The sequence below is a fragment of the Fluviicola sp. genome (assembly GCF_029266855.1).
Taxonomy (GTDB): Bacteria; Bacteroidota; Bacteroidia; order Flavobacteriales_D; family Crocinitomicaceae; genus Fluviicola.
The window spans coordinates 1-57671 of sequence record NZ_JAQSWB010000006.1 but is presented as its reverse complement, the minus strand read 5'-3'; the positions used below and the strand labels follow the sequence as shown (position 1 = coordinate 57671).

The 57671-nt window shown below is 40.7% G+C and carries 44 protein-coding genes, 1 tRNA gene and 1 pseudogene (1 of these 46 running past the window's edge); 25 read left to right on the top strand and 21 right to left on the bottom strand.

Features of this window, described 5'->3' with window-relative positions; genetic code table 11:
- Positions 1 to 515: the 5' end (the start) of a radical SAM family heme chaperone HemW gene (gene hemW, locus K0S23_RS13035; RefSeq protein ID WP_300358072.1), read on the bottom strand. It extends 616 nt beyond the left edge of the window; 515 of the gene's 1131 nt are visible here — the first part of the coding sequence; it begins with the start codon at positions 513 to 515; its stop codon lies beyond the left edge, outside the window.
- A 118-nt stretch (positions 516 to 633) separates the two neighbouring features.
- On the opposite strand from hemW, the gene K0S23_RS13030 reads away from it, so the two are divergent.
- Positions 634 to 984, top strand: a complete 351-nt coding sequence (locus tag K0S23_RS13030; protein WP_300358070.1) for a hypothetical protein — start codon at positions 634 to 636, stop codon at positions 982 to 984.
- A 103-nt stretch (positions 985 to 1087) separates the two neighbouring features.
- Here K0S23_RS13030 and K0S23_RS13025 read toward each other — a convergent pair whose 3' ends face one another.
- Positions 1088 to 1396, bottom strand: coding sequence for a hypothetical protein (locus K0S23_RS13025; protein WP_300358068.1), 309 nt, complete (start codon positions 1394 to 1396; stop codon positions 1088 to 1090).
- Positions 1397 to 1567: 171 nt separating this feature from the next.
- Positions 1568 to 2758: an acyl-CoA dehydrogenase family protein gene (locus K0S23_RS13020; RefSeq protein ID WP_300358066.1), complete on the bottom strand. Its 1191-nt coding sequence runs from the start codon at positions 2756 to 2758 to the stop codon at positions 1568 to 1570.
- A gap of 187 nt (positions 2759 to 2945) precedes the next feature.
- Here K0S23_RS13020 and K0S23_RS13015 point away from each other — a divergent pair, with 187 nt between their 5' ends.
- The 8 genes from K0S23_RS13015 (at position 2946) to K0S23_RS12980 (ending at position 12871) form a co-directional block, all read left to right on the top strand.
- The gene (locus K0S23_RS13015) at positions 2946 to 3665 is read left to right on the top strand and encodes a DUF4271 domain-containing protein (protein ID WP_300358064.1); all 720 of its coding nucleotides are present in this window, start codon (positions 2946 to 2948) and stop codon (positions 3663 to 3665) included.
- Positions 3666 to 3696: 31 nt separating this feature from the next.
- On the top strand, positions 3697 to 4446 hold the full coding sequence (locus K0S23_RS13010) for a uroporphyrinogen-III synthase (RefSeq protein WP_300358062.1): 750 nt from the start codon (positions 3697 to 3699) through the stop codon (positions 4444 to 4446).
- A 181-nt stretch (positions 4447 to 4627) separates the two neighbouring features.
- The gene (locus tag K0S23_RS13005) at positions 4628 to 7150 is read left to right on the top strand and encodes a transglycosylase domain-containing protein (protein WP_300358060.1); all 2523 of its coding nucleotides are present in this window, start codon (positions 4628 to 4630) and stop codon (positions 7148 to 7150) included.
- Positions 7151 to 7156: 6 nt separating this feature from the next.
- Positions 7157 to 7855 carry a CoA transferase subunit A gene (locus tag K0S23_RS13000; RefSeq protein ID WP_300358449.1) on the top strand — a complete coding sequence of 233 codons (699 nt, stop codon included), beginning with the start codon at positions 7157 to 7159 and terminating at the stop codon, positions 7853 to 7855.
- A gap of 57 nt (positions 7856 to 7912) precedes the next feature.
- Entirely contained in the window at positions 7913 to 9640 is a 1728-nt protein-coding gene (locus K0S23_RS12995) for a hypothetical protein (protein ID WP_300358058.1), read from the top strand.
- Between the two features lie 27 nt (positions 9641 to 9667).
- Positions 9668 to 11461, top strand: coding sequence for a hypothetical protein (locus K0S23_RS12990; protein ID WP_300358057.1), 1794 nt, complete (start codon positions 9668 to 9670; stop codon positions 11459 to 11461).
- 5 nt (positions 11462 to 11466) lie between these two features.
- The gene (locus tag K0S23_RS12985; RefSeq protein WP_300358056.1) at positions 11467 to 12123 is read left to right on the top strand and encodes a CoA transferase subunit B; all 657 of its coding nucleotides are present in this window, start codon (positions 11467 to 11469) and stop codon (positions 12121 to 12123) included.
- Positions 12124 to 12154: 31 nt separating this feature from the next.
- Positions 12155 to 12871, top strand: a complete 717-nt coding sequence (locus K0S23_RS12980) for a glycosyltransferase family 2 protein (RefSeq protein ID WP_300358054.1) — start codon at positions 12155 to 12157, stop codon at positions 12869 to 12871.
- Between the two features lie 38 nt (positions 12872 to 12909).
- Here K0S23_RS12980 and K0S23_RS12975 read toward each other — a convergent pair whose 3' ends face one another.
- On the bottom strand, positions 12910 to 13929 hold the full coding sequence (locus K0S23_RS12975; protein ID WP_300358053.1) for an acyltransferase: 1020 nt from the start codon (positions 13927 to 13929) through the stop codon (positions 12910 to 12912).
- Between the two features lie 148 nt (positions 13930 to 14077).
- Complete coding sequence (locus K0S23_RS12970; protein ID WP_300358052.1) at positions 14078 to 14437, bottom strand: hypothetical protein; 360 nt, start codon at positions 14435 to 14437, stop codon at positions 14078 to 14080.
- Positions 14438 to 14620: 183 nt separating this feature from the next.
- Here K0S23_RS12970 and K0S23_RS12965 point away from each other — a divergent pair, with 183 nt between their 5' ends.
- The 9 genes from K0S23_RS12965 (at position 14621) to K0S23_RS12925 (ending at position 25345) form a co-directional block, all read left to right on the top strand.
- Positions 14621 to 15271, top strand: a complete 651-nt coding sequence (locus K0S23_RS12965; RefSeq protein ID WP_300358051.1) for a LysE family translocator — start codon at positions 14621 to 14623, stop codon at positions 15269 to 15271.
- A 56-nt stretch (positions 15272 to 15327) separates the two neighbouring features.
- Positions 15328 to 17034: a toxin-antitoxin system YwqK family antitoxin gene (locus K0S23_RS12960; RefSeq protein WP_300358050.1), complete on the top strand. Its 1707-nt coding sequence runs from the start codon at positions 15328 to 15330 to the stop codon at positions 17032 to 17034.
- 60 nt (positions 17035 to 17094) lie between these two features.
- A complete protein-coding gene (locus K0S23_RS12955) occupies positions 17095 to 17484 on the top strand; it encodes a YraN family protein (protein WP_300358049.1) in 390 nt (129 codons plus the stop codon).
- Positions 17485 to 17583: 99 nt separating this feature from the next.
- Positions 17584 to 18078, top strand: a complete 495-nt coding sequence (locus K0S23_RS12950) for a hypothetical protein (RefSeq protein WP_300358048.1) — start codon at positions 17584 to 17586, stop codon at positions 18076 to 18078.
- Between the two features lie 136 nt (positions 18079 to 18214).
- Complete coding sequence (locus K0S23_RS12945; RefSeq protein WP_300358046.1) at positions 18215 to 19180, top strand: pseudouridine synthase; 966 nt, start codon at positions 18215 to 18217, stop codon at positions 19178 to 19180.
- A gap of 6 nt (positions 19181 to 19186) precedes the next feature.
- Positions 19187 to 20062 (top strand): hypothetical protein, encoded by an 876-nt coding sequence (locus K0S23_RS12940; RefSeq protein WP_300358045.1) that lies wholly within the window; start codon positions 19187 to 19189, stop codon positions 20060 to 20062.
- A 143-nt stretch (positions 20063 to 20205) separates the two neighbouring features.
- Complete coding sequence (gene lysS, locus K0S23_RS12935; protein WP_300358044.1) at positions 20206 to 21909, top strand: lysine--tRNA ligase; 1704 nt, start codon at positions 20206 to 20208, stop codon at positions 21907 to 21909.
- Positions 21910 to 22173: 264 nt separating this feature from the next.
- The gene (locus tag K0S23_RS12930) at positions 22174 to 23298 is read left to right on the top strand and encodes a hypothetical protein (RefSeq protein ID WP_300358043.1); all 1125 of its coding nucleotides are present in this window, start codon (positions 22174 to 22176) and stop codon (positions 23296 to 23298) included.
- 31 nt (positions 23299 to 23329) lie between these two features.
- The gene (locus tag K0S23_RS12925; protein ID WP_300358042.1) at positions 23330 to 25345 is read left to right on the top strand and encodes an FG-GAP-like repeat-containing protein; all 2016 of its coding nucleotides are present in this window, start codon (positions 23330 to 23332) and stop codon (positions 25343 to 25345) included.
- A gap of 72 nt (positions 25346 to 25417) precedes the next feature.
- Here the strand turns inward: K0S23_RS12925 and K0S23_RS12920 are convergent, their stop codons facing one another.
- The gene (locus tag K0S23_RS12920) at positions 25418 to 26050 is read right to left on the bottom strand and encodes a hypothetical protein (RefSeq protein ID WP_300358040.1); all 633 of its coding nucleotides are present in this window, start codon (positions 26048 to 26050) and stop codon (positions 25418 to 25420) included.
- Positions 26051 to 26190: 140 nt separating this feature from the next.
- Here K0S23_RS12920 and K0S23_RS12915 point away from each other — a divergent pair, with 140 nt between their 5' ends.
- Both K0S23_RS12915 and K0S23_RS12910 read left to right on the top strand, forming a co-directional pair.
- Positions 26191 to 26472, top strand: a complete 282-nt coding sequence (locus K0S23_RS12915) for a hypothetical protein (RefSeq protein ID WP_300358038.1) — start codon at positions 26191 to 26193, stop codon at positions 26470 to 26472.
- A 128-nt stretch (positions 26473 to 26600) separates the two neighbouring features.
- Entirely contained in the window at positions 26601 to 28241 is a 1641-nt protein-coding gene (locus K0S23_RS12910) for an ABC-F family ATP-binding cassette domain-containing protein (RefSeq protein WP_300358037.1), read from the top strand.
- Between the two features lie 123 nt (positions 28242 to 28364).
- On the opposite strand, the gene recO is transcribed toward K0S23_RS12910, so the two are convergent.
- On the bottom strand, positions 28365 to 29072 hold the full coding sequence (gene recO, locus K0S23_RS12905) for a DNA repair protein RecO (protein WP_300358036.1): 708 nt from the start codon (positions 29070 to 29072) through the stop codon (positions 28365 to 28367).
- Positions 29069 to 31387, bottom strand: a complete 2319-nt coding sequence (locus K0S23_RS12900) for a two-component regulator propeller domain-containing protein (protein ID WP_300358035.1) — start codon at positions 31385 to 31387, stop codon at positions 29069 to 29071. The genes recO and K0S23_RS12900 overlap by 4 nt, the downstream gene beginning before the upstream one ends.
- 158 nt (positions 31388 to 31545) lie before the next feature.
- Here K0S23_RS12900 and K0S23_RS12895 point away from each other — a divergent pair.
- Positions 31546 to 31619, top strand: a tRNA-Arg gene (locus K0S23_RS12895).
- 336 nt (positions 31620 to 31955) lie between these two features.
- On the opposite strand, the gene K0S23_RS12890 is transcribed toward K0S23_RS12895, so the two are convergent.
- Positions 31956 to 32930, bottom strand: a complete 975-nt coding sequence (locus tag K0S23_RS12890) for a hypothetical protein (protein ID WP_300358034.1) — start codon at positions 32928 to 32930, stop codon at positions 31956 to 31958.
- A 504-nt stretch (positions 32931 to 33434) separates the two neighbouring features.
- Here K0S23_RS12890 and K0S23_RS12885 point away from each other — a divergent pair.
- The 3 genes from K0S23_RS12885 (at position 33435) to K0S23_RS12875 (ending at position 40168) form a co-directional block, all read left to right on the top strand.
- Positions 33435 to 33923, top strand: a complete 489-nt coding sequence (locus K0S23_RS12885) for a hypothetical protein (protein ID WP_300358033.1) — start codon at positions 33435 to 33437, stop codon at positions 33921 to 33923.
- 395 nt (positions 33924 to 34318) lie between these two features.
- Entirely contained in the window at positions 34319 to 36376 is a 2058-nt protein-coding gene (locus tag K0S23_RS12880) for a WG repeat-containing protein (protein ID WP_300358031.1), read from the top strand.
- 309 nt (positions 36377 to 36685) lie between these two features.
- Complete coding sequence (locus tag K0S23_RS12875) at positions 36686 to 40168, top strand: T9SS type A sorting domain-containing protein (RefSeq protein WP_300358030.1); 3483 nt, start codon at positions 36686 to 36688, stop codon at positions 40166 to 40168.
- 119 nt (positions 40169 to 40287) lie between these two features.
- Here K0S23_RS12875 and K0S23_RS12870 read toward each other — a convergent pair whose 3' ends face one another.
- The 10 genes from K0S23_RS12870 to K0S23_RS12825 all read right to left on the bottom strand — a co-directional run bounded on the left by K0S23_RS12870 (position 40288) and on the right by K0S23_RS12825 (position 51798).
- Positions 40288 to 40788, bottom strand: coding sequence for an SRPBCC domain-containing protein (locus K0S23_RS12870; RefSeq protein ID WP_300358028.1), 501 nt, complete (start codon positions 40786 to 40788; stop codon positions 40288 to 40290).
- Between the two features lie 156 nt (positions 40789 to 40944).
- Positions 40945 to 43206 (bottom strand): terpene cyclase/mutase family protein, encoded by a 2262-nt coding sequence (locus tag K0S23_RS12865; protein ID WP_300358027.1) that lies wholly within the window; start codon positions 43204 to 43206, stop codon positions 40945 to 40947.
- A 6-nt stretch (positions 43207 to 43212) separates the two neighbouring features.
- On the bottom strand, positions 43213 to 44202 hold the full coding sequence (locus K0S23_RS12860) for a polyprenyl synthetase family protein (RefSeq protein ID WP_300358026.1): 990 nt from the start codon (positions 44200 to 44202) through the stop codon (positions 43213 to 43215).
- A gap of 3 nt (positions 44203 to 44205) precedes the next feature.
- Positions 44206 to 45147, bottom strand: coding sequence for a mevalonate kinase (locus K0S23_RS12855; RefSeq protein WP_300358025.1), 942 nt, complete (start codon positions 45145 to 45147; stop codon positions 44206 to 44208).
- A 3-nt stretch (positions 45148 to 45150) separates the two neighbouring features.
- Positions 45151 to 46206, bottom strand: a complete 1056-nt coding sequence (gene mvaD / locus K0S23_RS12850) for a diphosphomevalonate decarboxylase (protein ID WP_300358024.1) — start codon at positions 46204 to 46206, stop codon at positions 45151 to 45153.
- Positions 46207 to 47106 carry a GYDIA family GHMP kinase gene (locus K0S23_RS12845; protein ID WP_300358023.1) on the bottom strand — a complete coding sequence of 300 codons (900 nt, stop codon included), beginning with the start codon at positions 47104 to 47106 and terminating at the stop codon, positions 46207 to 46209. It abuts the gene before it with no gap.
- Complete coding sequence (locus K0S23_RS12840; protein WP_300358021.1) at positions 47107 to 48420, bottom strand: hydroxymethylglutaryl-CoA reductase, degradative; 1314 nt, start codon at positions 48418 to 48420, stop codon at positions 47107 to 47109.
- A complete protein-coding gene (locus K0S23_RS12835) occupies positions 48420 to 49439 on the bottom strand; it encodes an isopentenyl-diphosphate delta-isomerase (protein ID WP_300358020.1) in 1020 nt (339 codons plus the stop codon). Before K0S23_RS12835 ends, K0S23_RS12840 begins: the two co-directional genes overlap by 1 nt.
- On the bottom strand, positions 49439 to 50755 hold the full coding sequence (locus K0S23_RS12830) for an FAD-dependent monooxygenase (protein ID WP_300358017.1): 1317 nt from the start codon (positions 50753 to 50755) through the stop codon (positions 49439 to 49441). Before K0S23_RS12830 ends, K0S23_RS12835 begins: the two co-directional genes overlap by 1 nt.
- A complete protein-coding gene (locus K0S23_RS12825; RefSeq protein ID WP_300358015.1) occupies positions 50752 to 51798 on the bottom strand; it encodes a squalene synthase in 1047 nt (348 codons plus the stop codon). The genes K0S23_RS12830 and K0S23_RS12825 overlap by 4 nt, the downstream gene beginning before the upstream one ends.
- Before the next feature lie 661 nt (positions 51799 to 52459).
- On the opposite strand from K0S23_RS12825, the gene K0S23_RS12820 reads away from it, so the two are divergent.
- On the top strand, positions 52460 to 53218 hold the full coding sequence (locus K0S23_RS12820) for a hypothetical protein (protein WP_300358013.1): 759 nt from the start codon (positions 52460 to 52462) through the stop codon (positions 53216 to 53218).
- Between the two features lie 404 nt (positions 53219 to 53622).
- Here K0S23_RS12820 and K0S23_RS12815 read toward each other — a convergent pair whose 3' ends face one another.
- Positions 53623 to 54132, bottom strand: coding sequence for a hypothetical protein (locus tag K0S23_RS12815; protein ID WP_300358011.1), 510 nt, complete (start codon positions 54130 to 54132; stop codon positions 53623 to 53625).
- Positions 54104 to 57671: pseudogene (locus tag K0S23_RS12810) on the bottom strand (hypothetical protein); the annotation flags it as partial. The gene K0S23_RS12815 and the pseudogene K0S23_RS12810, both read right to left, overlap by 29 nt.

Genomic DNA, 57671 nt, shown 5'->3' with positions numbered 1-57671 from the left:
TGAGCTTTCCACTCTTCAGGTGTCATATTTGGAAGCCCATACATGAGATCCAAACTCAATTCATCAAAACCCACTTGCTTAGCATTTTGAACAGCGTTTAAACTATCTGCTGCCTTGTGACTTCTATTCATCCATTTCAACTGTTCATCATTGAACGATTGGATGCCGATACTTAGCCTGTTAACCCCCAGTTTCTTCCAATTTTCAAGGTTTTCCAGGGAACAATCATCCGGGTTGCATTCCAAAGTGATCTCCACCGAATCATCTACCCGGTAATACGCCTTAACCTTCCCGATCAATTTTTCCAACTGGGAAGCTGTCAAAACACTCGGCGTTCCACCACCGAAATAAATAGTTTGAAAAATTTCTGCATTCCAGGTTTTTGCCCTCATCTCCAATTCCATGCACAATGAGTTCACCATTTTATCCTGGTAACTATGGTTCGTAGAAAAATGGAAGTCACAGTAACTGCATTTTCGTGCACAAAAAGGAATATGAATATAACAGCCAGTCATGCAGTAAAATTAGGGATTAATCACTCGCCAGCCATGCCCGAAAAAGAATAGAATTCGGTCAAATGTTAAAAAACGCTTTAAATTTTTACCATTCAACAAAATAATATACTTTTCAAATATGGGATTTAAAGAACAACAGGCAGCCATTCAACGAGAATTAGATCGCTTTATCGACTTACTGGGGATTCTTTTGCCGCGTTATTCTAAATTACTAAAGCGCAAGAACTTAACAGAAGACGAATTACACGAATTAGGTGAACTGGAACACTTCCTGATTGGTGTAAATGGTCGCATTTCTGAAATTAAACAAGTACTTGAACAGGATGTTTACGGACACTCTTTAGATTTGTATTACAAACTGAAAGCTAAAGCTGATTTAGGAGATGAGGACGCGGCAAAAAAATTGAGCCGATTACGAGATTCGTACAATGACTCCATGATATCCGGACAGATTATACACTGGAACTAGGTATTATTCAAAACAACATTCTCCCCAAGAAAAAAAACCGCTGAAATCGCTTCAACGGTTTTTTTATAAATATCAGGTTCAAAAATTTCCGAAGAACTTTACTTTATCCCAAGCCACCAACGGCTATAATTATCAGGATACAGGTTCCTAAAAGAGATAAACTTACGATCGAACAAATTCTGCCGGCCTTTACTTTCTTCAATGACGACTCGGTATATAAAAGCGGGTTCTTATTGAATTCATTGATTGCTTTTCCCGATCTCACCAATGTGAAGATTGCCAGAATTATTCCGATAAATCCCAGACAAAACGGAATTGAAATAATTCCCATTGCTAGAATACTGCCCGCGCCTTCCAAATTCCTGGTTGGTGCACTTGTCATTACTATTGAGTCTAATGTTTCATTTTCCATTTGTTCGTATTTAGATTTTGTGTTGCTAAAATAAAAAAACCTCCGAATTTTCATCCGAAGGTTTAGTATTTGGTTTAAAAGGTGACTTCGACTCCACTGCGCCTATGCTATAGCTTTAGCGCAAGCATTCAGTTACCTTTTTGACTTTTCAATTTTGAATTCTCAATTAAATCACGGTTTTTCTCTTGTGAATGCAGGAATCCCTGTTACATCCATCCCGGTAATCAATAAGTGAATATCGTGTGTTCCTTCATAAGTAACAACGGATTCCAGGTTTGCCATGTGGCGCATCATGGAGTATTCACTTGTAATCCCCATACCACCGTGAATCTGGCGAGCCTCACGTGCAATATCCAAAGCAATTTCAACATTATTTCGCTTGATCATGGAGATCATTGCAGAAGTTGCTCTTCCTTCATTTCTCAATTGTCCGACACGCAAAGTAATAAACTGAGCTTTCGTGATCTCTGTGATCATTTCAGCCAGTTTCTTTTGTGTCAGCTGGAATGCACCAATCGGAACACCAAACTGTGTGCGCTCTTGTGAGTATCTCAATGCCTGATCGTAGCAATCCATTGCAGCACCTAAAGCACCCCATGCGATTCCAAAACGTGCAGAATCCAAACAGCTTAACGGGGCACCCAAGCCCGAACGGCCAGGAAGCAGGTTTTCTTTCGGAACTTTTACATTCACAAAGATCAACTCACCCGTTGCGGATGCACGAAGTGATAATTTCCCGTGCATTTCAGGAGTTGAAAATCCTTCCATCCCTCGTTCAACAACCATACCGTGAATACGACCGCTTTCATCCTTTGCCCAAACAACGGCGATATCAGCAAACGGAGCATTCGAGATCCACATTTTAGCCCCATTCAATAAGTAATGGTCACCCATATCTTTGAAGTTGGTGATCATACTTCCGGGATCAGATCCATGATCAGGTTCAGTCAAACCGAAACAACCCATCATTTCTCCTGTTGCCAACTTCGGTAAGTATTTTTTCTTTTGCTCTTCGGATCCGTATTTCCAAATCGGGTACATTACCAAAGAACTTTGAACTGAAGCCGTAGAACGCAATCCTGAATCACAACGCTCCAATTCCTGCATAAGCAAGCCGTAAGAAATCTGATCCAATCCGTGTCCGCCGTATTCTTCCGGAATATAAGGTCCAAAAGCTCCGATCTCACCTAATCCTTTCAACAAATGCATTGGAAAAGTTGCCTTTTCATAATGCTCGTCAATGATAGGAGAAACCTCTTTTTTCACCCACGCCCGTGCAGCGTCACGTACTAACTTTTGCTCATCCGTAAGCAATTCATCCATTAATAAATAGTCAGGATGAGAATATAAATCAGATTTCATTTGAGATTATTTTCAATTATTGGTGCAAATGTAATCAAATCAACGAATGAATAAAAATTACAAAACATTGTTGTCCTGTTAAAAACTCATCATCTCCTTTCAAGTTCTTCCAACCTTTTCAGCAGGAATATAAGATTGTGTTGTGATTACAAAATAGTACTTTTGTAACAGGATATTATTTCAGTTCATGCAATTAAGCGGACAATTCTTTACTACTTCAGCAGCAAATGAAGCGATGGTTCTTACGGAAAGGAGTTCCAACTATTCCTATTTGATCATAGCTGCTTTGGGTTTATGTCTCTTATTGATCTCAGCTGCACGATTAAGACAACGGGAAGTATTTTTAATCCTCGGACAGAATGCCTTTTTCTTTAACAGTCCTGCGGAACAATACAAAAACGGTATCCGAGAAAACCCGCTTTCATCCATTTTTTTAGTCTTTCAGTACATTATTGTCAGCGGAACCTATATCTACTGGTACAATCACTTTTCCATTGTTGATTTCAACACGTATCAAACAATTGTGCTTACCACATTCCCAGGGATCTTACTTCTTTATCACCTGTTTACTATTTCGTTAGCCGGAACAGTTACGGGATTTGGGCCGATTATCCAGGAAGTCAACCAGCTTACATTGACCATGGCACAAACTGCCGGGATCGTCATCCTGATAGAGTTCTTTTTTATCTATTTTCAGCCGGAACTTCTATCCGAATCCAAACTAATTATTGGCGGAACCTTTTTATTTTTCATCGTTTTGCGAATTATTCGCGCTTTTTATCATGCCTTACAACTCGGCGTATCATGGTATTATATAATTTTGTACCTTTGGACGCTCGAAATTTTACCTCTTTTAATTGGTATGAAACTGGTTTTTCCAGGTGAGATTTCAAGTTGGTTAGGTTAAATAAATGTTGAACGCTAAAACAAAATAAACCTTGAGTATTAAGACAATATTGGTTTCGCAACCGAAACCAGAAGGCGAGAAGTCTCCGTATTTTGATTTGGCCGAAAAGTATAAGTTGAAAATTGATTTCAGGCCGTTTATTCACGTGGAAGGTGTTTCTGTTCAGGAATTCCGTACTCAGAAGATCGATATTAAAGAACATACTGCCGTTATATTAACTTCTAAAACTGCTGTTGATCACTTTTTCCGTATCGCAGAAGAAATTCGTTTTGAAGTTCCGGATACCATGAAGTATTTCTGTATATCGGAGGCCGTAGCATTATACTTACAAAAGTATGTTACCTACCGCAAGCGTAAAATTTTCTTTGGTAAGCAAACCATCGAAGATTTAGTAGACCCGATTAAAAAACACAAAGGGGAAAAATTCCTGCTTCCGTGTACAGATATTTTACGGGATAAAATTCCATTGACGCTTGAAGAGGCTAAAATTCCTTTCACAAAAGCAATGCTTTACAGAACGGTTGCCTCTGACCTGAGCGATCTGGAAGATGTATATTACGACATGCTTGTTTTCTTCAGTCCGGGTGGAATTGAGAGTTTATTCAAAAACTTCCCTGATTTCAAACAAAACAAAACCCTGATCGCGGCATTCGGACCGACAACTGCCAATGCAGTAGTAAAAAACAACCTGCGACTGGATGTTCATGCACCGATGCCCAATGCACCGAGTATGACCGCAGCGATTGAGAATTTTATTAAAGAACACAACAAGAAGAAGTAAAACTTTTGATCAATTAAATAAAACAGTAAGGGGGCGATTAATCGCCCCCTTACTGTTTAACCTTCTTTTTAGCATTTTTTTGTTAGAAAGTATCTGCCAGACTACTCAACTATTGCTTCTGAATTTCGATATTTGCTCTTGCGAATCGAATTTCGTTATTTTTACCATTCAAATGAGTCGTATGGCACAAAAAAGTAAAGGACCGGCTACGTCGTCTTTTTCACCAAAAGAACACAAAAGAGCAACCATCGCTTATTGGTTACTTGCTACTTTCCCGCTTTATTTCGTTGGAGCATTACTGATGTTTCAATCGGAAGATAACCTTCCACCTGTTGCGATGCTTGATAATCCACCGGAACTACTGGCGTCCGTTATTATTGCAGATGACGGCGAAACAGAACTGGGACGTTATTGGAAGATCAACAGAACTTCCGTTGAATACCGCAAGATCAGCCCGAATGTCACCGACGCATTGATCGCTACGGAGGATGAGCGCTTTCACAAACACTCCGGGGTAGATTTCAGAGCAGTTGGCCGCGCAATCATCAATGCAGGTGGTGCCGGAGGTGCTTCTACCATCACTCAGCAACTAGCAAAACAATTGTATACCCTTCAATTGCGCGAGCGCCAGGAATTGGCAAGAGCAAACGGAGAAGACGTTGAATCGGGTTCTTCGGGAAGAATCGGAAGAATGTGGAGGCGTTTGAATGAAAAAGCGAGAGAAAATATAATCGCAACCCGTTTGGAAGCCCGTTTTACCAAAGAGGAGATTATCACGATGTATTTAAATCAGTTTGATTTCTTGTACAATGCCGTAGGTATTTCCAACGCATCCAAAGTATATTTTAATAAAAAGCCAAGCCAATTATCAAAAGAAGAAGCAGCGATGCTTGTAGGAATGTGTAAAAATCCTGCCTTATACAATCCTTACACTTTCAAGATCAAGGATTACAGATTTTCATTGGCGCGTAACAAGGGTGTTAGTCCTGAATCCATTACTGCTGCCGAAATTGCGGACGCACGGGCTTCAGATAGTCTTCGTGCACTGACAAGACGCAACCAGGTTTTGATGCAGTGGTTGAAAAATTCAAATGAAGAGAATGAAGCATTGCGTCAGAAATTAACGCAGGAAGAATACGATCGTTTGAGTAAAAAGCCATTGATTACGAACTACCAGATCGTAGATCACAAGCGCGGAATTGCTCCGTATTTCAGGGAAGCCTTACGTAACGAGGTCACCGACCTGTTGAACTCAAAGAAAGAAGACGGTTCCCTGGTTTACAAACGCGAGGACGGACTTCCGTACGATATTTACAGAGACGGTTTACGCATTTATACTACTTTGAATGCAGATATGCAGGAACACGCAGAATATGCCTTGGAAAGGCACTTAAAGGAAACATTACAGCCACAATTCGACAGAAATAACAAATCTGCAAAGAACTGGCCTTTTTCCAATTCCCTTTCCGAGGAAGAAGTAAACAGTATCATGAGATCCTCCATGCGTCGTTCTGACCGTTACCAGGCGCTTTCCGAAGCAGGTTTATCGGAAGCAGAGATCAAACGCATATTCAATGAACCGGTTCAGATGAGAGTATTCAGCTGGAGAGGTGAACTTGACACCATGATGAGCCCAATGGATTCCATCAGGTATTACAAATCATTTTTACAGGCAGGATTGATCTCCATTGAGCCAAGTACCGGTTTTGTGAAGGCTTGGGTTGGCGGAGCAAATATTGACCATTTTGCATACGATCACGTAAGACTGGGGAAACGACAAGTCGGATCCACGATCAAACCATTTGTTTACGCAGCAGGAATCACAATGAACGTGGTGAAACCAGGTCTGGTAGTACCAAATATTTCTTATTGTGTGGATCTTTATGATCCAAATGGAAATCCGGATGGACAGTGGTGCCCGAGAAATTCAGACGGCAGCGGGAACGGTGGAACTATTTCGATCCAAAAAGGGCTTGCACTTTCCAAAAACAACATTGCAGTTTATATCATGAAGCAAATGGGTGCACTTGCGGGACCAAAAACGGTTGCAAAACTCATGCGCGATATGGATATTGAATTACGCGATCTGGATATCGTACCAGCCATGTGTTTAGGTTCAATGGATTTGTCCTTGTATGAATTAGTAGGTGCCCAAGCAACCTTCGTGAACAAGGGAATCTTTAACAAACCAACGAGCATTCTTCGCATTGAAGACCGTTCGGGACATGTCATCTACAGTGCAAAAACAGTTTCGAAAGAAGCAATGAATGAAAACGTAGCTTACACGATCCTGAAAATGATGAAAGGTGTTGTCCAGGGAGGTACAGCAAGCAGATTGCGCGGTGGTTCCGATTATGGAAATATTCCATACCCGACAGCGGGAAAAACCGGAACAACACAAAACAATTCCGATGGATGGTTCGTAGGTTTGACACCGGATCTGGCAACAGGTGTCTGGGTTGGAGCCGAAGACCGCGGAGTACGTTTCAGAAGTACCGACCAGGGTCAGGGAGCGCGAACCGCACTTCCTATCTACGGATACTATATGAACAAGGTCTACAAAGATCCTAAAATTGCTATTTCCACCACGGATTTTGAAGTTCCGCGGAATTTTGATAACTCCGTCTTCAATTTGACAGGAGCAGAAATCGATCCGGCAGTTTCTGACACAACAGAGACCATTGTTGATCAAATACAAATGTGATAGAAAATCATGAATAAAGTTGTAAAAAACGTTGAAGAAGCCTTGGCCGGCATTGAAGATAACATGACCTTGATGGTGGGTGGATTCGGACTTTGCGGAATCCCGGAAAACTCCATTGCACAATTGGTGAAAATGGGTACAAAAGGCCTGACATGTATCTCAAACAACGCAGGTGTGGATGATTTTGGACTAGGTTTGTTACTACAGAACAAGCAGGTTAAAAAAATGATTTCCTCCTATGTTGGTGAAAACGAAGAGTTCGAGCGTCAAATGCTTTCAGGTGAACTGGAGGTTGATCTGATTCCCCAGGGATCTTTGGCGGAACGCTGCAGGGCAGGCGGCGCGGGAATTCCGATGTTCTTTACTCCGGCAGGATACGGAACGGAAGTAGCTGAAGGAAAAGAAGTCCGCGTATTTAATGGAAAACCACACATCCTTGAAAGCGCATTAACGGCAGACTTCGCCATTGTAAAAGCCTGGAAAGGTGATACGGAAGGAAACCTGATTTTTAAAGCAACTGCTCGCAATTTCAACCCAATGATGGCAATGGCAGGAAAAATCACCATTGCTGAAGTGGAAGAATTGGTTCCGGCCGGAGAACTCGACCCCAACTTCATCCACACCCCGGGAATCTTCGTTCAACGGATCTTCCAGGGAGAAAAGTTTGAAAAACGCATCGAACAACGCACCGTTCGAACCAAATAAATGAATTTTTTTCGATTAGACAATAAGTGGCTTATATGGCCACTTTTTCTTTTTCTAATGGCATACGCCATCCTGAGAGCTTTGTTCGTTGAACCCTTATTTGATGAACTCGCAACTCTCTATTGGTATATCCAAACAGGTTATCTCCCGGGTCGCGGCGCCACAATGGATGCAAATAACCACATTTTGAATTCACTGGTTTCAAACCAGTTTTTCTTACTTTTCGGGGATCACTTTTTTGTCTACCGGCTTTTCGCGCTCTGCACCTTCCCCATTTACTTTTTTGCGAGTCGAAAATTTCTTTTATTATCGGCAAGCAACCCTTTCTCATTCTTAATCTTCCTGGCCCTTATCTCCGTTCACTGGATCTTCGATTATTTTTCGTTCTCCCGCGGCTATGGACCTTCCCTGGCATTCCTGGTCCTCGCTTTCTGCTTTATCCGGAACTGGCTGGATCAACGCAAAACAAGTTCCTTTATCGGAATTGTTCTTTCGTTCATAATTGCATTGTTATGTAACCTAAGCCTGTTTATTCCCCTTATAATTCTTCTATTCTACCTCATCATTATTTCCATAATACAAATCAGGCAATTCAGCAGGAAACAGCTGGCTGGCATTTGGATCACCACCCTGTGTTTTCTAAGCTTTCTTATTCCTGTTTACATTTACATCTTAAAGCTAAAAAAGGCAGGAGCACTTTGGTGGGGCAGTTCCGATGGTTTATGGGAAGTTACCGGGAAATCGATTAGCAAAAATGTGCTGTTCACGGATAATCACTCATTGAAATTCATCTCCCTGTTTCTCCTTTTCATTCTGTTTTTCATTTTCATGTACACCTGGAGAAAAACCGGATTCGTTTTCTTCCTTCAAAAAACAGAATTCTGGATTCCCGCATTGTTTGGAAGTACACTAGTCTCCTTTATTCTTCTTGCCCAATTTATGGACCTTAACTATCCAATGGATCGGGTAGGAATGTATTTGGTTGTTCTTTTCATTTTGACTTTCGGATTATTAACGGAGAAATATCCGTTCACAAAATGGAGTTTGTTGCTCCTGCTCTGGTTCCCGCTCTCCTTTGTTTTTAAAATGAACTTGAATACTTCTGTTTTTTCACCCGAAGACCGCATTCATAAAACATTCTATCAAAAAATCATCCTGGAAGTTCCCGATAGCACGAGTATTTCCGCTGATTATGTTTCGCAGGCCAGTTATGCATACCTCACTCGAAAAGAGAAAATCCCGCATATAGCTGTTGATTATCTGCCGGAAGACACATTGAGCAAGGGCGACTATCATATTTCCTGGATAGAAAAGCTGGAGTGGCCCGGCTACTCTTGTTTGCTTTATGATCCGGTTAGCGGAACCAGGTTATACAAAAGAACCATTCCGTTTAAAACTCACGTAATTTTAGATACGCTCATATATCCCAAAAAAAGCAAGGAATCTGTAATTCCACTTGTAGACTTTGATCTGCGTCGTTTTACCAATCAACTAATCCAAACAAGTGTGGAAGGAAATGTCCAACTCGATAAGTACTGTTTGGATCTCAATCTAAGACATGAAATTCAATCCCGAAAAGAACAAATAAGAAGGACCGACAACACCCGCTTTAACTGGTATTTTGGGAGAAAAACTGCTTACAGGTTCCGTTACCCGAACCACCGGATCCTGGTTCTGCCAGAGGACCGGTTCTTACACATTCGTTTTTATAATGATGACCTGAATAAAGTTAATCTTGAAGCTATTCGTGTGAAAATAGTTGTCGTAACCGAAAAGTTCAAATAACTTAGTAACAGAATAAATTAGACCGTTTTGATTCAAAAAAACACCAATACGCAAATTACAACCTGGATCCTGTTTTTGGGTTTATTGATCTATGCCATTTTAAGAGCCTGGATCGTAGAACCAATCCACGATGAAGTAGCCACTTATTTTCATTACATCGAAACCGGGGAAATTAAGGGCGGACGCTCTTTGATGGATGCCAATAACCATTTACTGAACAGTTGGCTGGGAAATCTTTCCTATCGCTGGTTCGGGGAACATTTTTTTCTTTTCCGGGTTCCGGCAATTCTTTGTTTTTGCCTGTATTTTTGGTCGAGCAGGAAACTAACACGCAATCTGAATTCAGGTCTATGGGGAGAACTTTGTTTCGTCGCACTAAACACCATTCCCTGGATCTTTGATTATTTCAGTTACACCAGAGGTTATGGCTTGGCCATAGGTTTCTTCATGGCCGCCTTATTGCAGTTATCCCTGTGGCTGAAGGAACAGCATACAGGTCATTTGCTGCTGCTGCTTTTGTTTCTTTATTTAGCAGTACTCTCCAACCTGACATATCTCATCACGAGCCTGATCATTGTTGGCTACGCTGTTTTCATTACCCTGATCCATTCGAAAAAAATCGGAATCAAAGCCCTTGTCTTTCACACCTTTTTAATCATCGTATTCTGTTTCGCCCTCATTCCCCTCATCGAATTCAGTTTTGCTCTGAAAGAAGCCGGAGCGCTTTATTATGGAAGTTTGGACGGGCTTTGGTGGGTTACCGGGAAAACGCTTTCGAGATATATCCTGTTTTACGACGCGAACTGGCTCCGGATTGTATACGTCCTGATCGGGTTAACGGGACTATTTATCCTGTTTCTGCAATGGAAAAAAGAATCTTGGCTGCAATTCATTACGAGTACTTCTTTTTGGTTGTGCATGCTTATCGGAGGAAATATTTTGGCCATTCTCTTCCTTGCAAAGGTTATGAAGGTGAATTACCCGGAAGACCGGGCAGCCATGTATCTTATCCCTTTAAGCATTCTGGCTTTAACAACACTTTTTGCCCAACACAAGATTTCCAAATACTTCCTGTTTATTCTTCTTTTCTTCCCGGCAAGTTTTCTTTTGAAATTGAATCTGAACACTTCTGTTTTCTCCCCGGATGACCGCATGAGCAAGGAGTTTTATGAAGCTGCCATGAAAGATCTAAAACCCGACCAAACAGTCAGCATCTACCCTATCATGCAATTGACCTATTCCTATTTTGAACGAACCAATCCGGCGCATAAAACAAAGCATATAGCAACCGTACAAAAGGATTTTCTTCCCAGCAGCGATCTGATCTTAACCAAAACAACCTGGTTATTTCCAAAAGATGATATTCGAATGTACGATGTTGTGGCAAAAGATCCGGCAAGTACCTATATTGCATTAAAGCGGAAGAAAGCATACAGACAAACCCATTTATTTGATTCAATTGGAAAGACAAGGCAATCAGATGAGGAATATATTTTGTTTTACGACGGACCGATCCGACCCGAATGGAGAAATAAGACAATCCAGATCAATCTGAAGGGAAGCTTAAAAACTGATAAAGAATTGAACGATTTCAATGCCGTAGTTGCAACCAACGATTCTACCGATAAGAATCTGAGGTATGAATACCAAAACCTCCGTTGGTATGTTGGCGAGAACGCCCGGCAGTTTAAATTGAACTATCCTTATGCCGCAAAGCATTTTCTCAACGAAGAATCCCGATTGATTATTTATATTTGGAACCCGGAAAGAAAGCATTTCAAGCTTACAAATCCGACAATTCAGATTATTGAGTTAAAATAACACATATGGCACTAGATAAAAACGGAATAGCAAAACGAATTGCACAGGAACTAAAAGACGGTTGGTATGTGAATTTGGGAATTGGTATTCCAACACTTGTCGCAAATTACATTCCTGAAGGGATCGAAGTTGAATTTCAATCTGAAAACGGGATTCTGGGCATGGGTCCGTTTCCATTTGAAGGAGAAGAAGATCCGGATCTGATCAATGCAGGAAAACAAACCATTACAGCTCGCAAAGGCGCCGCATTTTTTGATTCAGCCATGTCTTTTGCAATGATCCGCGGGCAACACGTTCAATTAACGGTTTTAGGTGCAATGGAAGTTGCTCAGAACGGTGATATTGCCAACTGGAAAATCCCAGGCAAAATGGTAAAAGGAATGGGAGGAGCGATGGACCTGGTAGCTTCTGCCGAAAATATTATTGTTGCCATGATGCATTCGAATAAAGCCGGTGAGTCGAAAATATTGAAAGAATGCACCCTGCCGCTTACCGGTGTTGGTTGTGTTAAAAAAGTAGTAACCGAATTGGCCGTATTGGAAATTAAAGACAATAAATTTCATTTAATCGAACGCGCTCCGGGAGTTAGTGTTGAAGAAATCATATCCAAAACCGAAGGAGATTTAGTTGTCCCGGACTTTGTTCCCGAAATGAGCATCTAATAAAATCCCCTTTTTTACGTTATCCAAACTCATGATTCAAAAATTATCCATTCTTATACCGGCATACAACGAAGGGCCAACCATTCACCTGATTCTTGATAAGATCAAAAAGGTGCAGCTGGAAAACGATATTCATAAAGAATTGGTAATCGTGAATGACTGTTCCAAGGATAATACTGTTGAACGAATTGAAGCTTACATGGCTGCAAATCCGGAAATGGATATCCGTTTATTCTCCCAGCCATACAACCAGGGAAAAGGCGCTGCTATTAACCGTGCTATCCAGGAAGCTACCGGCGAATATATCATTATCCAGGATGCAGATCTTGAATACGATCCGGAAGAATACAACCTGTTGCTGAAACCGGTTTATATGGACAACGCAGATGTGGTTTATGGCTCCCGCTTCATGGGACATCAGCCTCACCGGATTCTCTTTTACTGGCACTCAAAGGGAAATAAATTCCTGACTGGTCTTTCCAATATGATGACGAACTTAAACTTAACTGACATGGAAACATGCTATAAGTTAATCCGCTCATCGATAGCCAAGGATATTAAGATCAAGGAAAACCGTTTTGGAATTGAACCCGAAATAACCGCCAAGCTTGCGAAACTCAAAGGAATCCGGATTTATGAAGTAGGTATTTCTTATTACGGAAGGACTTATGAAGAAGGCAAGAAAATTGGCTGGAAAGATGGATTCAGAGCGATTTACTGTATCATCAAGTATAAGTTTACCAATTGACCAAGTTCAAAGGGTTCAAAAGTTTAAATTATTGAACTTTAATACTTAATCTTTTTAGACCAGCTGATTGCCCGCTTTTCTATGACCAGGTAATAACAGTAAGCAAAGGCAAGTGAGACTAACACTGCCAAACCAATTGCCAGCCAGCCGGGTAAATTCAGGTATTTCTCATTTTTGATAAGGAATAAAAATAAACCTCCCGCCAATCCGTGTGTTAAGTAAAGTGAATAGGAAAACCGGCCGATCCACTCCAGCCAGGTGCTTCGAATCTTTATCCACAAAATCAAACTCACACCGATAATCAGAACGATCGTATCTTCTATTGGGAAAATGAACACCAAGACCGTCAAACTGCAGATAAGCAACAGATAATTAACCAGAAGATTCCTGGATTTATATATCTCAGAGCATACAATTCCGGCGATGAAAAAAGGAGTGTTGTGAATCAGGTCAACAGAATGAAAAAACACAACGAGAACTAAAGCAGCAAATAACACCAATGAATAAATCAAAAGATGCCTGCGCAGGAATATAACCAGGAAACCGATAATCAGGTAGAATGAAAATTCCACTTTAAGCGTCGTAAAAATAGGATTCATCCATTCCGAATCCCTGAACAGGTCAACCGTAAGCGTTGCATTCTCCAAAATTTGTTTCGCATCGTAAGGGTAAGTCCCATCCCAGATGACTGCTACCAAACAAATTAAAGCAAGAATCCCGAGAAAAGGTGGAAATATACGTGCAAAGCGTTTTAGTAAATAGGTGTAATAACTGTAAATCCGGGAATTGGTATCGGTTAGCGAATAATAGATTACAAAACCCGAAATAATGTAAAACAATTCTACTCCCTGCGCCCCAAACCTGGAATAATCGCGGATCATTGCATTTTCTACGAGGAATCCGTCGACCCCGTGAAACGAAAGAAAATGGAAAACGAGCACCATCAATGCGGCTATTGCACGCAAAGATTCAATGTGACCCAAATACCTTTTCCCTTTTTCCAATGTGGTGCTAAAATAACAGTTTCTTTCGGGTCTTGGTTCTTTGAAGATTGTCACAAGATAAAAATCTCACTAACTATTTGATTTTCATGCTTGTCCCAATATTGGGACATTGGGATTTTGGAAAATTCCAAAATCGGACACCAACAAAAAACCCCGAATCTGAATAAGCAGAAACGGGGCTTTTAACACTTTATTTAATGACTTAGTACAATTCTTGTTTCAAAGCTGTACGGTAGTCCTTAATTTCTTCTCTGTTGATTTTGTGTTCGGCATTCTTCAAAAGATTCAGCAAATACAAAAAGTTCTCCTGACCTTCGATCTCCAAAGGATACTCATTTCCTTCTTCATCTTCTTCATACTGTGCCTGAACGTCAAAGCCTTTTCTATCCAGTAAAAACTCATATGATAAACGCAAAACTTTTACCACCAAAGGATCTTGTTCCTTCAAAGCTTGTTCGCGCAATTCTTTCAAATCCTCGACAAGGCCTTTGTACTCAATCCCCTCTTTTTCCACATTGGAAATAATCGTTTCTAACTTCTTATTGGCAATGGCCGTTTTCATACTCACTTATTTTCAAGGTTGTAACTACTTTGCAACAACTTTCAAGACATGCAAATGTAATGACTTATTAGCAGTTAAAATAACATCCGCCGTGTTTTTTTACAAAATCATTTGCTTTTTAAGAATTACACCTGATACCTTGAACGAATCACTATATTTGTAAAAACAGATAAAACCAATCTTTTGCTAGATATTTTACTCAAAGGCATTCTAACCGGATTTATACTAAGTATAATGATCGGTCCTGTATTCTTTCTTCTTTTGGAAACAAGTATCCGTAAGGGAATCCGGGCAGCTATTGCATTTGATATCGGGGTTTTTCTGTCTGATTTTATCTACATTATTATTGCACTTATATTTTACTCCGAAGTAAGCAAAATTACCTCGGGTGAGTATGGACATATTATTTCCATCGTTGGAGGAATTATACTCATGATCTTCGGTTTGGTGACTTTACTGAAAAAACCCAAAGAAGATAAAAAGGAAGCAGAAAAGCAGCTGAATAATCAGAAAAAAGACATGATTCTCCTGGGACTCAAAGGGTTTTTACTGAATTTTGCAAATCCGGGAGTAATTTTTTACTGGATAACTGTCATTGCACTTGGTGCAGACGGAAAGAAAAATGCCAACGAAGCAATCGATGAAAGCACTTACTGGTATATCCTGATCATTATGGTCACTTTTTTCTCTGTCGATATGCTGAAGATTTTCGGAGCAAAAAAATTGAGGCCCTTCATTACCGAAAATGTTTTGGTTGGTCTCAACAGACTGATTGGTTTAATTATTATAGGAACCGGAGTATTATTGGTAATCAAAGGTTTCCTCGCAAAATAGTTCTGTAACATTTTCACCCGTAATTGATTATTAAATTGAAATATCATTCAAATTCCATGAAATTCGTTTGCATCCTCTTTTCTTTATTTTCTTTCACTCTGATGGGCCAGGTAATCAACAAGGAAAACCTCACTCCCAAAGAGAAGAACTACTATGATTTTCAACAAACGCAGCTGGAATCCATTGGAAGTTATTACAAAGACCTGTTGGGCGAATCAAGAGACAAACATGGGAAGTGGCTGTACTATGACCGTTTCGGAACAGTGATCGAAGAACGCAATTATTACCGTGGGAAACTTCACGGAAGAGTGATCGCCAGTTATTCCAACGGGAAAAACAAGCAGGAAGGTTACTTCAAAATGGGAGAGCAAGACAGCGTGTTCAGAGAATGGAATGAAACGGGGAAATTAAGCGTGCAGGGGTATTATAAATTCGGACAACCCGTCGGAATTTGGGAATATTACTATTTAACAGGCCAAAAGAAACAAGTGGAAGAAATCATTGATTCAACTACTTATCTGCGCGAATTCTGGATGCCCGACAGCCTGCATACTCAAAAAGTAAAAGACGGAAACGGAGAATACCTGACCTTTTTCGACACCGGAACGGAAAAAGAATGGTACAACTATAAAAACGGTTTAAAGGATGGTCCGTTCGAGGAGGTTTCAATATATGGATACTTGCTTATTAACGGGAAGTTCAAAAAAGGGGAGAAAGACAGCACCTGGAACTTCTTTTACTACACGGGAGCAATTGAAAAAACAAGCAACTACCTTAACGGAAAACTGCATGGTGATTACAAATACTTCTATGATAACAAGCAAGTAAATGTGGAAGGCTCTTATTCCGAAGGAGAGAAATCCGGCTTGTGGACCTGGTATACGAAGAAAGGCACCAAAGATATGGAAGGGTCTTTCGATCAAGGTAAGCAGCACGGGAAATGGACTTACTGGCACCCGACAGGAGAAGTGAGTTATTATGCAGAATACGATCACGACAAGAAAACCGGAACTTGGGAATATTTTTATAAGGACGGCAGCAAATTCAAGACTGGACCTTTCAAGGATGACCAGAAGCACGGAAAATGGGAAACCTGGTATGAAAACGGTCAGCTGCTGATGTCGGGAGAATATGTGAAAGGCAAAGAAGAAGGAACTTGGGTCAACTATTGGGAAGACGGAAAAGAAAAGAACATCGCAACTTTTAAAAACGGGTTACTTCACGGAAAATGGGAATCGTATTTCCCTACCGGTAAACCAAACGTTTTCGGGAACTACAAGGAAGGTGAAAAAACAGGTGAATGGACTAGTTTCTTTGAGAATGGAAAACCAAAAGATGTTTTCAATTACAAAGTCATTATCAAAAAATCGAAGATTGAAAATGGTCCTTTGAAAGATTACGACGTGAAGGAAAGTGTGAAAGACGGACACTCGGTTTCATTCTCACAAAAAGATTTCAAAAAAACCGAAGAAGGAGATTACAAAAACGGTCAAAAAGACGGTGTTTGGTATACATACTGGCCGGGCGGACATATTCCGAGCAATACGACCACGTATAAAAACGGTTTACTGGACGGCAAGTCGACCGAATTGGACAGAAGAGGAAACCCTGTTTCCGAAACCGATTACAAAGATGGCCTGAAGCACGGAAAAATGAAGATCTACGACAAACGCGGTAAGGTAGCGAAAGAACTGGAGTTCGAATTCGGACAACAGGTTATCAAAGGAGCCGGTGGAAATAACATTGAGTTTAAAACGAGGTAAGCCAATTCAAAATGATGAATTCAAAATTCAAAAATTAACCTGAAAATGATTTTGTATTAAATGATCTTTTTTCTTAAATTAAATAAGAAAGAACTCATGACAGATCAGGAACTAGGAATTTTCGGAGAGCAGATGGCCCAGAAATTTCTCTTGAAAAACGGGTATTTCATTCGGAAGACAAATTACCGTTATTTGAAATTTGAGATCGATATTATTGCGCAGAAAGAGGACCAAATTGTAGTTGTGGAAGTGAAAACCAGGCAAACAGCTGAAATAGGAGAACCCTGGATGGCCGTTACCAAAAAGAAGCAAAGGCAAATTATTACCTGTGCAAACGAATACATTCAATCCAGGGATCTGCCAAATGAAGTTCGTTTTGACATTATCTCCATCGTTCACAATCAATTCCGCACCAAACTGGAACATATTGAAGATGCTTTTTCGACGTAATAATTTAAAAGATTTTCTCCCGCGGATAGCGCAGAGGGCGCAGATTAATCCGATTCATGTTATGGAAAATTACATTTTGCAGCATCTTACCTAAAAAACATGAAATATCTCATCCTTCTCTTAGCATTATTCTCAGTTATTTTTGCAACCTTTTCGCAGGAAGAGGAAACTATATTCACAAAGGATTCGATCAAATCATCAGAATTTTTATCGCAGGTAGATCATGTTGAGCTTTGCCAGGTAGGACTAACTTGTGGTAAAACAAGATGTACTTTAATAGGTGCAATAAGAGGTAAACAAATTGATTACTCCGTAATCAGTAAGCGAAAACAACTAAACAATTCCGATGAACTTTTTCAAATATTAATTTCAAGTACACAGAATACCTCATGGACAAGTGGAGACTGTTACGAACCAAGAAACGGAATCCTTTTTTTTGATAAAAATGGAGAGTTGCTAGCTTATCTGGAAATATGCTTTACGTGCAGTTCAATAAAAATATTGAATCCTTTCGGTATTCATAGTTTTAGCAAAGATCAATACAATGATTTGGAATATATTTTTAATAAAAAAGGATTAAAAACAAAGGAATAAATCACTGTCCCCTTTTCAATTATCAATTTTACATTTTCAATTGAAACTCCTGATCCTCAAGTTTCTATATTTTTTCAAATAAACAACGTATCTTTGCCGCGTCTACTGCGATAGTAAACATTAAATTCTGCTCGTGATGAACACAAGAAAAACAGGTACAGGGAAAGGCCGTACAACAACAGGAAGAGGTGCAAAGCCAGGTGGCTCAAAACCGGCTTCAAGAACAGGGAAACCAGCCACAAGAGGTGGAAAACCAACTCCGCGAACGGAGCAATCCGATTCTCCGAAAAGCAGCACTCCGAAACCGAGATCAACTGCTGAAGGATCTTCAAAACCGCATTTCAAACCAAAAGTTCGTAAAGGTGATCCATTACCGACTTTCAACGAAGATGATATTCGTTTGAATAAATATTTGTCCAATGCCGGAGTATGCTCCCGCAGAGAGGCTGATGTACTGATCCAAACCGGAGTTGTTTCCGTGAATGGCGAAATCATCACCGAATTAGGTTACAAGATCAAAAAAGGAGATAAAGTACAATACGACGGCGAAACAATTAACGCTGAGATCAAACGTTATGTTCTTCTGAACAAACCAAAAGGATTCATCACCACAATGGATGACCCGCTTGGAAGAAAAACAGTAATGAGCTTAATCTTTAATGCTTGTAAGGAACGAATTTATCCCGTAGGTCGATTGGACCGTGATACAACCGGTTTATTGCTTTTCACCAATGACGGAGATATGGCTAAAAAGCTGACTCATCCACGTTATGAAGCAACAAAGATTTACCACGTTGAAACTGACAAACCGGTTCAGGCCGAACATTTGGAATTGCTGATGCGTGGGATCGAATTGGAAGACGGACGCATTCAGGCTGATAAGGCCGAGTATGTGAAAGATGGAAAATCTTCCCGTGAAGTTGGGATCGAGATCCACTCAGGTAAAAACAGAATTGTACGTCGGATGTTCGAAAAACTCGGATATGAAGTAGTAAAACTGGATCGGGTTCAATTTGCAAGCCTTACCAAAAAAGACTTGCCGAGAGGTTATTACAGACATTTAACGGAGAAAGAGGTTCATTTTCTAAAAATGACTAAATAATTCAAGATGTACAGAAAGCTGTTATTCATTTTCCTTTTAGCAGTTATTGCAAATCCCGCCGATGCCCAAATCAGAAAGCATCAGCGAAAAAGAAGCACCAACGCCGGTACGCTTTTCTTCTATTGGGGTTACAATCGAACTGCTTATACGCAATCGTCCATTCATTTTATCGGATCGGATTACGATTTCACGTTGAAAGGCGTAAAAGCAACAGACAGGCAACCAAAATTCGGAGCTAATCTGTATTTGAATCCTGCAAACATTACCATTCCGCAATACAATTTCCGGATCGGGTATTATTTTACAGAAAAATGGGCCTTGTCTCTGGGCGTGGATCACTTCAATTATGTGATGTCACATGATAAGGAAGTTATGCTGGATGGTCATTTCGACATGGGAGTGGACTCACTTTGGGAAGGGAATTACAATCAGGAAACAACAACGATAGATCCGAATCATTTCCACTACGAGCATTCCGGCGGATTGAACTATTTAAGGATTGAACTGATGCGTTCGTTCGATCTGGTAGAATTGGGAGATCAAAGACAGTTTGCAATCACGGGAAATGTTGGTTTAAACCTGGGGCCAATGCTTACAACGACAAATTTTCTGTTTGCAAATGAGCAAAGCAACCGGTCAACCGCGCTTTCGGGTTATGGAGTTGGGGCTAACGCCAGTGCACGGATAGAATTTTTCAAGCATGTGTTTATACAGGCTGAAGGAGGATTGGCTTTTGCTCATCTTCCGGGTGTGAAAACGCGTTCTGATGATCGCAATCAGCGTGCAAAACAAGCTTTCGGATTAGCAACTTACAATGTATCTTTGGGCCTGATGTTCTACATCAAAACGAAGAACGGGTGCGACAGCTGTCCGCATTGGTAATTTAGACTACGCTCAACTTCCTGCAAGATGACTGAGCGAAGTCGAAACCATGTTTAAAAAATAAGTACTAACTAATAAAATATAGACTTGTTGATTTGAAGTCCTAACGTCTTAAAATCTTAAAGTCCTAATATCGATAAAAAATGTCACAAGAATTATCAGAACAAGAAATCCAGCGACGACAAAAGTTGCAACATTTACGCGATGCAGGCATTGATCCATATCCTGCTGCACTTTATCCGGTAACAGATTATTCAGCTTCGATCAAGAACAATTTTGAAGAAGGAAAACAAGTTTGCCTGGCAGGCAGAATGATGAGTCAGCGTGTAATGGGTAAAGCTTCTTTTGCTGAATTACAAGATTCCGAAGGAAGAATCCAGGTATACTTCAACCGCGATGAAATTTGCCCGGGAGAAGATAAAATGTTATACAACGACCTGTTCAAAAAATGGTTGGATTTGGGTGATTTTATCGGGATTAAAGGAGAAGTATTCAAAACCCAGGTTGGAGAAGTTTCCGTGAACGTAAAAGAATTCCAGCTTTTGAGCAAATCGTTGAAACCGCTTCCGCTTCCTAAAACAGATGCTGAAGGACAGGTTCACGATGCGTTTACAGATCCTGAAATGCGTTATCGCCAACGTTATGTAGACCTGGTTGTAAATCCACAGGTGAAAGATGTTTTTGTGAAACGCACCAAGCTGTTCTCTGCAATGCGTAATTTCTTCAACGATGCAGGCTACATGGAGGTCGAAACACCGATCTTACAGGCAATTCCCGGCGGAGCCTCTGCCCGGCCGTTTATTACCCATCACAATGCGTTGGATATTCCATTATACATGCGAATCGCCAATGAATTGTATTTGAAAAGACTGATCGTTGGCGGATTTGACGGAGTGTATGAGTTTTCCAAAAACTTCCGCAACGAGGGAATGGACAGAACCCACAACCCGGAATTTACAGCAATGGAGATCTATGTTTCTTACAAAGATTACAATTGGATGATGGATTTCACGGAACGTTTGCTGGAACATTGTGCAATTGCTGTAAACGGAATACCCGAATGTACTTTCGGCGAGCATAAGATCAGCTTTAAAGCACCATACAAACGTGTCACTATGCGTCAATCGATTATTGATTTTACCGGATTCGACATCGCAGGTAAATCAGAAGATGAATTGCGCACAGCGGCTAAAGGAATGGGAATTCCGGTTGACGAAACAATGGGCAAAGGAAAATTGATCGACGAGATCTTCGGCGAAAAATGTGAAGGAAATTACATTCAGCCTACCTTCATTACGGACTATCCAAAGGAAATGTCGCCCTTGTGTAAAACACACCGCGATAATCCGGAATTGACAGAACGCTTTGAGTTGATGGTTTGCGGAAAGGAAATTGCGAATGCTTATTCCGAGTTAAATGATCCGATCGACCAGCGCGAGCGGTTTGAAGACCAGGTACGTTTGGCTGAAAAAGGAGATGATGAAGCAAACGGATTGATTGACCAGGATTTCCTGCGTGCATTGGAATACGGAATGCCTCCTACATCCGGGCTTGGAATCGGGATGGACCGTCTGATCATGTATTTAACAAACAATCCGTCTATCCAGGAAGTATTATTCTTCCCTCAAATGCGTCCTGAAAAAGTGGTGAAAGTTGTTCTGAATGAAAACGAGCAATTGATCTTCGATATCATGCAGCGTGAAAAAACCATGGAATTGCTAAGCCTTAAAGAATCGGTAAACTTGAGTAACAAAGCTTGGGATACAAGTATAAAAGGACTGACAAAACACGGTTTGCTGAAAGTTACTAAAACAGATGAAACATTAAACGTTGACTTTATCGGTTAATTGATTTAAGATAATTGTTGAGAGCCCTAATCCGCCATGGTGGATTAGGGCTTTTTTAGTTCCTGGAGACGATTGTTATATTTTTACTTTTTTATTGATAAATCAACAAAATTTTCACAAACACACCTAAGCAAGCAACTATTTTTATCAAATCACCATCTATATGCTTGTGAAACAATTGCTAAGGGAATGAATGAGTATTGAAAATAAATATTACCTTATTCCCGATTTACTACCATAAAGGTAAAAGCTACAATACTTTTTATGAACCAACAACGAACTGAAACAAATCGATTAATCATCTCTGTATGTGCCGTCAGCGCATTCGCATTGATGCTTCTCCTCATCCCCTCCTGTAAAAAGAAGCCGACAGTAGAGCCAATAACTCCTCCTGTTGAAGAAGAAACCGGGGTTTCTGTTGATCTTACAACTGTACCTTATACAAAACTATCAGATTATCGTTTCTTCCAGGGTGACCTGAAAAATCAAACTCCGGCTGAAAGAGTTATTCCCTATGAACCGGCTTCCGGGCTTTTCACAGATTACGCGCACAAAAAACGTTTCATCTGGCTACCAACCGGAACACAGGCTACATACATCAGTGATAGTGAGGTTCTGGATCTTCCTGTAGGAGCGGCACTCATTAAAACATTTTATTACGACGACGTTCAGCCTGCAGGAAATACACGAATTATTGAGACCCGCATTATGATTCGCAAATCTTCCGGTTGGATCTTCGCCAACTATGTCTGGAATACAGAACAAACGGAAGCCTACCTGGATAGTAATGGAAGCTATACCAACGTAAGCTGGATGCAAAATGGTCAGCCAAAAAGTACAGCGTACCGGATCCCGAATCAAACGGAATGTCACACTTGTCATAAAATCAACGATCAACCTATTCCGATCGGAATCAAACCGCAAAACCTGAATACTGATTACGCCTATAATGATGGTACTCAAAATCAATTACAAAAACTGATCGCTGTCGGATATTTGCAGAACACCCTTCCGGGAAATATTGTTTCTACTGTAAATTATATGGATCAGACAAAAAGCATTGATGAGCGGTTTCGTTCTTATGTTGACATCAATTGTGCACATTGTCACAGCGAAGGCAAGCATTGCGATTACCGACCGATGCGCCTGGCATTCTCCGAAACTTCAGATCCTATTAATCTTGGACTGTGTGTTGAACCGGAAGAATTCATCAATTCAAACCTTGCATATATTATTAAACCAAATGATAAAAACCGTTCGATGATGTATTATCGTTTAGGTTCGACTTTACCAAGTGAACGCATGCCGCTATTGGGCAGAAGTATTGTTCACGACGAAGGTTTGCAACTACTCGAAGACTGGATCAGCTGGAAACAAACCTGTAACTAATACACTATTAATAAACTAAAAAACCAACGTTATGAAAATTAATTTTACCTTTTTTCTTTTACTTGGAATGCCTGTGCTTTCTCAAGCACAGAACACCTGTGCTACGGCAGTTCCAATTACTGCAGGAACTTACGCTGTAAGTGCTGTTGACGGAACAGATGTTCCAACTGTAATCTGTGCAACTAACGGAACGGGACAAACCGCCGGAGAGTGGTATACGTATACTCCGGATGCTAATTATACCGTCACTATTACAACTGATTTGGCGGCAAGTGCGGGAGCCGATACCCGATTCCACGTGTATTCAGGCGTTTGTGGTGCTCATGTTTGTGTTTCCGGTGATGATGACGGCGGGAGCGGATTAACATCAACAGCCAGCTTTAATGTAACCAACGGAACAACTTATACAATCGCTTTTGATAACCGATGGACCTCTGCCGGATTTAGCTTTGAGCTTACAGAAAGTCCGATTGTAGTTCCACCTACTCCTCCAATTACATTTACTGCAAACACTTTCCCATCAATCAGCGGTACATACGGTTTAGCTGTTACTGATATGAACGGTGACTTTTTGGATGATATCGTAACGGTATCTTCTTCCAGTGTTCAAATTCTTTATCAGCAAATCAGCGGAGCTTTTATTACTACAAATATTCCGACTACCAATACAATGTTTCAACCATCTTGGAGTATGGCAATAGGTGATATTGACAAGAACGGGTTCAATGATATGCTTTACGGAAGTGGGAACGGAGTAACATTTATGAAAGCAAATGCAACCGGAACAGCTTATACAGAGGTTTCCGGGACTGAATATGTTTTCTGTCAGCGGACTAATTTCGTAGATATCAATAACGATGGTAACCTGGATGCGTTTTCTTGCCATGATATTGATCCGAATGTTTATTACCTGAATGACGGAAGCGGGAACCTGACGTTCCACCAGGGAGGATTGGGAGATCACCCGGAAGGTGGAAATTACGGTTCTATCTGGACAGATTACGATAATGACGGGGATCAGGATCTTTTTATTGCGAAATGCCGTGGTGGGGCTTCAACAGCAAAGATCAACGAACTGCACAGAAATAATGGCGACGGAACCTTTACAGATGTTTCAATCGCTTCAAACATGGCCGATCCGATTCAAACCTGGTCGTCCGCATGGAATGATTATAACAACGACGGATGGATGGATGGTGTAATCGGTGCGAGTTCTACTGATGACGGTCCTCATAAAGTAATGAAAAACAACGGGAACGGAACGTTTTCAGACGTTACTGCCGGTTCCGGATGGGATACGAATCCAAGTTTAAATATCGAACACGTTTCTTTTGACTTTGACAACGATGGTTTTACAGATGTACTTGGCGGAGGAAATAAAATCATGTTCGGAAACGGAGATTTCACTTTCTTCCCAATGGTTTATGCTTTCTCCAACGGTGCTATCGGTGACTTAAACAATGACGGATTCCTGGATATCAGAAACGGAAACACCGTATACATGAGCGATAAAAATGACAACAACTGGATTACGATTAACCTTCAGGGAATTGAAAGTAACTCAAACGGAATTGGTGCGCGTGTGGAAATTTACGGTGCATGGGGGAAACAAATCCGCGATATCCGAAGCGGTGACGGGTTCAGATACATGAATACATTGAACGCGCATTTTGGTATCGGAACTGCAACAATGATTGATTCCATTATGATCAAATGGCCATCAGGACATATTGATCAGGTGAACAACCCGACAATAAACGAACCTTTAACAGTTGTAGAAGGATCACATCCTTTGAGCCTGTTGGAAGTGGATGGTAAAAAGATCGCTTTGTATCCGAACCCAACAATGGATTACCTGACTATTGAGAACTATGATCTGTTAGATGCTTCAAGTATCCAGATTTATACGCAAATGGGTGAGCGGGTTTTTGAAACTCAGAAAAAAGACTCGAAAATTTCATTGACCGGACTGGCTAGCGGTCGTTATTTCTTAGTAATTCAAACTAAGAATGGTGAGAAGTATTCTGAATCATTTATTAAAATGTAACACTTTATAAACTAAAAAAAGGGCGCCGGTCAATTGACGAGCGCCCTTTTTTTATTCTGTTGTAAGAATAATTTACAATTTGAAAATTACACCGCCTGTAATTAATGATTTTCCATAACCGGCTTCAGCATAAAGCCCAACTTTTTCGCTTGGGAAATAACGGAAACCAACGTGTGGACCAAAAAAGAAAAGTGCTCCTACATTAGAATCGTAGTACACTTCATCTTTGTACTTTTCACGAACACTTCTAAAAACAGGACCACTACCAATGTTCAAACCACCGTAAACGTCAATTTTATTGGCAAAATCTTTTCCTGCTTTATCTGCAATCAACTGCAGAAAGTGGAAATTCGCAATAAAACCGATCGGAACCCCAAAATGACGGTATGGGGAAGATGACGGAGCATAATAACCCGGAGCATAAACTCCCCCGTAATAATAACCCGATCCTCTAACAGCAACCTGAGCTCCAACCATGAAACCCAAACCTACATATTTATGGACACCAAATTCCATTTGCAAGTTGAATGCTCCGTAGTTTGTGTTGTAAGTCCGGTCATAGTCCGAATACATGGAGTAATGTTGGTTTATACCTAAACCTAATTGCAAATACTTGCTTCCGCTTCCACCAAAGCCCTGGGCCTGTGAATTACTTGCAAACAACCCGACGGTTGCCAACAATAACATAAATTTTACCTTCTTCATAACCTAATTTTTACTCTTATTGTTAAATCAAATATAAGGAAGTCGCGGAGAAGATGACATAAATCAAGTTTTTTTGTGATTTGGCTCATTTTAATAGCTTTTAATCATTCCGACCTTTGATTTATCAAAATCAAGAAGTTATGAAAGCTCAGGAAATAAAACCAAGCACTTGGACGAAACTCGAAAATCTGGCAAACGAGTACCGATTTGGAGTTATTGCAATCTCGTTATTAATTATAGGATGCTTAGGCGGTGTAACTATGAGTTACGGTGCTGCGCTCCATACATGGTCTCTGATCGCTGTAGTAATTCCAACAATGACAACCTTAAGTTTACTTTTAGCCGTGGCTCCTATGAAATGGATTTTGAACGCATTCATTGTCACTGTTTTAGTTGATATACTGGTTATTCTACTCGTTTAGCTGCTACTACCTAAATTTGAAAGTAGGGGAAGAATCTCGTATTTAAGGGACTAACTCCTACTTTTTATGTTTCAAATTCTACCAATTCCAAAGTTGTCAGTACCTTTGCACCTCCAAAATCGGGAAATATGATTTCAGTAGACAATGTATCGGTAGAATTCAGCGGTAAAATTTTATTCAGTGATGTATCATTTGTCATTAATGACACGGATAAGATCGCATTAATGGGGAAAAATGGTGCCGGGAAATCCACCCTTCTGAAGATTCTTGCAGGTGTAAACAAAGCAACCAAAGGAGGTGTTTCCGCTCCGAAAGACGCTGTTATTGCATATTTACCTCAGCATTTACTAACTGAAGACAATTGCACTGTTTTCGAAGAAACGAGTAAAGCCTTCTCCAACATCTTCGCGATGCGGGATGAAATTGAGGCCCTGAACCAGGAACTGACTGTTCGAACGGATTATGATTCGGATGACTATATGAAACTCATCGAACGCGTTTCCGAATTAAGCGAAAAATTCTACTCCATTGAAGAAATCAATTACGACGGCGAAGTAGAAAAGGTGCTGAAAGGAATGGGATTTGAACGGGAAGATTTCACGCGATCTACCTCCGAGTTTAGCGGTGGATGGAGAATGCGTATCGAACTGGCGAAAATCCTGCTTCAAAAACCGGATCTGATCCTCCTGGATGAGCCTACCAACCATATGGATATCGAATCGATCCAATGGCTGGAAGATTTTTTGGTAAACAGCGCCAAGGCTGTTGTGGTTATTTCGCATGACCGTGCATTTGTGGATGCAATTACCAATCGCACGATTGAAGTAACCATGGGTCGTATTTACGATTACAAAGCGAAATATTCCCATTACCTGGAATTGCGCAAGGAGCGAAGAACCCAACAACAAAAACAATACGAAGAGCAGCAAAAATTCATTGCTGAAACTACTGAATTTATTGAGCGTTTCAAAGGAACCTACTCCAAAACCCTTCAGGTTCAGTCACGCGTAAAGATGCTGGAGAAACTGGACATCATTGAAGTGGATGAAGTAGATAATTCTGCTTTGCGCTTAAAGTTCCCTCCTGCTCCGCGTTCCGGTTCTTACCCGGTTGTTATTACGGATCTGAGCAAAAAATATGACAATCATGTGGTATTCCAGGATGTCAATGTAACTATTGAACGCGGAGAGAAAGTAGCTTTTGTAGGAAGAAACGGTGAAGGAAAATCCACTTTGGTCAAAGCAATCATGAAAGAAATCGGGTTTGAAGGAAACCTGGAGTTAGGCCACAATACACAAATCGGATATTTTGCACAAAATCAGGCTTCCCTGTTGGATGAAGAATTAACGATCTTCGAAACCATTGACCGTATTGCTGAAGGCGATGTGCGGACTAAGATAAAGGATTTGCTGGGCGCTTTCATGTTCGGCGGGGATTCTTCTACCAAAAAGGTAAAGGTGCTCTCAGGAGGAGAAAAAACGCGTCTGGCACTAATCAAATTATTGCTTGAACCTGTTAATTTGCTGATTCTCGATGAGCCAACGAATCATTTGGATATGAAAACGAAGGATATTATCAAGGATGCATTAAATGCTTTTGACGGAACACTTGTTTTGGTTTCACACGACCGCGACTTCCTGGACGGTTTGGTAACAAAAGTATACGAGTTCGGAAACAAACAGGTGAAAACGCATTTTGATGATATCAACGGATTCCTGGCAACTAAGAAAATGGAGAATCTGAAGGAGATTGAACGAAAATTAAGCTAGACTTGGGAAACTGGTTCCGGCAAAATCTAAATTCTTTCAACTTTAGACGTAATTCCGCATCCCGATAGCTATCGGGATACGTCAGCAACTTTAGATAACACTATTTAAACTCCTGAAAACAAATCAATTAAATACTGTCCGTATTACTTCCAGGGACTTCATTTTTCGCATACCACTTACATGAAACTGAAAATACTCCAGCCAGGCATCAATCAGTTTCACGCGTTCTTCTTTTGGAATATTGAGTGATAAAAAATCCATTTTTTCGTATTGCAGACTATCAGCAAGCCAATGGAGCCAGGATTCCTCCAGGTATGCCGGGAAAAACGGCAGTTCATTTGTGAACTTCCCTTCCTGCAATTCAAAATAACGCGGAGGATTACTTTGAATCTCCGGCTGGAAACCTTCCAATTTACTTACCTGGGCCAAAAACCAAATCAGGTAGTTGCTAAGTTCCCCACTCAGGTTCAACCAATGAATTTCATCACTTAAAAATTGAAACAGTTTTTTATCCTGGTGATTATCCCGCAGACAGATCATCATTAATTCGGAGACAAAAAAGGCAATGCTCGATTTTAAAGGATTATCCAACAGGTGGTGCAAAGGTTCCAAACTCTGCATTTCTGTCAGTTTCAGTAAGCTGCTGTCATTGCGCCTATAATAGGTGATTTCAACCAATTCCAAAGGAAACAAGATCAATCCTTTCTTCTTTTTGGCACCCTGGAATAAAAAGGTTTGCAGCCCGGATTCGAATGTGAACAAATTTACAATCAAACTGGTTTCAGAATAAGGTAAGCGTGACAGAACAACCGCTTTATCCGTGGTTTTCATCGGATCACGACTACTTTACCTACTTTTTTACCTTTACCTTCTGCCGGAGCTGTCCAAATAAAATAAACCCCTGAGCTTACCTCCTCACCTGTCAGTCTTTTACCGTTCCAGGTTGCCGTTCCTCCATTTGAAGTTGTTTTGTACACCAGGTTTCCGGCTGCATCCGTAATTTTCACATCACTTCCGTATTTGATTCCCTGAATGGTAATCGGACCAAAGAAATCCGGTTTGACAGGATTAGGAAATACAGTAGTTGAAGCGTAGTCCGGATCTTCATAAGTTGCATCCGTGCGGTAGGAAACCATTCCGTTATCGGTGATTATGAAAAGTTCACCTGTAAGGTGGTTAAACTCCATATCCAAAACCAGGTTTGAAATCATGGGAGAATTGTCCTTATTGAAATTTGCCAGTACTTCCTGACCGTCAGCAGAAACTAAAAACACTCCCGATTCCTGTGTTCCGATCCATTTTCTGTTTCCGCCATCGATTTCAATATCCGAGATAAAGGAATTTCCAAGCAGCATTTCCACATTCCCGTCATATGTTACCAAAATGCGGGAAGCGTCCGTTGTTCCGGCAGCAGAGAAAATCCCGTCGCTGTTATACAAAACCGCCAGTCCGTTATCGGTCCCGATCCATATCTCATTATCAAAATCCACTGCTACTGCAGTTACCGTTTCAGACGGCAGGTTCCCGGACCCAGTCCCCGTTTGCAATACCTTAATGATATCATCCGAAGTATTTGAGATCGTCCCGTTGTCTTTGTACCCCATTAATCCTTTACCGTAAACTGCAACCCATTTATTCCCGTTGTAATCTATTGCCAATTCAGATGCATACAATCCGGAAACAATCGAGTTTGTGGACATTGCGTACCAGCTCCCGTCTGCAGTACGAACCTTTAAAGGCTTGTTGGCAAAACCATTTACAATCCACAAGTTTCCGTCATCATCATATTCCAGGCTGGTGATACATGTCATATTATTACCCAGTGTGGTATTTTCCAGGATTGAATTTGAAGCTCCATAAACCTGGGTAATTGCTGAGCCGGTTGCAATGCTTAAACCATTGGTACAGTATCCGCCGAAAGCCACCTCATCCAAATTTTTAGGATTTATAGCAGCAGTTCCGATATCCCAAACGCCACTTGTCCAGGAAGCAGGTTGATTCAATTTATCATATAAACTCCATGTTTCATCCTGCATGGTATAAGCGCCTGAAAGACTGAAACTTAAAACAACCCGGTCAATCGTACCACCGGTCACAACAATTTTGCCATCATTTCCATTAATACTGAAAAAATCATTCTTCGGCGGGCCTTCTTTTGAAATAATCTTTGCGTTTCCAAAAGTATCATACTTCACCAATCCGTTTTTGTAATCCGCAATCCAGTAGTTAGTCCCATCGTACGTCACCGCGCGAATCTCAGGAGAAGGGTTTGAGTAAACCGGAATTCCGAAAAAGATCGATAAATCATCATTAAAAAGAACATAAGAGTCTGAGAAACTCACCCCGAACTTGTTATTAATGATCTGGAAGTTTATAATCTCCATGTTGAACTGGTGACCAATAAATTCCTGCAATCCGCCTGAAGTAACCTTCATAATCGAATCTCCGCCATACGCTTCCTTTTTAGCCAGGATATACACTTCATTATTATAAACTCCCGCTTCCTGGTAAATGACATCCAAAGCCGGTACATCCACGCGTGTATCCACCGTCCAGTTATTGGGATTTCCCAAAAGCTGATTATTCTCAAAAGCCTTGATCATTCCATCATTATGTAAAGCGTAGATGGAATCATTCAGGAACAGGATGGATTGATAATTCTTAGGTGATGTAAAAGGATTGTAAGTATCTTTTACTTCATGTTTAACCGGATCCAGAACAATAATTGCAAAGCCGGTTGCGGCAAACACTTTTCCATTCCTGGAGGTAAAACTATTGATCCGTTTATTTCCGGTTATCGCTGCTAATTTAACCGCGGGAATATTCACAATACTTCCATCGGAATAAAGCTGATCAATATTTCCATTATCGTATCCGATGAAAAAAGATTTCGTACCCGGATCATAGGAAATACACGAAACTAAAATATCCGAAAGACCATTCAGATCATTGTAGATCTTGGTTTCTCCTGCTGCCTGATCGTATTCAATAACGCCTGTTTTCAATGCAGCCAGGGCAAGTCCGTCTCCATAAGCCACGTCAACAGCTTGTGCTGCAGCGACATGCATTCTCCATTCCCCCGTTCCGAGTTGTGAAAATGCCGAGGAGGATAAGCCCAATAAAGCTACTAAAAGAAGGTTCCGCATGAAATTTGTTTTGATGTATAAACGCATACTCTTCAAAATTATTGGAAAAATCGCAAGAGAAGTGAAAAAAGGAACTAATTTTGGGGTGTGATTGCATTTGTCAGTCAAAAAGGCCGTAGCTCAGCCTCCTTTTTGGGATTTGAGTTACTCGCCATAAAGGCTCCGTAGCTCAGCTGTATAGAGCACTGGATTTCGGCTCCAGCGGTCGGGGGTTAGAATCCCTCCGGGGTCACAAAAAGAAAAAGAGCATTTGACGCAAGTTGAATGCTCTTTTTCTTTTTGCACTCTTCTCTCGCTCTCACACTCACTCTGAACTCTTTTTCTTTAGTGCGAGTGTGAGGACTGAGAGCGGGATCCGTATTCGAAGCTGAGATTCTATTTCCTCCCTCAAGGGAGGATTAAGGAGGGTGGCGATGCGACAATTCAATACTTCGCTGTTTTGGATTATAACGTAACGATAGCTTTTCACAAAGATTTCTGAGAATCAGTTTAAAAATCAATTTTAATTGGTAGTAAGTATTTAAAGTTGCGCTTATATGCAAGTTATGCTCAATTTTACAGAATCGGTTTACTGTAGATCTGTCACAAGCCGCGGCTCCCTTAATGAATGCAAAAGAATTCCTTTCACCAACGATCTCAAATACAATGAAATCCATCGTTTCGGGCTTTCATTCCAAAACTGGTGCCCATCAATGTTTTGCCTAAGTGAAGCAAGTAGATTCAGCTTTTCATTTCCATTTCCACCGTGCGCAATTACACTTCTGTAAGAATATAATTTAGAAATTATTGTATCTGGATTAGGAGTCGTGAATCCTGACATTATCAAGTCAGTTTCTCCTTCAATTCTATTATTAAGTAGTATGATATTTCTTTTTAATTGTCTCGTAATTGAATCAATAGAATCATTTGCTGCTGGATTATGGCTTAATAGACTCTCCATGATTGCAAAATAACCTAGATGTTTCAACGGAGAAACATCCTTAATTGCGTCATTATCAATGAACATTTTAATTGCTTCAACAATATGTGAGTACTCGTTATCGTTAAATTGTTCGCGCAAGGCTACCAATTCACCTACATTGTCCCAATGCACAGATAAAGGTAATTGTGATGATCTTCCAAATCCAAAATACCCTCCCACTTGATCTGGATTGAACATTATTGATTTCGACCCACCTATATCACATAAGGTTGATTCAGCCCAAATATCATAACTAGACAACCTTAATGCTTCTTTTAACTTATTAAATTTGGGAATTCCGTCGCTCTTTGATTTAACAACTAAATACCTGAAATCATTAGGGGAAGTAAGTCGATTCATATGAGTCCTATTGTCTTCTACCACTATATTCATTTCCTGAAATGGTACAAAATCGAAGGAACCAATGATGTCCATAAAATGGCTTGATATCAGTTTAATATCTTCAGGATTTGGCTTATCAATAACCCAATCACATATTTCAATAGGTACTAAACTATTTGAATCTATATCATTATAAATGATCAGATAATTCTGTTCTTTGAGCTCAACTTGTCTATTCATCGTTTGTAATAATTACTAAATATAATAGAAGTAGATGAGTATAACACAATCTACGCTTCATGCCGGAAAGTGTTATATCCGAGAATCGGCACGAAAGCGTAGCTTTGAAACGTTAATATTACATATTCAAAGTGTTCGACTCTAGTTGCGGTAGGTTCACAAAAAGAAAAAGAGCATTTGACGCAAGTTGAATGCTCTTTTTCTTTTTGCACTCTTCTCTCGCCCTCACACTCACTCTGAACTCTTTTTCTTTAGTGCGAGTGTGAGGACTGAGAACGGGATTCGTATTCGAAGCTGAGATTCTATTTCCTCCCTCGAGGGAGGGTTAAGGAGGGTGGCAAACCTTAATCTTTCGAAAAGTCTTGATTTTATCCTGTTTTCCAAACATTCAAAGCGGTTCGAATCCCATTAGATTTTGAATAGATAAATTTGTTCTTCAGAAGAATCTGCTAAATTGATAATCTATAAAAGAATTAACAGTAGCAACAATTTCATACTAGACCAATGAAAAGAAAAGGAATTATTATTTTAATTAGTATTGGAGTAATCCTAATTGCCTTAGTGGGATATTTTACTTTCTCATTAAGAGACAAAGCAAGGGATGATAATGATAGACAACAATTCTTGAAAGTTATAGAAGTGAATAAGTTTATTATAAATAATTTAGACCAAGACTCGACTATTAATTTGGATTACTGGAATATTAAAAGGGCCATAAAATCCTACTCTGTCTACTTTGATCAGATTAAACTGAATAAAATTGAAAAAGTAGTTTCAAAATATGGATTAGAAGTTTGGGGAGATCCAACTAATGGGATATTATACACTTATAGCGCTAGAAGCTCTGGTCTATCTCCAAAATATAGAGTTTGTAAAGCATATCTTTACTACGAAGGTAACATCAAAACTTGTCCGAAATTAGACTGGTTCTTAGAGCTGAGATCAATAAGAAAAATAAGCAGATTCTGGTATCAAGTCGAATATGAGATTTAGAATATTCGAAATTATCCCTTGAGCTAGCGTGATCATTCCTGTTGGTTTATCTGCGCTAAGATGTTCGACTTTTATTTTTGCACTCTTCTCTCGCTCTCACACTCACTCTGAACTCTTTTTCTTTAGTGCGAGTGTGAGGACTGAGAGCGGGATCCGTGTTCGAAGCTGAGATTCGGCTACCCCCTATTGGAGCCTGCCTGTTTGCAGTCAGACAAGGGGGACCGAGGCCTGTTTTCAAGGAGCAATATAATTAATCAATACCCTTTCCCAAGTGTTCAACCCTAGTTGCAATAATCATTGAACCAAATCGGAAACTTTAAGGGCTTTTCTTTCATTTTTATTTGCCATCTGATGCTGTTTTAACTTATTTTTGACAGTCAAACCCCAGGTAAATCATGTTAAAACTTCAACTTCCCTGTCATCGTTTCCTGCTCACTTTTCTGTTAACCGGCTTGGTTTTTTCCTTGACAGCTCAAACAGAACGGGCGTTTTTTATGAAAATCGGCAACCATTATATTCTTACGAACGAAAAAGCGGAGCTGGTGTTTCCGGATGTGTTCGATGCGATCTACGAGACGACAGCCTACGACGATCTCGATACTTCCGGTCATGACAAAATGATCTCCTATAACAAGTTTCAGGAACTGATCGTGAAACGAGATGGGAAATTCGGGGTGTTCAAAGCAATGACTTATACAATCCCATGCGAATATGATTACCTCGATCGCCTTGGATATGTCCAGGAGGTGAAATACTATGCCAAGAAGAACGACCGTTGTGCTTTCCTCACCGCTGAAGGAAAAGAGGTGACCCCTTTTGTTTACGAGTCGATCGAACAAGTGCATAAAAACGGGCTGTTCCGGGTAAAACTAAACGGAAAATTCAAGCTGCTATACCTGGATTCACCTTTAACCGTGACCGATTACACACCTGCGGCTTACGATAGCATCCTGATCGAACAGAGCTACTTTATCTTGATGCAATCCGGTATGAAAAGCCTTTGCGTGTTTCTATCGTTCGATGAAAAAGGCCATTATCAGTGTCTTCCTGCTGCGAAATGCGAATACTACGTTGGCGAATCCGATTTGTTGCAGGTATTTCCGGGAAAAAATCTGGCGTCAAGTTACGATTTCGACCTGACATTTACCGAAAAGCGCACGCTGAAACCAAACGAATTGAGAGATGATTACCTACCTTTCGAAGATGAGCTGAATACAGACCTTGGGGAACAGACAAGCGAGCTATTGATGGATTTCCTGAAAACTATTGCTGATTCGGCGGGAACCGTTGTGACAAAACCAAGAACTCACACTCCGGAAGAGATTCGAAAAGAGATCCGGCACAGGATCAAAAACCAGTTGGAGCAGTATCGCGTTTCTTACAGTGATTTGGGCTATACACACAAGCACACTATGAATGATACCGTTTCAGGCGGAAAGCACGGCTGTATCATTACAACCAGGGATCCAAAATCGAAAACCATTTTAAAAACGGTCATTCCGCCTGTATATGACGAAGTTTTCTTCGAGCCCGGGAAGATCAATCATTTCATCCGGTACCGATCAGGCAGCAGTTACGGCATTCTCAACAGAGAGGGGCGTGCCATTTTCGACCGGGAATGGGAAAAAGTTGAGTTGCCCGACCAACACATGCCTTTCATCGTGACCTACTCGGGTTCCGAGTCGTTTGTGTATAAATACGACCAGTTACTGGGTTCCAAAGAGCTGATTTATACCGGAAAGTCTGGGTTTCGCTATAGAACAGGAAGCCATCGCGAAAACCAGCTCTTCATTTATCCGGACAAGAGCGAAACAAGCCGTCCGATTGGTTTTCTGAACAATTTCTATGAAACCACCTATATCAACGGGCAACGGAAAACGGAACAGAAAGCCGTTGTGCTTCCGCCAGTCTATGATTCGGTTGTGCGGCATCCGACTCTGAACAATTACTTCCTGCTTTACCAAAAAGGGAAAACGGGACTCATCACCTACGCAACACAAACAATATTGCCGGTGGTATACGATTCCTTAGTCTTCAACTATCTTTTTCCGCTGAAGATTAATACGGAGCACTACGATCACATGTCACAAACCTCCGAGTTCTTTCCGTCGATCTGTGCCTATAAAAACGATTCACTCTACTATTTCATACGCAACTGTGAAACAAAATACGGCGGCATGGACTGTAAGTTCACGCAAACTGCGGTACTGGATGCCTGTGTGAACAAGATCAGTGTTTCGCTCAACGGACTTTATTTCAAAGTCAGGCTACCCAATGGCGAATGGCAGATCTACAGCATTGATGGGAGCCGGTTATCATCGGCCAATTACAGCTACATTGCGGATTATGCATTCAAAACCAGAACGGGATTCTGGTATGTTCCGGCCGAAGATTTACAGCGCCGACCAGTAATGATAGGACAAAACGGAAAGGAATTCCGCGTGCCGGAATAGTGTTCTATACTTTTGTTCTTCAAAGCTGAATATGTCCATCAAATGGGAACTACAATCTGAAAAAAATTGATAAAAACATCAGATTCACAAAAGAAAAAGAGCATTTGACGCAAGTTGAATGCTCTTTTTCTTTTTGCACTCTTCTCTCGCTCTCACACTCACTCTGAACTCTTTTTCATGCTGAAACTTCTTTTCGGGAATTTTTAAATACTCCGCTGTTATCAGATCAAGGGGTAACCCCTGTACGCCCTTCATCGGAAATAACGGAACTTTGCCCCAAAAAGAAACCCTTTGAAAAAATCAACAAATATGAAAGCACACCTCAGCGCTGCCATACTATTCTCCGTATTGGGGATCTCCCCGGTCTTTGCACAAAACAATTTTGAGTTGGTAGGGCCTCCATCACCACCAATTGTGACCATCGATGAAATTCCGGCTGTAAGCCAGGGGGCCACGGCAATGGCAGACATTGATAACGATGGCGACCAGGATATCCTGCTCAGCGGTTTCAGTATCACCTCCCAGGTCATCTCGCGACTCTATGTCAACAATGGAATAGGTGGATATACCCTGAAGCCTTCCTCCTTCGACCAAATGTATAATGGAAGTATTCATTTTGCGGACGTCGATGGTGATAACGATATGGATGTCCTGATAACCGGCATGTCCAATCAGCGTATTGCCAAACTGTATTTGAACGACGGCCTCGGTAACTTCACACTTGATGCCGGCACTCCATTTCAGGGTGTTGTATACGGGTCTGCTGCAATTGCCGATGTAAACGGCGACAGTGCACCGGACATCCTTGTTTTCGGGAACAGCGCTTCGGGCATTAACACCTCTTTGTACCTGAATAATGGTACAGGTGGTTTTACGCTCGCTCCCGGCACACCCTTTGAAGGTGTTACTTACGGACAGGCCGCTTTCGCAGATACCGATGGGGATTCAGACCAGGACCTTGTTATTACCGGACTCACCCCTTCAAACGCTTCCAGCACACGTTACTACGTGAATGACGGCAACGGTATTTTTACCCCTGCACCCACCAACATCGCCAACGTACAAAGAGGGACAATTAATTTCGGTGACCTGGATGCCGACAACGATATGGACGCACTTATCACCGGAAACACCGGCACCGGTATTACTGCCCAAATGTACATGAACAATGGGGTAGGGACATTCACGCTGGTTGCAGGCACTCCATTTACTGCGGTACACCAGGGAAGTGTTGCTTTTGGTGATACAGACGGAGACGGCGATACGGACATCCTGCTTGCAGGTGGCGGCAACAGTAGTGTGCTCGCGCGATTGTACAGCAATAATGGGGCCGGCGATTTCTCGACCGTTGCCGGTACACTTTTCCAGGGAATCGCGATGGGAAATGCATTTCTACAAGACATTGACGGAGACAATGACCTCGACGCTTTCCTGATCGGAGGCAGCGGCAATTCCCCGTCGGCTACTTTTTATACCAATGATTCAGGTGTTTTTACGCCACTCATCAAATCCCCTTTTACAGGCGTTTTGGAGAGCACTTCAGCTTTTGCGGATATTGACGGCGATAACGATATGGATGTATTGATCAGCGGGGAAGACTTTAGCGGCAGTACTGTTGCCAGACTTTACACGAACGATGGGAATGGTAATTATACAATCGTTCCCGGCACACCGTTCGTGGGCGTATCCAGCGGGGCTATTGGATTCTCCGACACAGACAGTGACGGTGATATGGATGTGCTGATTACAGGATATCATATAAATCATTCCACTGCCAATCTATATACGAACAACGGTGCAGGTGTTTTCACACTTGTTGCTGGTACGCCATTCAGCCCGAATCAGCGAGGCAGCCTTGTTTTTTCAGATATCGACAACGATGGCGATGAAGATGTACTCCTGACAGGATACAATGGCTCTTACCAGTCCATAGCAGAGCTTTATGTGAATACTGCCGGTAACTTTACCCTTGTTGCAGGTACACCATTCATCGGATTATCATACTCAAAAGCTGCTTTTTCAGATCTGGACGGAGATAACGACCAGGACCTGATCATTAACGGGTACACCGGTTCTTTCCAACCGATCACACAGCAATTCAGTAATGACGGAACAGGTGTTTTCAGTGCCATTGCTAACAGTTCATTGCTCAATCTGGGGATGGGATCCATTGCTTTCGGAGATATCGACGGAGACAATGACATGGATCTCTTCCTGACAGGTGATGATAACACATATAACAAAAACAGTAAACTTTACAGCAATGATGGAAGTGGCGTATTCACAGAGCTTACTTCCGGTATAACTGCTTTCAATCAAAATAATTCGGCTTTCACGGATGTGGATAGCGATGGTGATCTTGACCTGCTTATTGCTGGTATCTCCAACGTACATGCTGTGATGCTCTACAAAAACAATGGAACAGGAATTTTTACAGAAGTCAGCGGAACCCCTTTCAAAGGCGTAGGTTTTGGCTCTCTGAGCATTGCTGACATTGACGGGAACGGTAAGCCTGATGTGCTTATCACAGGAGTAAACAACAACGAAGCACCAAGCGCTTTCCTTTACCGCAATATGAACTGCACACCAACGACAAGTATTGCCGTACACGAAGCCTGCAACGCATTCACCTGGATTGATGGTGTCAATTATACTTCCTCCACGTCGATGCCAACCTGGGTACTGACAAATGCGGAAGGGTGTGATTCGGTGGTAACATTAAACTTAACGATCACACAGCCAACAACAAGTACTGTTTCTGCTTCCGCATGTAATTCGTACGACTGGCACGGAACAACGTATATAAATTCGGGAGCTTACTCCTGGACGGGAACGAACGCGGCAGGCTGTGATTCGGTAGTAACATTGAACTTAACGATCACACAGCCGACGACCGGCACTGTTTCCGCTTCTTCATGTAATTCGTACGACTGGCACGGAACAACGTATACAAATTCGGGAGCTTATACCTGGACAGGAACAAACACGGCAGGCTGCGATTCGGTAGTAACATTGAACTTAACAATTATGCAGTCAACAACGGGTACTGTTTCCGCTTCTGCATGTAATTCGTACGACTGGCACGGAACAACGTATACGACTTCGGGAGCTTACTCCTGGATGGGAACGAACGCGGCAGGCTGTGATTCCTTGGTAACATTGAACTTAACGATCAACCAACCTACAAGTTCATCAGTGAGTGCTACTGCTTGCGGACAATATACCTGGTCATTGAACAGTCAAACGTATACAGTTTCAGGAGCGTATACACATGTGATCCCAAATTCAAACAATTGTGATTCGACAGTTACCCTGAATTTGACCATCAATCAGGTCGATGCGACTGTTTCTGTCAATGGAATTACCCTTACAGCCAATCAGTCCGGTGCAACTTACCAGTGGATTGACTGCGATAATGGGAATGCGGCTATTTCTGGAGCAACTGCCCAATCGTTTACACCATCAGGCAATGGAAGCTATGCCGTGTTGGTTACAGCCAACGGTTGTACGGAAACTTCTGACTGCGAACCGGTAAGCTCGGTTGGAATAGAGTCCCTGGAAACAGTTTCCTGGAATATTTATCCAAACCCAAACAATGGTGTGTTTACGATTACTTCATCGCAGGATTTGAGCGGTGCTGCTATTGACATTTATTCATCAACGGGCCAATTAGTCTATCAAACAGTATTATTCGGCAACGAAGCTGCCATTAATCTCAGCGGGCACCCGAATGGAATGTACCTTGTAAAGATCAACAATTACAACAATTATAGAATTGTGGTAACGAAATAAACGAAGGCAATCAAAAAGAAAAAGTGTCACTGTCGTGACACTTTTTCTTTTTCATCAATACTCACTCTGAGCTTTCCAAAGGCAACATGAGGATCACGGTTTAATCAATTTAATTGATATCATTTCTCAGATAGCGATGCCAATACGTTTTCCAAATTCTTCATTGATAGTTTATATCCTTCCGTGAAGCCCATTTCGATCATCTTCTCCATGCGTTCAAGAGATTCGTTATAAATGGTAATATTCACTTTTGTCTTCCCGTTTTGTTCGCTAAACGTATAATCCCAATCAGAACCCGGCAATTCAGGGTTTTCGTCTTTGTCGGCAAATGCATTGAATAGTTTGAAATTGGTTTTTGGACTAATGGAAGTGTATTTCTGAATTGCCCAGCGCTCTTGTCCTTCCGGACTTACCATTGCATAAAATCTCCGGCCGCCAACTTTAAAATCCATAAACTTGGTTTTTGACGTCCAAGGCTTTGGTGCCACCCATTGGTCAAGAATTTCAGCTTTGGTAAATGCATCCCATACCAACGGCAGATCCGCATCAAATTCTCTTGTAATAAATACCGTTTTTGCTGCTTTGTCAACGGTAAAATCAAATAGTAAATCGTCTTTCATCTTTTTCCAATATTAATTACGCAACCTATAGGTTGCAAATATATGTGCAACTTTTGGGTTGCGCAAATTTATTTTCAATTAAGAATGAGTCCCAAGGTTATCGGGAGAGAATGAGGAAAGATTACATGATCTACTCCGTAAAGCAGAAGAAATACTTTAGGAATAGCTGCTATGGTAACGAGCTATTGCCCACAAAGGAAAAATATTTCGGTAAGAAGTATACGATATCGAGCAGTTCCCGTTAAACACTCCGGAAGTTCCCTCCTGAGGAAAATCACCGCTTGATTCCTGGCGGGAAAGGATAAATTCAATCCCTTTTTCGATGGCAGCTTTGTCAGGATGTTTTGCTTTCATTAAAGCAAGGAGTGCCCAGGCCGTATTGATTACCTGTCCATCTTTGTGCTCAACGTACTGATGCTTCACACAAGATTCAAAGGATTCTCCCCAGCTACCATCCGCACGTTGCTTACTCAACAAAAAATCACATGCTTTTTGAATCTCCGGTGACGGCGTATTGTTTTCGTAATTTTTATAACCGGCAGTTAATAAACCTTCCATCCCGAACCAGGTTCCATAGGTGTAACACACACCCCAACAGCCATACCATGAACCGTCCTGATCCTGCTTTGACTGTAAAAATTTACCTCCACGGTCAAGTGCAGTTTTTATATCTTCTCTGCGATATCCATGATGTTTTGTGAATTCCTTTAATCCCAGCATTGTAGCGGAAGAACATTCCGTATAGGTCTCTTCAGTCATGATGTTCTCGAATAACAGAGCAGGATTTAATACCTCAATCCATTTCGGAGCTCTTTGTTTTTCATAAGAAGCCCAGCCTCCGTCTTTATTCTGCATAAACAGCAACCAATCAACAGCAGGTTTTAAACGCTCCAGATCGATCTGGTTTTGCTTTTTGATGTGTTCTTTATCGTTATACAAAATAGCAGTCTTCATTCCTTCCGAGGTACAATCCGTTATCGCCCAACCGTGATCAATGGTTGAAAAAGGCCAGCACCCAAGCGTTACATCTCCCCAGTATTTTGTATAATCCTTCGGATTACGGTCAATTTGTGTATTATCGACAAAGTGATAAATTTTCTCTGCCATTTCCGGAAAACTGGTTTCCATATTTGCTTCAATTAAAGCCTGGCCGGCAAATGCGGTATCCCATAATTGAGATCCGTTATAACCTCCCATTTTAGCGCCGTCTTCGGCAACCCACAAATAATCCTTCCAGCGGTTAACGTGACTTTTAAATTGTTCGGAATCTTTTCCGTAATTGTGCCAAACACAAATAGAATTGATTGCCTGGCTTACAGGACCAATATTGATATACCGCGTATAGGTGTCTTCATAGTCAATGTAATCTTCCACATATTTGAGGGCTTTTTTTCTAAACCAATGCGAGTGAATGCGCTCATATGCGTTGGTAATTTTACTCAAACGGAGATACCATTTATTAACCGGATGAAAAATATCCGTTTCACAAGCTTCGCGGCGTGCTTTTTTCCAATTAATGGAATTATATTCTGTTGTATACAGTTCTTTTCTTAACTCTTCTACCAACGGTGTTAATTCTGCCTTCACTTTCTTGCCGAAGCAATAGGACATCGGTAGAAAAATCATTCGGTTATGACACCAGTATTTTCCGGGATGAAAAGGCACCCATTTCGGGAATTTCCACATTTCAGGCAAAAGAGCATCATTTCCTTTCCAATCATAGACGTTCAGAACCGATAAGTAGAACTTACCCCATTGCGGAACTTTAGTTGCACCACCATGGCTTAAAATCCAATCCTGAGCTCGTTTCATCTCCGGATTTGAAAGATCTTCTCCCAAAATGCGCAGGGTCACATATTGCATTACCGTTCCGAACATGGTTGAATGTCCTTCGATATGTACTCCCCAACCACCGTCTTCGTTTTGATGATTCCATAAATGGCGCTTCATTAAAACCTGCATTGGTTTTTCAAAAGGTGTTCCGGTAATGTAGGACGCTATGATTAATCCGGGAATCAGGAAAAGCGGACCTCCGTAATCGCCCGCCCAATTTCCATCCGGTTCCTGCAATGTTTCGTAAAACGAAAAACCATTCAATAAGCTGATTTGTGCTCTCTCTTTGAGTGAAAGTGAATCAGCGGCGGCGGATGGAATAATCTTTGGTTCGCCAACTTGTTTATTGCGTAAATAACGAAGTACGCGGTCACCGGAGTTCGGATTGATTTTCTTATCAAAAAGAAATGCACGATCAAGTCCCTCTAAAAAAGCGATGCCTTCGGGCTTATCCCAGTCTGCTTCGGATTGAATAATTCCTTTTAAATCGTCAGGAATTTCAAATTGCCAGGATTGTTGTCCGTTTTTTGAAGAGAACTTCCACGTGTCCCAAAAATAAGAGGGGGCTTTTTGATCGAAATTCATGGTGTATCAAGTTGTTCTGCGGAGCATAATTTCACCCAACTCAATCATTTTTCGTTTATCTTCTTCAGAAAGACCGGAAGACATAATAGCTTCTACAGATTTATCATGCAATTCTTCCATTTTATCCAAAGCAATTTTACCTACTCCAATTTCTTTGAAAACAGTTTGGAATCCACTGATTTTCGCTTCTTCGTCTTTTTCCTCAAACAGTTCCGATATACGCGCTTTTTGATCAGCATTCGCATGTTGCATCGCATTGATTAACAAGAAGGTCTTTTTATTTAGTAAGATATCCCCTCCGATTCGTTTTCCAAAGGTATCATCACCGAATGTATCCAGGTAATCATCCATAATTTGGAATGCCAGGCCGGAGTAAAGACCAAAATCGTATAGTTTTTTCTGATCTTCAGCTGAAGCATCACCCAGAATAGCGCCGATCTCACAAGCACAACCAAACAGAACAGATGTTTTCAGGCGAATCATGTTCATGTATTCTTCCACAGTTACAATTTCCTGGGTTTCAAATTCCATGTCATATTGCTGTCCTTCCATCACTTCCTGAGCCATTTTCAGGAAACTTTTTATCAGAACTGCAGACTTCGCTTCATTTCCTTTGATCAATAAACCAATGGAATGCGGTAACATGGCATCTCCGGTTACAATGGCTTTATCTACCCCGTATTTTTCATGGACAGTAATTTTCCCTCTGCGCAAGGTAGCTTTATCCATTATATCGTCGTGTACCAGTGTGAAATTGTGGAATACTTCAATTGAAATTGCGGCACACATAGCCTCTTCAGTACTTACACCAAATCCCTGAGCAGCCATTAACACCATGATAGGACGCAAACGCTTGCCTTCCAATGTCATGATATGGTACGTGGAATCAGATAAATTACTTGGGAAACCTTCCAATGCTTCTGTTTCCAAAAACTGGATAATTGCTTTTCTCTGGATTTCCAAATCCTGTTTTAATGTTGTTGCAGTTGCTGTCATAATTTAAAATCTATAGAAAACTTCTAAGTCTTCGTCTTTTAATAATTGCTGTGTTTTTTCCCAGTTTTGAGTAAATCCGATCATGAATCCACCGCCACCGGCTCCACAAATCTTTAAGTAATAGTCTTTCGTGTCCAGGCCTTGCTTAACAATACCCTGGTATTTTTCCGGAATCAGGTAATCCATTTCGTCCAATTGAAACCGGACTAATTTTTCCAGGTTCTGATAAAAGCTTTCGGTATCTCCTTTCAGGAAATCATTAATCCCGGCATTCGTATATTCAATGAATTTAGTTTCCAGTTTTTGCTGAAATTCTTCTTTCTTACACGCATTATTAAATTGCTGAATCAGTTTCTCGGAATTCCTGGCTATGCGGGTATTCAATAAAAACAGTACGTTCTTGCCGGTTTCATTGTAAACAGGAATATCCACTTTTACAATTTCCTTGTTGGCTTTTAACAATAATGGTTTATTGATCAGGATACTCAATGGATCGATCCCCGAGCTCTTTCCGTGAAAATGTCCTTCCAAAGCACCCAAGCAGCTTTTTAAGCTTTGAATGCGATCCATTGTCAAATTCTTCAATTCATCTTTGAAATCACCGGCTTTTTCCAGGTAACGCAGGAATATTGCGGCAACAAGTGCACCTGAGCTTCCCAAGCCAAAACCTTGCGGAATATCACTTCTAAAAAACAAGCCTTTGTCCAATTCCCGGGATAGTTCGCTGACATTCAGTTTGAATGTTTCATCCGTGTGATTTTCTAAAATATGTTTGAAGAATTCCCTGATACCTTTGTTTGACAATACTGCAATTGCGCTTTCTTCTGCATTTGCAGGATAGCACAATCCACCGGAAAATTTACTGAATGGAATTGTCAGGGCCATACCGTTGTGTAAAACACCGTATTCTCCAAACACAAGAATTTTTGAATTAACTCTTTCCATCTGTTAGTTATTCATTTTTGTTGGACCAGCTCCTTCTTCATCGAAGATGACCTTTTTATATGTATCGCGCAAATCGTTATTGATAAACTCCTCTACCTGCACTTCATACGCTTTCGGATAAAGAACGTGAACATTCGGACCTGCGTCCAACGTAAAACATACGGGAACTTTACTTTCCTTGCGGAATTCCATCAATCTTTCAATGGCTGTAATTGTTCCCGGTTTAACCAATAAATAATAATCCATAGACGTCATCATCATTGCATGTAATGTCAATGCTTCCGATTCGCACATTTGGATAAATGCATCCATGTCTCCGGACTTTAGAATCTCAACCAATTCAGCTGTACGTTCATTTGCCTGTTTGAAACGGTTTTCCGCATACGGATGATTATTCATCAACGAGTGACCGACAGAACTGGATACTTTCTTGGGCTCATCTTCGATGATCAGAATTGCATCTTTCATGTTCCGAAACACCGGATGTACATCTTTAACTTCAATCGCATGCTGGTTCGAAGAGTTTTGGATTTTATCGTTCTCTCCCCATAAAGCAAATCCCGGGAACATACTGCGCGATGCACTCCCACTTCCCAATCGGGCTAAATTACTTGCCTCTTTGTAAAAAGTTTCATCTTTTTCTTTTCCCTGTAAGCTATAGGTAATATCCAAAAGCGCCAAGGAAATTGCACCGAATGCGGATGCAGAAGAAGCGATTCCTGCTGAATGCGGGAAACTATTAGACGATTGGATCGTAATCGCTTTTTCATCGATAAACGGGAAGAATTCACGATTATCGTTTAAAAATTTAGCTACACGCTGACTGAATTGCTCATTTATTTTCCCTTCGAAATAGTAGGATAATTGAACTACTTCATCCGATGTTTTTTCTGACAATTCAGCTTCGACTTTTGTAAATGAATTTGACAGCGTCAAACTTAACGAAGAATTACAAGGTATTTGAGTTCCTTTTTTTCCCCAGTATTTAACAATAGCAATATTAGACGGGCAGCTCCACGTTACTTTTACTTTATTCATCAGTTCCTTGTCTGTTTCCATTTATTTTATGAATTCTTGATAGGTAAATAATACATCATACCCTTTTTCCCCGAAGTAGCTTTTTGCTGTTTTGAGATCTCTGTATGTTGCAAGAAAAAAATCTCCTCCCCAGGCACCCAGCGATTTGATACTATAGGCGTAATCGTCAAATAAACGCTGTTTTAATTTAACTGTCCCTATAATCGAAGAAATTAACTCTTCAGAAAGATCCAATTGCTGCTCAAACACCTCGATTTTATCCGTTTGCAAGGCAGATGCGATAATTGTATTCATTGTATCAACCTGATGCTGAGCAACGTTTGATTTTTTAAAACGCTTAATTTCTTCCCGGGAGTTTTGCTTATTTCCCAGATAAATAAACAGCAATTTGTCTGTTATCAATTCCGGGAGATGTACTTCCTTTTTAACTTTGCCATTTGCATATATAATCGGAGCTTTTGCTGTTGCACAAGCAACATCGTAACCTGATCCGCCGAAAGATACATCCAGTAGCTTCCTGGTTTCCACACCTGACCATTGGCTCAATAAGCTGATCAATGTAGAGCTGGAACCAAGACCCCAATTTAATTCAAAATTTGCTTCTGCCCTGAATTTCTGACTGAAATCCAGATCGGGTTTTTCTGTTCGTATCACAACGAACAATTGCTTCAAAATTTCTGCTACCTCTTCATTATTGGTATCCCGGATAGTGAAATCACTGTCCATAGAAACAGAAAACCACATTCCGTGTTTGGAATAACTTTCCCAGATGAGTTCATCAGACTTGGTTACCGAAAGCGTTTGTCCGAATTTTAATGGAAAAGCCAGGCAGTCTGATCCATTCAGAACCAGGTATTCACCAAAAAGCATCAGTTTCCCTGATGCCTTATAGGTCCTTATTGTATTTTCCGTAACTGTCAATCAAACTAATTGAAGAGATTCAACATAGGTGCGAACTGCAGATACAGAGACGTTTTTGTCCTTGAAGTAAGCTACTATCTTATCGCGGTCCTCCTTTTTTACTTCCAATTGATTCATGATATTGAACAAGTGCATTTTCATGTGTCCCTGTTGAATTCCAGTTGTCGTCAATGATTTAACCGCTCCAAAATTGTTAGCCAATCCTGCTGCTGCAGCTATACCCATCAATTCTCTTGCATTCGGAAAGTCCAAAAGTTCATGAGACAGCTTCACCAGCGGGTGTAAGTTCGTCAATCCGCCAACCACTCCCATTGCAATGGGCAAAGTCAGTTCAAAACGGAAGATATCATTCTCAATCGTACAATTCGTTAAAGAAGAATACGTGCCATTCATACTTGCATAAGCATGACCGCAGGCTTCAACAGCTCTAAAGTCATTTCCTGTTGCCAATACGACTGCATCGACTCCGTTGTAAATCCCTTTGTTGTGTGTTGTTGCACGATAAGGATCTACCTGTGCAATTCTTACGGCTGTATGGAATTTCTTTGCGAACTCTTTCCCGGAAATACCAGGAACAATTCCATCCAGGTTTTTTACATTCGTTTCCACCCAACACTTAACCACACAATTCGGTGTAAGATTAGATAGAATTGACATAATGATCTCCAAGCCATCCTTTTTCAAGTCTGCTTGCTTTTGGTGCCAGTTTCTAAATATTTCAGCGAACCTTTCCAGGCAGGAGTTTACGAAATTTGCACCCATTGAATCTATTGTTTCAAAGGTGACAAATAATTGCATCAATCCCGGTTCTTTATCCGAAAGATCCTTTAACACGATATCCTTGATACCACCTCCACGCTTGCGCATATTTACAGTAATATCTTCCGAACCGTCCAGGAGAAGCTGTTTCAATTCATCAAAACGACCGGTAAGTTTTTCTATATCATCGTGCCATAAGAAATGAACCTGTCCTACTTTCTCGGTATCAACGATCTCTGTGTGGAACCCGCCCAAAGCATACCAGAATTTGGCGCTTTTTGAAGCAGCAGCAACCACAGAGCTTTCTTCAATTACCATTGGAACGGCAAATGTCTTTCCGTTGATCAAAAAGTTTGGAGCAATGCTATAAGGTAAATGGAAATTTGATATTGTATTTTCACTAAACTCGTTAATCACTTCCTGCACGGCAGGGTCCGGATGATCAAAGCTTTTAAAAGTTTCCATTGTTTTCTCAGGAGACTTAAAAAATTTTGTGATCGCTTCCAACTTCCCCTGCTTGTTCTTTTTAGAGAACCCTTCTATTAGTATTTCCATTATCTTATTTTTAGAAATTTTTGAGCCATTAGTAATCCTTTTATTTGTGTTTCAGCAAATGTATCCAAGGCTTCCTGAGATTCATTTGCGTATTTTAAGAATGGTGCTGCCTGACCATAAACTGCTGGAATATTGGCTTTTGAGGTTAAATAATAACCATCCAGAAAGTTTTTTATCCCACCACTTATAATGACATTATTACACTTACGTTCGGATCCCAGTTCCCGGATTGATGTATTTAAAAAATCTACCATTTCGTAAGCAGAATGCCCCAGGGCAATCACGTCTTCGTAATGAGCTTTCATTGGCTCGTTACGCAATAACTCCAATTTTGAAAAATTTGTTCCGCCATTTGCAGCAAAGTCGATTGCCAAAACGGGTAATTTCAGTAATTCTCTCATGCTTTCAGGACCAAAGCCCTGTCCAACTTCCTTCACAATAATATTTGTGTCAATTTCATTCAACAACTGTTTAATTGTGACAAGCGGGGAACGCTGAATTAAATCGCCTTCCGGCTGCAGCCATTCCTGTAAAGGATTAACGTGTACAATCAAGCCATCCGCATCCAGCTTTTCTACCAGTGCTTTTAACTTGGAAGCCTGACCTTTATCTATCAGACGTTCAATCTGAGCAATTCCCACATTGGCATAGAGAGGAGACTCATCACCCAGGATCGGGCGCAGGTTAAAATCATCAAAATAGGTATTGTCTTCCAAAATAATCCGGCAAGAACCCAAGCCCATGCCAAAACCATATTTTCCTGCGGTTTTTGCCAACATTTTATTGATCGGACCTGCAGCAGACGTACCACCTGTCATACTTGAAATCCAGACAGGATAACGCATTGTTTTTTCTCCCAACCGAATAGACAAGTCCGATTGTTCAGGGTGTCCCTCTAACATCGGTTCGTAATAAAAACGACCATCCGATAAGGCACTTTGCGCGGCAAAAGCCAAATCCAAATGATTCTGTTTCCTTAAGTCTGCTGCTTCAAGCGATTCGTGTTCAATTTTTTCCATCAGATCATTGCCGGAACTCCTTCATCCTTTAATATGGGACGAATAATTCTGGTTGCATTTTTATATAAACGTATTTGTTTTGCAGGCTTTGTAATAAAATGTATCGGGTGCTGCATCGCCACTTTAAAAAAGTGCTTCAACAGAAATTGTTTGTTTTTGTTTATTCCCGACAGGATGGCAAGCGGGCCATTAGCCTGTTCTCCACCCTTCTGCAAATATTCAAAGCATGCTTCCTTTAATTCATCATTTGTAAACACTTCATACAAAGCGTTTGCCAAAATGTTGATTGTTTCAACATTCTTGCCTCTGTTCTTATAATATTCATTAACGGCGGATTCCAGTTTCGTTTCATTTTGAAAATCAATTCCTGTTAATTCGCCATTTAGGCAAAGAATATCCGAAAAAGTTGCAGTCATTCCACCACCGGTAAGGGGATGTCTCATGTTCAATGAATCACCCAAAAGTGCAGCACCTTTCATACGGAATGCCTGACCTTTCATCGAGTGATTCGGCATAACCTTTAACTGGTCTTCGTCCATTGCCTTTAAAAAGGACTGAACCATTTCTTCAGGCAATATTTTCACCACACTTTCTTTCAATCGTTCAATTGACTCTTTACCCATTTTGGGAGCTTTTCCACCAGGATAGTCAATCAAGATCCGATAAGCGTTGGTGTGGATCGGGTAAACCAGAACCGGGAAATCACCGGTAACGATCATGTGGCCATAAGAAGGAAACTCCAGTTCCAAATCTTTCAGGACCAATCCCATGAAATAAGAAGTTACCTTCTTGTTTACTTTACTCAACTTATCGCGCAGTACGGACATCGGTCCATCACACACAATTGTAAGCTTTGCGTATTGTGAAACCTCCGTTCCGTCTTCCTGTGTGTAACTTACACCGATGATCGTATTATTGTTTTCAAGGATTTGGGTAACATTTCCCTGAACCAAGGTGATGTTCTCTCTTCGTTCAAGCTCTTTCCGGATATTTGTCAGAAACTTCCCGTTTCTCAGACCAAGACCTTTAATTCCTTTTTGAACTTCATCATACTTGATAGTGAAACGTTCGTTCCCCTTAATCAAATTATAGCCATTGACTTCCTGAGCGTCGATACCTTCCAGTAAATGACCAAGTTTCATTTCATTTAGAGCCTGGATTCCTCCGGGCTGCATTAATTCACCGATAATTCTATCGGGTTCGGAAAGGTCGCGTTCCACAACCAATATCCGGGTGCTGGGAGGTTGGGAAGCAGCAAAAACTCCTCCGGCAACTCCGGCACCTATAACTATGATATCAAATTCACCTGTGCTCATTTTTGAATTTCGGTTAGTATTGATTTAATTTTACCTGTATCATCTTTTTTCTCCAAACTCTTCAGAATAGAGATAAATTCTTTTTTTGTACTGTTAAAATCCTGAATCGAAATAAAGTATTTAGCCGTTTTTCCTTTTCTGATCTTAACGTTTTCGTGCAATACCCTGGGATTATTGTAAAGTTCTTTCAAGGTTGCAATAGCCATTAATTGCGGTATGGCGCAAAAGCGGAAAATTTTCTGATTGTCCAGGCATTCCAAAAATTCCAGGCAGGCAGGAACATGCCCAAGTGCATTCAATACAACTTCATTCAATGCAGCAAGCCCGTTTTTTTCATCCGCCTGCAATTCAATTAATGTATTCGCTTTATTTTTCCAGGATTCCTCCGGCCAGAAAATACGTCCCTGTTCCAGATCCTCTGCAAAATCACGAATGATATTTGTTTTTTGAAGGAACAATCCCATTTCATTGCTGAGGCTTTTGTCAGAAAGCTTTGCACTCGTCTCTAATTTCGAGGCAAGGAACAACCTGCTCAAGCCAATTCCAACCAATCCGGCAACGTAATAGCAGTAATCGTCCCAGTCTTCATAACTTTCAACGTTTTTATGCGCATACTTGTTCATCCCGATTGCCATTTCATTGGTTATATCGGTAATAACCTCTTTGTATTCCGGTCCGAGTTTTTGATATTCGCGAATTACTTTATCAAAATGAAGCATTAAATCCCGGTAGTCCTGGGTATCTCCAACATTTTCAAGAGTGAATTCTTCTTTGTTTATTCGGTCTGCGAAGGTAAGCAGCATGTCTTTCTTGACAGAATTGTCGATGTTCATATCATCTTCAATGGTATCAAGGCCCCTTAAAACCAGGTAAAACAAACAAACAGGGTTTTTCAGATCTTCCGGCAACTGCTGAATTACAACAGCAAAAGAACGGGAAACCTTTTTAAGTGCTTCATAGCAATAACTTAAATCATCTGTGGATTGCGATAAATCTGTCAAGCGATACTCTGAAGGGCGGAATTGCTTGAATTCTTTCTTCATTTGCATTAGATAAACCAACTCAGATACATGAAAGGAATAATATGTCACCCTTCTAATCATTATTTTTCCGGTTTTGTAAGGCCCAAAAGTACGTACATTTTATAGATCTGTCCTAATTTTTATTGTTCAAAAAATAACGTTGTAGTCCTTATGCACACACAGATTTTTTAAAATAGGCAATAGTAAAGCAGGCATCAGGCAATAGTTTATCAGATGTTCAGTCTCGATAGCTATCGGGATACGAAGTGGTAATAGTGAATAGGCATTAGGAGTTAGTGGTTAGGATTTAATTATCTTTTTCTCTCACGGAGGAGCACAGAGGGTCGCAGAGGTTTTATAATAGTCAATAGTGAGCAGGCATCAGGCAATAGTTTATTAGATATTAAGACTAAAGACTGTGGACGTGAGACCAAAAACGGAAATGGGCACGAGCCAGAGCCTCGCGCCAACGAAGAGGGTTAGTTGTAACGGTTAAATATCTCTTACATGTGTTAAATCTATATACAAACGTAACTATATCTATGCTTCATTTATGCTATATTATAACTTTAAGCTTACCTTAATTATGCAGTTGAAGAGCGATATGCCTGCTAAAAAAATGCGGATTTGAAGTAACAATGTAAACTTTTGGACGTTTTAGCCATAACCAACATTATTCATTATGGCACATCAGGCAGGACCACTCCGGTTAAAAGGCCAATTGGGCGGCCTTTCATTTTATCATCACAGACAGTATGGTTATCTTGTTCGCCAGAAGGGCGGACCGGACAAAGAACTTGTAGCTACAAGCCCTCAATTTGCCCGAACGCGTGAAAATGCTGCTGAATTCTCTATTGCAGCTGCTGCGGGAAGGCTTATCCGGCAAGCTGCCAGGTCATTAAGCGGACTAAGAGGAGATTCAAACGTTTCCCAACGACTGACCGGCCTCCTTATCCGGATGGGAAAAACCGATCTGACAAGTATCCGCGGAATGCGGAATCCTGCAATAGTATTCAACAACTCTGATTCACGGGCACTCTTACAATCATTTGCATTTTTTGCTGGCAGACCACTTAGCGGCATTTATAGTGGCAGGATTACCTGTGATATTGCTGCGGGATCGATTGTACTTGTGAATGACACGAGCGGGACGCCCGCGCCAGCAAACGAATTTTTCCGTGCACCAAAAGGAGCTACGCATGTACAGATCAAGGCTGCTATCGCTACATTAGATTTTGACAAGCGGCGGTATCATGTCTTTCCAGCGCCGAGTTATACTACTTACCTGGAGAACACGCTATCACCAATTAGTTTTACCTGTGAACTGACAACAGCGGATAGCGGTTTCCGAATTGGGATTGTGGCAATTGAATTCTTACAAGAAAAGAATGGAGAGTTATATGGGCTGGCTGATGGGATGAGTTTGGGGATTGTGGGGTAGGGCACGAGCGGATCCCGAAGTGTCGGGACAGGCTGCTCGCGCCAGCGGTGTCTGACGAATGTTCTAATTTTATTGGCGCAGGGTCAGGAGACCGCTGAGCAGCGAGGAGCGAGTTCTTATAGCTAGCGGGAAGAGAGCACTACTTCGTTCTTACGAACTCCGTAGTGTGAAAGAGAAATAGAATGAAGAGGGGCTGTCATAAAATGATCCAGATCCTCGAATGAATAACAGGCAATAGTGAGCAGGCAACAGGCACTAGTTGTTTAATACATAATTCATTCCGAAGCTGCAAAGAACTGAGTAAAATGATTATCAGGACTCTCAGAGCTTAAAAGTAGGGATAAATTCCATGAACCCAAAAATGAAAAGCGCAGGATTAAATCCTGCGCCTGAAATCAAAAATATTATTTTTCTATTATTGAAGACGTTATCTTAAATATGCCTCCGTCATCTTTGATAATTGCATTATTAAATTCACATGAAAATATGCTACAAACCTCTCCACGATAGACGTGTTTTGGTTTGAACACAATATTTCGCACTGAAAATGAGGTTGATATCCCATTAGAAAATAAGAGGAGTTTATACTCGTTTTTATATAAAAAGGTGTCATAAATTTGTATTCTATTGGCCTCCTCATTTTTGAATAAATTTGCGTCCACCTCTTTTGTATTATTTTTAATGCAGCTTGCTGAATCAATTTGGAGGTTTTTCGGAAAGTTAAAGCCTACTCCAAGCCCTGATACAGAATCACAAGATACAGGAAATTTGAAATCATAAGACTCATTTTCTGAACCTTCTTTTCCCCCTTCAGAAACACATCCAAGAATGCTAAATAGTACTAAAACAAACCCTGTCAGATTTATGAAAATCCTCCTCATTTTCTTACGGTTTTTTCCCCCAAACAGCTCCATCATATAAATTTCTAAATTGTTCTATTGTTAACTCAACAGGATACTCCTTACCCCAAGATTGGACACTAAATCTAACTATATTTCCTTCTTGTGTAAAATTACCCATAAAAGTTACAACGTGATTTCCGGCTTGTGCAGTAGTAGGCTTCTCACCTTGAATCATACTCGCATTAATAGCTAAGATTATTTCATAACCTTTATTATGCATGCTGGTCAAACTGGTTAATACCCTTACAGGATCCATTGAAGCACGCTGTGATAGTGAGTAAGTTCTTTTAGACACTGTCAATCCAAGCATATTTTCCATCAAATATTCAATTTCCGGATAATAATTATCTGTTTCTGAATATTGACCATATCCCATTCCTAAAAAGTTTTCTGGTTTCCCTAATTGATGATTCATCGAATTTTGAATGGAGCTAAGTAACATCCAATCTGCATCGAGTTCCCTTCCCGCCTCTGTTCCTGCTTCAAAATTACGCCCTACTCTATTATGATTTTCGTCTTCTTGACTTTTTGAAGAACTTGAACCACCGCTAGGGTTTTGCTTTTGAAGATATTGACTTGGTGATATCTTGAAATCATTAATTTGAGTACTACCATTGAAGAAAAGGCTGTGACTAACCTGAAGAATTCTTTTATCAGATTCATTTTTAAGCCAGATATAAGTTACAGCTGCAATGACACAAGTTCCTGCTCCAGCTTGATTAATTTTTATGGGATCAGCGAGTAAATCTCTTAAAGATTTTTCCACTTGATCTGCATTCGCATTTTTAAATTCCAATCCTTCCAGCTCTACACCATCAATCACCCTGTTTTCAGAGAATGCATAGACAGAATTATGTGGATAACTTGGTGCTAATGGATCTATTGCGAAGAATCTTCCGATACGCGAATCGTGCATACGGTATTCGTAGTTCAATGAATTTCCCTGCCCTTTGATCTCATTATCCATTTCCTGATCCTGGAAACCATAGCGGTAGTCTTCACCACCATATCTTCCGGTTTGTTGCGTACCAAACGGATCATAATCCGAGTAGGTTAGCACTGTCGATATATAATAATCCGTAATCTTATCCGGAGTGGAAGAGGTTTTCGCTCCTGTAGACAAATTATAAAACCCATCATCAACACCCCATTTACGGTCAGAGATAGTTGCAAGTACATTCCCTAAATGATTCTTTAATTCATATCGCTTCGTTCCTACCACCGTAGAACCTTTAGATGTACCATAACCTAACTGACGTGCCATATGTGTTCCCGTTGTCAAGGTATTGTTAAGTGCCACACCACCTGAAGTACTACCCGTATAAACAGATAGGGTTTGATTTAACCAGTTTCCTGGCTGGCCAAACGCAAGGTCAATATAAACTGTTCCTGCCGCATTTTTATCATACCACAAAGAAGCGCTTATATCTGTAGTAACGGTTTTGGAATTTATTGCATTCATTAAACCGTTAAGATTTACATCCAAAGTTGAGGCCGTATTCCACGGATACGGATCATTCAACAACGTACTTCCAATACGATATTGAACATATGTTATTCCTGAAGCTGCATAAGTAGTTAAAGTTGTACGCAACAACGCTGAAGCACGATTATCAGAGCTTGTAAATGGAACATTTGGATTGGTACTTAAAGTCTGATCTACAATTTGAGTACCTAATCTTGTTGCACCATACAAATGAAAATCTTCCAACATCATAGCAGTATTATTCAATCCTGTTGAGGCAAAAGTAGTTGCTACATCGCCAGCTTGAGTATAAGTTGCCAATAGGTTGCCACCAGCGTCTAAAGAGTAATAAGTTGTTTTAATCGCTGCTGTATTGATTGTTCCATTTGCATTCTTGGGTTTCACAATCTTTACGATACGTTGTCCACTGGAATTATAACGAAACTCTAAATCAGGTTTGGTACTTGCAGAAGTACGAACGATCTTTGATACTTTATTCAAAACATTCCAAACAATGGTTTCAATTTGTTCCTGTTTGTCTTTTATTAAACGGCCTGATGCATCATATACATAATTATTTCCAAGTGCCGGATGGTTGATATTTGCTCCTGTAACCAAGGAACCCATGTCATCCACATCATCTGTAAAAGTTCCTGAAACAACTGCATCATCCAAATGGTACAGGCGGTTTTCAACCAATTCTGTTCCGGACATATTGTAACCATGAGCTAGCTGATCTATCCAATTTCCAGCATCATTTCTACGATTAAAGTTCGTAATGTTTCCATTCAGATCATAGCTATAACTACTAAAATGTGCATTAGTCGTAACAGCACCAGTCCAACTATTATTGGCTACCTGATTAGCTGCTGTATACGTCTGAGCCTCTTTCAAACGCTGCAATTGATCGTACTTGTATACACGGGCAACATTCCCCAATAAGCTATTATCCGATTTTCTGATGGAAGTAACCATTGCCCGAATATTCCCATTATACAAATTTGCTGTTGCTGCTGTACCCGGCAAAAACGCACTCTCTGAAGCTGCAAGCCAATTATTTGCAGCAGTTGGAATAACAATTGGGGTATAGTCAATCTCTGTGCCAGAATTAAAATAAGTCAAACTATAACCCATCGCATCCTGTGCCACGTACCTGTCTTTATGAGTTTGGGTTCCCCCATCTTTACCCATATCACGGGTTGCAACCAGGGAATTGCTGTTTATTCCTTTTATCCAGCCATGAATAGTATAAGCATAGTCAATCCCTTGAACCTTATCTTCACCCAATTCAGTTCGAGCCAGAGGGCCATGTAAATAATAATAGTATTGGGCGTCCATGTCCCATTTCGCACCATCCCGGGAATTTTGAACGCTTATTAAACGATTATCGTCATCATAAACATAACGACAAAGAAGTTGGTCTTCTTTCTCTTTTTGATACATTAATTTCAAAATCTTACCTGAATACACATCATACTGATATTCTGTCGTTTTGTAACGATTATTTAACCCCATCAATGGAATATCAGTCAGTAATTGTTTGACATTACCATGGATATTATAATCATAAAATACTGCGTTATCATAATTTGCATCTACTCCCTTATAGATATCATAAGACATCCTAACTGCAATTCGATTATTTAAATCCTTGGGATTCCAGCCCAAAGCAGTATTCAATGTAAGTGTTTGCTTGTGGTAAATGGTTTTCACCACATCATAAGTTGGAACGCTCACTGTTGCTACAGGGTACGAATTATCATTAATCGATCCCAATGCTGCTGTTAAATTTGTTGGTGTAAAAACTCCTGCTTCAATTGGTCGGCCAAATTGATCAAACTTAGTATAGCTGTACTTATTGGCAGCCAACTGCTGTGCTGTTTGTGAATATCTTGCCTGCTGAGCCTTATTAAACCAAACTTGCATAATACCTCCGTCAGGCGTATTTGTTTTATAAGTCTGATTCATGGAGTTGTAAGTATAAATGCTCTTCAAACGATGTGTAGGTTCGGTTGTGCCATCCCACACTCCTTCTGCATTAAACCCGGATGCAGCGGTAATATGAACTCCTGCAGGAGGAACGGTT

What these genes read in the sequence shown, in the direction of transcription:
- K0S23_RS13030 (WP_300358070.1), top strand. Translation starts at nt 634, where the DNA reads ATGGGATTTAAAGAACAACAGGCAGCCATTCAACGAGAATTAGATCGC.
- K0S23_RS13025 (WP_300358068.1), bottom strand. Translation starts at nt 1,396, where the DNA reads ATGGAAAATGAAACATTAGACTCAATAGTAATGACAAGTGCACCAACC.
- K0S23_RS13020 (WP_300358066.1), bottom strand. Translation starts at nt 2,758, where the DNA reads ATGAAATCTGATTTATATTCTCATCCTGACTATTTATTAATGGATGAA.
- K0S23_RS13015 (WP_300358064.1), top strand. Translation starts at nt 2,946, where the DNA reads ATGCAATTAAGCGGACAATTCTTTACTACTTCAGCAGCAAATGAAGCG.
- K0S23_RS13005 (WP_300358060.1), top strand. Translation starts at nt 4,628, where the DNA reads ATGGCACAAAAAAGTAAAGGACCGGCTACGTCGTCTTTTTCACCAAAA.
- K0S23_RS12995 (WP_300358058.1), top strand. Translation starts at nt 7,913, where the DNA reads ATGGCATACGCCATCCTGAGAGCTTTGTTCGTTGAACCCTTATTTGAT.
- K0S23_RS12985 (WP_300358056.1), top strand. Translation starts at nt 11,467, where the DNA reads ATGGCACTAGATAAAAACGGAATAGCAAAACGAATTGCACAGGAACTA.
- K0S23_RS12980 (WP_300358054.1), top strand. Translation starts at nt 12,155, where the DNA reads ATGATTCAAAAATTATCCATTCTTATACCGGCATACAACGAAGGGCCA.
- K0S23_RS12970 (WP_300358052.1), bottom strand. Translation starts at nt 14,437, where the DNA reads ATGAAAACGGCCATTGCCAATAAGAAGTTAGAAACGATTATTTCCAAT.
- K0S23_RS12960 (WP_300358050.1), top strand. Translation starts at nt 15,328, where the DNA reads ATGAAATTCGTTTGCATCCTCTTTTCTTTATTTTCTTTCACTCTGATG.
- K0S23_RS12955 (WP_300358049.1), top strand. Translation starts at nt 17,095, where the DNA reads ATGATCTTTTTTCTTAAATTAAATAAGAAAGAACTCATGACAGATCAG.
- K0S23_RS12950 (WP_300358048.1), top strand. Translation starts at nt 17,584, where the DNA reads ATGAAATATCTCATCCTTCTCTTAGCATTATTCTCAGTTATTTTTGCA.
- K0S23_RS12945 (WP_300358046.1), top strand. Translation starts at nt 18,215, where the DNA reads ATGAACACAAGAAAAACAGGTACAGGGAAAGGCCGTACAACAACAGGA.
- K0S23_RS12940 (WP_300358045.1), top strand. Translation starts at nt 19,187, where the DNA reads ATGTACAGAAAGCTGTTATTCATTTTCCTTTTAGCAGTTATTGCAAAT.
- lysS (WP_300358044.1), top strand. Translation starts at nt 20,206, where the DNA reads ATGTCACAAGAATTATCAGAACAAGAAATCCAGCGACGACAAAAGTTG.
- K0S23_RS12930 (WP_300358043.1), top strand. Translation starts at nt 22,174, where the DNA reads ATGAACCAACAACGAACTGAAACAAATCGATTAATCATCTCTGTATGT.
- K0S23_RS12925 (WP_300358042.1), top strand. Translation starts at nt 23,330, where the DNA reads ATGAAAATTAATTTTACCTTTTTTCTTTTACTTGGAATGCCTGTGCTT.
- K0S23_RS12920 (WP_300358040.1), bottom strand. Translation starts at nt 26,050, where the DNA reads ATGAAGAAGGTAAAATTTATGTTATTGTTGGCAACCGTCGGGTTGTTT.
- K0S23_RS12915 (WP_300358038.1), top strand. Translation starts at nt 26,191, where the DNA reads ATGAAAGCTCAGGAAATAAAACCAAGCACTTGGACGAAACTCGAAAAT.
- K0S23_RS12910 (WP_300358037.1), top strand. Translation starts at nt 26,601, where the DNA reads ATGATTTCAGTAGACAATGTATCGGTAGAATTCAGCGGTAAAATTTTA.
- recO (WP_300358036.1), bottom strand. Translation starts at nt 29,072, where the DNA reads ATGAAAACCACGGATAAAGCGGTTGTTCTGTCACGCTTACCTTATTCT.
- K0S23_RS12900 (WP_300358035.1), bottom strand. Translation starts at nt 31,387, where the DNA reads ATGCGGAACCTTCTTTTAGTAGCTTTATTGGGCTTATCCTCCTCGGCA.
- K0S23_RS12890 (WP_300358034.1), bottom strand. Translation starts at nt 32,930, where the DNA reads ATGAATAGACAAGTTGAGCTCAAAGAACAGAATTATCTGATCATTTAT.
- K0S23_RS12885 (WP_300358033.1), top strand. Translation starts at nt 33,435, where the DNA reads ATGAAAAGAAAAGGAATTATTATTTTAATTAGTATTGGAGTAATCCTA.
- K0S23_RS12880 (WP_300358031.1), top strand. Translation starts at nt 34,319, where the DNA reads ATGTTAAAACTTCAACTTCCCTGTCATCGTTTCCTGCTCACTTTTCTG.
- K0S23_RS12875 (WP_300358030.1), top strand. Translation starts at nt 36,686, where the DNA reads ATGAAAGCACACCTCAGCGCTGCCATACTATTCTCCGTATTGGGGATC.
- K0S23_RS12870 (WP_300358028.1), bottom strand. Translation starts at nt 40,788, where the DNA reads ATGAAAGACGATTTACTATTTGATTTTACCGTTGACAAAGCAGCAAAA.
- K0S23_RS12865 (WP_300358027.1), bottom strand. Translation starts at nt 43,206, where the DNA reads ATGAATTTCGATCAAAAAGCCCCCTCTTATTTTTGGGACACGTGGAAG.
- K0S23_RS12860 (WP_300358026.1), bottom strand. Translation starts at nt 44,202, where the DNA reads ATGACAGCAACTGCAACAACATTAAAACAGGATTTGGAAATCCAGAGA.
- K0S23_RS12855 (WP_300358025.1), bottom strand. Translation starts at nt 45,147, where the DNA reads ATGGAAAGAGTTAATTCAAAAATTCTTGTGTTTGGAGAATACGGTGTT.
- mvaD (WP_300358024.1), bottom strand. Translation starts at nt 46,206, where the DNA reads ATGGAAACAGACAAGGAACTGATGAATAAAGTAAAAGTAACGTGGAGC.
- K0S23_RS12840 (WP_300358021.1), bottom strand. Translation starts at nt 48,420, where the DNA reads ATGGAAATACTAATAGAAGGGTTCTCTAAAAAGAACAAGCAGGGGAAG.
- K0S23_RS12835 (WP_300358020.1), bottom strand. Translation starts at nt 49,439, where the DNA reads ATGGAAAAAATTGAACACGAATCGCTTGAAGCAGCAGACTTAAGGAAA.
- K0S23_RS12830 (WP_300358017.1), bottom strand. Translation starts at nt 50,755, where the DNA reads ATGAGCACAGGTGAATTTGATATCATAGTTATAGGTGCCGGAGTTGCC.
- K0S23_RS12825 (WP_300358015.1), bottom strand. Translation starts at nt 51,798, where the DNA reads ATGAAGAAAGAATTCAAGCAATTCCGCCCTTCAGAGTATCGCTTGACA.
- K0S23_RS12820 (WP_300358013.1), top strand. Translation starts at nt 52,460, where the DNA reads ATGGCACATCAGGCAGGACCACTCCGGTTAAAAGGCCAATTGGGCGGC.
- K0S23_RS12815 (WP_300358011.1), bottom strand. Translation starts at nt 54,132, where the DNA reads ATGGAGCTGTTTGGGGGAAAAAACCGTAAGAAAATGAGGAGGATTTTC.